This window comes from Nonomuraea sp. NPDC049684, assembly GCF_044465345.1.
GTDB lineage: Bacteria > Actinomycetota > Actinomycetes > Streptosporangiales > Streptosporangiaceae > Nonomuraea.
Map to the genome: position 1 here is coordinate 448,119 of NZ_JBITLO010000002.1, position 55,251 is coordinate 503,369.

The window sequence follows — 55,251 nt, forward strand, 5'->3', positions numbered from 1 at the left end:
TGGTCCTCAACGGGTTCAAGTCCAACAGCGAGCTGTTCGGCAACCCGTTCGCGCTGCCGTCGAGCTGGAGCTTCGAGAGCTATCAGAAGGCGTGGAACCGGGGGGTGAGCGACTACCTGACGACGAGCGTGCTGGTCACGCTCACCTCCACGGTCGCCACCGTGTTCGTCAGCGCGTGGGCGGCCTACGGGCTGACCCGGGTGAACATCCCGTTCAACCGGTTCGTCACGATGGGCATCCTGGGCGGGCTCATGCTCGCGCCGACCGTGGCGCTCGTGCCGCTGGTCAAGATGTTCCAGGCCATGGGGCTGTACAACAGCTTCTGGGCGCTGCTGATCCTCTACACCGCGTTCCGGATCCCGTTCACGACGTTCCTCATCCGGGCGTACATGATCGACCTGCCGCGCGAGGTGGACGAGGCCGCCGAGATGGACGGATGCGGCCGCTGGACCGCGTTCTGGCGGATCATCCTGCCGATGTGCAAGCCGATCCTCACCTCGACCGTGCTGCTGCACATCCTGTTCGCCTGGAACGAGTACCTGTTCGCGATGGTCTTCACCAGCGGCGCCGGCGTGCAGACGCTGCCGGTCGGCCTGACCAGCCTGATGAGCAAGCACGGCACGGACTTCCCCGTCGTCTTCGCCGGGATGGTGATCGCGGCGCTGCCCGTGGTGCTGCTGTTCTTCCTCGGCCAGCGCTACATCGTCAAGGGCCTCGCCGACGGGGTCGGGAAGTGAGTCCGATGTCGTTGTCACTGCGTCAGATCACCGGTTCCAACTTCGCCTACCAGCACCTGCCCTTCGACCGCTTCCTCGACGACGCCGCCGCGCTCGGGCGCGAGCACCTGGAGCTGTGGGGCGTCGCGCCGCAGCTGCACGTGCCGTGGCTGAGCGACGCCGGGGCGCGGGCGATCCGCCGGCGCGCCGCCGGGCTGGGGCTCACCGTCCGCTGCCTGACGCCCGAGCAGGTGGCCTACCCCGTCAACCTGGCCTCGCCGGACAGCCGGCTGCGGGCCGCGAGCGTGGCGATGTTCCGCCGGGCCGCCGAACTGGCCGCCGAGCTGGGGGCCGAGCTGCTGCTGCTGACCCCGGGCCGGGGCTTCGAGGACGAGCCGGTCGCCGCCGCCTGGCGGCGCTCGGCCGACGCGATCGGCGAGATCTGCGCCTACGCCGGGACGCTCGGCGTCTCCTGCGTGCTGGAGGCGTTGCAGCGGGTGGAGTCCAACCTGGTCAACGACGCGCCCACGCTGGCCCGTATGATCGACGAGGTGGGCGCCCCGAACCTGGGCGCGGTGCTGGACACCGTGGCCATGGCGGCGGCCGGGGAGGGCGTGGACGACTACTTCGACGCCCTCGGCGACCGGGTCAGGCACGTGCACCTCATCGACGGCTCCCCCACCGGGCACCTGGCCTGGGGCGACGGCGAGCTGCCGCTGGCGGAGTACCTGGCCGCGCTGGACCGCAGGGGCTACCGGGGGGCGATGACGTTCGAGCTGTTCGGGGCCGGGGACTACGCCTTCGACCCGCGTCCCGTGGTGGAGCGCTGCCTGGCCTCCGTACAGGCAGCGCTCCCGGGAGCCTCATAGGCCGCCGGCGGCTCCTGGCGTGACCAGCTGGGCCCTGGACCGGCCGGGATAGCCGGCCACCAGCTTGGCCCGGCCGGTGCGGACGTCCACCGCGTAGGCCCTGGTGTCCTGCCCGACCTCGGCGATCAGCGTGACCTCCGACGGGCTCCGCCAGATCGTCGTGCCGTCGATCCCCGCCCGCCCCGGCAGGCCCTTCACGGAGACCTTCCGCAGGGTGCGGCCGGTCTTGGCGTCGAGCACGGTGAGCCTGCGGGTGAGGTACTCGGGCCGGGCCGTCCTACCGGGCGGGAACTCGAAGGCGACCACCGTGCGGCCGTCCGGGGCGAGCTCGCTGAACATGATGAAGACGCCGTCGAAGCGCACCGGCCTGCCGCCGCCGGCGACCGGCATGAACAGCAGGTCGGTCCTGCGGTAGCGGACCAGCTCGGCGACGCCGTCCTTGATGGCGACCGGCTCGTACACGCCGGGGACGGACACCGTCCCGCCGGTCCGCACGTCGATCAGCAGGCCGGGGTCCTTGGTGCCCTCGCGCGGGTCGAACGCCAGGTGGCGGCCGTCGTCGGAGACCACCAGCATGGAGCCCGTGCCGAGGCGTTCCTCCGCCACCTTCGCGGCGGAGACCGTCTCCACGCCGGTCACCATGTCCCGGACGACGTGCGCCCCCGCGTCCTTGTCGTAGTAGGCGAACATGCGGCCGTCGCGGCTGAGGGCGACGGGCACGCGGTCCTTCCTGGCGGTCGTCCCGAGCGCCTGGGGCACCCGGTACGTCCTGCCGTCGCTGGTGACCACCCGCCATTCGTCCTGCGCGCAGCCGGGCGGCGCGCTCTTCCCCTTGGCGGTCAGGCAGGTCTCCCGGTAGGCGTGGCTGAGCGTCCCCACCTTCCCCGCGGGCAGCACGGGCACGGCCGCCGTCTGCGGCGCGGCGGACTGCACCCGTCGCGGCCCGGCCACCAGCACGGTCGCCGTCACCCCGGCCAGCACCGCGATCGTGGCGGCGGCCGCCAGCGTCGCCGAGGCCCGGCGTCTGCGCCGGAACCCCGCCACCGCCACGTCGGCCAGGTTCACCGAGGGCGCCTCCTCGGCCATGCCGTTCAGTGCGTTCCGCAGTCTGGTCATCGGGCCGCCTCCTGAGCGGTTCGCGAGTCCACGAGGTCGGGGGCCAGCGCGCGCAGGCGCGCCAGCGCGTGATGGGTCTGGCTCTTCACCGTGCCGACCGCGCAGCCGAGCGCGTCCGCGGTCTGGGCCTCGGTGAGGTCCTCCCAGAAGCGCAGGACGATCACCGCGCGCTGCTTGCGCGTCAGCTTGTCCAGCGCCTGGCGCAGCACGATCCGGTCGAGCGCGTCCTCGTCGTAGGTGACCGCGCGCTCGGGCGGGTCGGCGCTGGGCAGCTCGTGGTTCGGCCGGCGCCGCCACGAGATGTACTGGTTGACCAGCGCCTTACGCGTGTACGCCTCCGGGTTGCCGTCCCGCGCCAGCTTGTGCCAGTGCCGGACGACCTTGACCAGCACGCTCTGGAGCAGGTCCTCGGCCAGGTGAGGGTCGCCCACGAGCAGGTAGGCGGTCCGCATCAGCGCCTGTTGCCGGGCGATGACGAACTCGCGGAAGCCGTCATGAGCGTCCAATGTGGTGATCTCCCTTCGCCCGTTCCAACGCGACCGGCCGGGCGGAGGGTTGCAGGGGTTCGTCCCGGAATTTTCTCCTGCCTCACCGGACCCTCTGGACGGGACGGCGGCCCCAGGTGGCCCAGCGCCACAGCCATTCCAGCGGGCCGAAGCGGTACCGGCGCAGCCACAGGGTGGACCACACCCACTGCAGAGCCAGGATGACGGCGGCGATCCCCACGATCGTGGTCAGCGTCCAGCTCTCCGGGGGGCCGCCGGCCAGCCTGCCGAGGACCAGGACCAGGACGGTGGCGCTCAGGTAGTTGGTCAGCGCCATGCGGCCCAGCGGGGCGAAGACGGCCCGCAGCACCGGACGCAGCGGGGTCCTGAGCAGGACGAGCAGGACGCACACGTACAGACCGGCCATGAGCAGCCCGGACGCGGCCATCGGCAGGGGGACGCCCGTGGTCCCCGCCTGCCAGGTCAGGGCCGGGACGGTGGCCGCGGCGAAGCCCACGGCCAGCAGCGCCGGGACGCGGGTGGAGCTCTCGATCCGGTCGATCACGCCGTACCTGGTGAGGGCCGAGCCCAGCAGGAACAGGCCGGGCACCAGCATCGTGCCGCCCCCGAAGGCGAGCAGCGCCGCGACGACGAGCACGGCGGCGAGCCCGGCCACGGCCCAGCGCGGCAGCCACGTCGAGGGCAGCAGCACCACCAGGCCGACGACCGCGTAGACGGTCAGGATGTCGCCGCGCCACAGCAGGAACATGTGCGCCAGGCCCATGCAGCCCAGCACGAGGAGCCTGCGCAGCAGCAGCGCCCGCGGACGGGGCACGCGGGCCGCGGCGGAGTCGAGCAGCAGCGAGAAGCCGACGCCGAACAGCAGCGAGAAGATCGGGAAGAAGCGCTGCTCGACGAGCAGGCCCAGCCAGCGGGCGGTGTCGTCGAGCGTCGCCTGCTGCGCGGTGACGGGGTCGGTGCCGACGTGCGAGATCGGCTGGACGTTGGCCAGCAGGATCCCGCACAGGGCGAAACCGCGCACGACGTCGAGCGCGATGATGCGCGACCGCCCGGCGGCGGGGGGCGGGCTGTCCTGGGGCAGGGCGCGGGCGGGCCGCGGGTCGTCATGGGGCATGAAGCCTCATCCTGCGGCGGGCGGCGGGGCGCGGGGAGGGTCCGAAGCAGGGTTCGGGCCGCGGCGACCGTACTTTCGGCCGGTGTGCCGGGCGGCCCCGCCTCCCTAGCCTGGGTGCGTGAACGTGCGGAACCGGCCGGAGCTCGCCTGGCCTGGCGGGCGGCGGGCCGCGGCCGTGACGGCGCAGGCCGCGCTGGCGGCGGCGGCCGTCGCCGTGCTCGCCTTCTGGGCCGCTCTGATCGCCGGGAGCTGGGGCGGCGGCTACTGGGTGTTCGACTGCGCGGCGGGAGCGGCGGTGTGCGCGCTGGCCCTGGCCCGCCGCCTGACCCCGGTGTGGACGGCCGCGGGCGGGCTGGCGGTGGCGGCGGTGGCCGTCGTGGTCGCCGCGTGGGCCGGGCTGCCCAACGAGCCGGGACCGGCCATGGCGCTGGGCCTGTCCGTGCTGGTCGGCTCGGCCGTCAGGACGCTTCCCGTACGGCCGGCCTGCGCCGTCGCGGCAGGTGGGCTAGCGGTCGTCGCGGCGAGCGTGCCCGGGGCGCACAACGGGGCCACCGTGGCGCTCAACGCGGCCGGGTGGCTGGCCGCCCTGGGCGTCGGCGGCGGTCTGCGGCTGCTGGCGGCGCGCCGCCTGTCGGCCGCCGACCGCGTCCGGCACGACGAGCGCCGCAGGCTCGCCAGGGAGCTGCACGACGTGGCCGCCCACCACCTGACCGGCATCGTCCTGCAGGCCCAGGCCGCCCGGCTGCTGGCCCGCAGGGGGTCGGGCCCGCTGGAGGAGTCGCTGGAGGACATCGAGGACGCCGGCGCCGGCGCCCTGGCCGCGCTGCGCCGCGTCGTGGGCCTGCTGCGCGAGGCCGCCGACGACGTGCCCGGCCCGCCCGGCCGGCTCGCCGACCTGGTCGGCGGCTTCGACGGCCCGCCCGTGACCCTGCGCGCCCCCGGCGGGACCGAGGGCTGGCCGCCGGAGGTGGCCGGCACCGTCTACCGGATCGTCCAGGAGTCGCTGACGAACGTCGCCCGCCACGCGGCCCGCGCCCGCGCGGTCACCGTGGAGGTCGCCGTCGAGGTCACCGGGCAGGAGGGCGCGGTCGTGGTCGAGGTCGCCGACGACGCGCCGGCCGCGCCGCCGTCCCGCAGCCGCGGCGGCTACGGCCTGCTCGGCATGCGCGAACGCGTCGAGGCCCTCGACGGCACCCTGCGCGCGGGCCCCCGGCCGGAGGGCGGCTGGACGGTCCACGCCACCCTGCCGCTCGCCGGGCCCCTCAGGGGGCGGCGATGACGATCGGCGTGCTGCTGGCCGACGACCAGGCGATGGTCCGGCGGGGCCTGCGGCTGATCCTGGAGGACCAGCCCGACATCCGCGTGGTGGCCGAGGCCCGGGACGGCGTGGAGGCCGTGGAGCTGGCCCGGCGGGTACGCCCCGACGTCTGCCTCGTGGACATCCTCATGCCCGGCATGGACGGCATCGCGGTGACCCGCGCCCTGGCCGGCGCCGGCGTGCCCGACCCGCTGCCGGTGGTCGTGGTCACCACCTTCGACCTGGACGAGTACGTCTACGACGCGCTGCGCTCCGGCGCGGCCGGGTTCGTGCTGAAGGACGCCGGCCCGGCCCTGCTCGCCGAGGCCGTACGGGCGGCCGGCGCCGGGGACGCCCTGATCTCGCCGTCGATCACGCCGCGCCTGCTGGGCCGCCTGGCCGGGCGGGCGCCGCGCGCGAAGGGAGCGGTGCGCCCGCTGTCGGAGCGGGAGACCGACGTGGTGCGCGCCGTGGCCGCCGGAAGCACCAACCAGGAGATCGCCGCCGCCCTGCACATCTCACTGAGCACCGTGAAGGGCCACATCTCCGCCATCCTGGACAAGCTGGGCGTACGCAACCGGGTCGAGATCATCGCGTGGGCCTGGGAGAACGGGGTGGCCGGCTAGCCGCGGGCCGGTGGGACGTCCCTCAGCGCGGCTCGTCGCCCAGCCGCACGCTCGCGCGGGCGATGTCGGCCAGCGTGATGTCGGCCAGCATCATCTCCTCGTGGTCGCGCAGCGCGCTCCACACCTCGGCGAGCGGGCTGGCCACACCGGGATAGCCGCCGTGGTCGCCGCCCTCGGAGACGCCTTCGACGATCAGCACGATGTCGGCGAGGGTGATCTCGCCGGCGGGCCTGGCCAGCCAGTAGCCGCCGTCGGGGCCGCGCTGGCTGTGCAGCAGGCCCGCCCGGCGCAGCTGCAGCAGGATGTTGTCGAGGAACTTGCGGGGGATGCCCTGGGCCGTGGCGATCTTCTCGGCGGGCATGGGGCCCGGCGGCGCCGCGGCCAGCTCGGCCGCGGCGCGCAGGGCGTACTGGGTTCTGGCGGAGATCCGCATGACCGTCTGCTGCTCAGGCGCTCACCTGGTGCAGGCCCCAGCGGCGGCGCAGCGCGCCGTCCGCCAGGCCGAAGACGCGGTCCACCACGATGCCGATGACCAGGATGACGATCATGGTGGCCAGCAGGCCGGGCGAGTCGGCCAGCTCGCGGGCGTAGTGGAGCTGCTCGCCCAGCGAGGCCTGGTTGGCGATGATGACCAGCAGCTCACCGGCCATCAGCGAGCGCCAGGCGAACGCCCAGCCCTGCTTGAGCCCGGCCAGGAACGACGGCAGCGAGGCCGGCAGGATGACGTGCCGGTAGAGCGCGATCCGGCGGAAGCCGAGCATGTGCCCGGCGCGCAGCAGGATCGGCGGCGTGTAGTCCACCCCGGTGATCAGGCCGTTGGCGATGGACGGCGCCGCGCCCAGCACCACCACGAACAGGATCGCGCTCTCCGACAGCCCGAACAGCAGGATGGCCAGCGGGAACCAGGCGATGGACGGCATCGTCTGGAGCCCGGTGATCAGCGAGCCCGTGGCGCGGCGCAGCGGCCCGATCCGCGAGACCAGCGCCCCGACGACCAGCCCGGCGGCGATCGCCAGGGCGAACCCGGTGACCGCGCGGCGCATGGTGACCGTCAGCGCGGTGTAGAACTCGGGGTCGCCCAGCCGGTGCCCGAGCTCGGCCAGCGTGGTGACCGGCCCGGCGAAGACGTACTCGGGCCACCAGCCCGCCCACACCACGGCCTGCCAGACGGCCAGCACGATGAGCACGGCCGTGGCGATCGGCCACAGCCCCGCCCACAGCCGGGAGGCCGGGCCGGCGCGGTGGCCGGTGCCCAGCTCCAGCGCGTCGAGCCCGGCGAGCTGCTGGGCGTGGGTGTCCGTCGTCGTCATGCGGGCTCCTCCTGACGGGCGTGGCGCAGGACCTCCTGGCGGAGGCGGCCGGTGATCTCCCCCGCCAGCTCGGCCACCTCGCCCGAGTCGGTACGCCGGGGCCGCGGCAGCGCGACGGGGAAGTCCTCGACCACCCGCCCCGGCCGGCTGGACAGCAGCACGACCCGGTCGCCGAGCCGGACGGCCTCGCGCACGTTGTGGGTGACGAACAGGACCGACAGGGCGCGTTCCCGCCAGATGCGTTCGAGCTCGTCGTGCAGCAGGTCGCGGGTCATGGCGTCCAGGGCGCCGAAGGGCTCGTCCATCAGCAGCACGTCGGCGTCCTGGGCGAGCGCCCTGGCCAGGGCGACGCGCTGGCGCATGCCGCCGGACAGCTCGTGCGGCCGTTTCCCGCCAAAGCCGCCCAGGTGGACGATGTCGAGGAACTCGGCGGCCCGGTCCCGGCGCTCCCGCCTGCTCACGCCCTTGGCGCGCAGCGCCATCTCGACGTTGGCCGAGACGGTCAGCCAGGGGAACAGCGCGGGTTCCTGGAACATGAGCGCGACGCGGTCGCCGTCCACGTCGATCCGGCCGGCCGTGGGCCGGTCGAGCCCGGCGACCAGCGACAGCAGCGTGCTCTTGCCGCAGCCGGACGCGCCGAGCAGGCAGACGAACTCGCCGGGGGCCACCGACAGCGAGACCTGGTCGAGGGCTTGCAGGGCCGTCCGGCCCTGACCGTAGAGCTTGGAGACGGCCTCCAGCCGGACCGCGGGACTCTGCCCCTCGACCCGGCCGGTGACCTGCTCCGTGAGCGGAGCGGACATCGCGTGCGCCTCCTACTTGTCGGAGATGGCCTGCTGGCCCTTGGCGGCGAGGACCTCGTTGAGGACCTTGAGGTCGTAGATGCCGTTCAGGTCGACCGGGTCGAGGAGGCCGACCTTGGTCGCGTGCTCGGCGCTGCCCACCAGCGACGAGGCGATCGGGTCGTTGGTGAAGGTGATGTTCTTGAACGCGCTGTCCAGCACCTCGGGCTTGAGCGCCTTGCCGGTCAGCTTCTGCAGCGCGGCGTTGGCGGTCTGCGCGGCGCCGGCCGGGTCCTTGGCGATGACGTCGTTGGCCTCGACGTGCGCCTCGATCAGCTTCCTGAGCAGGTCGGGGTGCTCCTTGGCCCACTCCTGGCGGACGATGAGGTGAGTGATCACGAACTGCTTGTTCGGCCACAGGTCGCGCTCGTCGACCAGCACCTTGCCGCCGCTCTCCTTGATCAGGCGGCTGGCGAACGGCTCGGGCACCCAGGCGCCGTCGATGTCGCCGGTGGCGAAGGTCTGGATGGTCTGGGAGTTCTCCTGGGGGACGATGGAGACCTCGCCGCCGCCCTTGGTGTCGGTCTTGATGCCCTTCTCGGTCAGCCAGTAGCGCAGCGCGACGTCCTGGGTGTTGCCGAGCTGCGGGGTGGCGATCTTCTTGCCCTTGAGGTCCTCCACCGAGTTGATCCCGGGCTTGACCACGAGGAACACGCCGCCGGACGCCGCCCCGGCGACGATCTTGATGGCCTGGCCCTTCGACTTCGACCAGGCGTTGATGGCCGGGTTGGGGCCGACGTAGGTGGCGTCGATGGCGCCGGAGAACACGGCCTCGATCGCGGCCGGGCCGGCGTTGAACGTGCTGGTCTTCGGCGCGGCCCCGAGGTGCTTGGCGTAGATGCCCTTCTCGACGCCGACCAGGGCGGTGGCGTGGGTGATGTTGGGGAAGAAGCCCAGGCGCACCTGCGTGGTGCCGGCTCCCCCGCTCTTCGCGCCGCTGTCCGCAGGGCTGCCGCTGCCCCCACAGGCGGCCGCCATGGTCGTCAGCGCCAGGGCGGCCAGGGTGGCCACCGTTACGCGAACCCTGCGAGCGTTCATCTCTTCTCCCTATTTCCCACTTATTTAGTGGCTTTAGAGTGTTTATAGGAGCAAGGGAGGGCGCTCGTCAATCCCACTCTGGGTCACAGACTCTTCACGAAAGGCAGCGGGCCCGCGCACCGGACGGCTTTCACCCCAGCACGGCGATCTTATTCCGTCAAGCCCTACCAATTTAGTGGGTTTTTATTTACGGTGGAGGCGTACGGAAGGAAGGACACCATGCCATCCCTGACCATCACCCCCGTCGCCGGCCGTATAGGAGCCGAGATCACCGGGGTGCGGCTCGCGCCCGATCTGCACCCCGACGTCGTGGCCGAGCTCCGCCAGGCCCTCCTCACCCACAAAGTGATCTTCCTGCGCGGTCAGGAGCACCTCGACGAGCAGAGCCAGGTGGGCTTCGCCCGGCTGCTCGGCGAGCCGACCGCCGCCCACCCGACCGTGCCCGCGCTGCACGGCAACGCCCACATCCTGGACCTCGACTACAGCAACGGCCACAAGGTCGACCGCTGGCACACCGACGTGACCTTCGTGGACCGGCCGCCGCTGGCCTCGGTGCTGCGCGCGGTCGTCGTGCCCGAGGCGGGCGGCGACACGTTGTGGGCCAACACCGTCAGCGCCTACGAGAACCTGCCCGCCGAGCTGCGCGACCTGCTCGACCGGCTGCGCGCCGTGCACACCAACCAGTACGACTACGTCCGCACGGCCGCGATCGACGAGCGGGCCCGCGAGCACGCCGAGGTGTTCGCCTCCACCCTGTTCGAGACCGAGCACCCGGTCGTGCGCGTGCACCCGGAGACCGGCGAGCGCTCGATCCTGCTCGGCGACTTCGCCAAGCGGCTGAGCGGCCTGTCCGGGCACGCCTCCGGGGCGGTCATCCGGCTGGTCCAGGAGCACGTCACCGAGGTGGAGAACACCGTCCGCTGGCGCTGGTCGCCCGGCGACGTGGCGATCTGGGACAACCGGGCCACCCAGCACCGCGTGGTGCACGACTTCGGCGACCGTCCCCGCCGCCTGCACCGGGTCACGATCGCCGGGGACGTGCCGGTCGGCATGGACGGCCGGACCAGCACCGCCCTCAGCGGTGACGCCGCCGCCTACTCGCCGATCGCCGCCTGACCCTCCCCGGGGCCGCCCCGGCCACGAACGTCGCCGTGGCCGGGGCCTGGCGGATCGTCCGCGCGGCGAACTTCGAGCCAGTGCGGGCGGGGTTGGCTGGGCCCCGCCCGCACGTCCCCCCCACCTGAAAGGCATCGCCCATGAGCACCGACGAATCCCCCACCGGACGCGAGAGCCGCGTCGCGATCAACGAGGACTGGGCCGCCACGGCCGTCGGCCTGGTCCTGCTCGTCCTCGTCCTCGCCGGCGTCATCCCCGTCGGGCTGGTGCCCTGATGAGCGCCCCGGCCGTCGCCGCCGACCGCGCGACCTGGCACGGGACGGCGCTCGGCGTCCTGGTCGTCCTCGTGCTGGCCGCCGCGACCCGCTTCCTGGAGAAGGGCGTGCCCGGCTGGTTCCCCGGCTCCGGGCTCGCCAAGGCCGTCGAGTTCCCGATCTACGCGATCGCCCTCGGGCTGCTCGGCAACGCGCTGCTGACCGCGGCCGGGCTGCGGGAGCGGCTGGCCGGCGGGTTCCGCACCGAGTTCTTCATCAAGACCGGGCTGGTGCTGCTCGGCGCGTCCATCAACCTCAAGGTGATCGTGACCGCCGCCGGGCCGGCCGTGCTCCAGGCGATCGTGCTGATCAGCACGGTGTTCCTGTTCACCTGGTGGCTCGGCGGGCGGCTCGGGCTCGACGACCGGCTGCGCGCGCTGCTGTCGTCGGCCGTGTCGATCTGCGGGGTCAGCGCGGCCATCGCGGCGGCGGGGGCCGTCCAGGCCAGGAAGGAGCAGCTCGCCTACAGCGCGAGCCTGGTGATCGCGTTCGCGCTGCCGTCGATCTTCGTCCTGCCCGCCCTGGCCTCGGCGTTCGGGCTGCCGCCCGAGGTGGCGGGGGCCTGGATCGGCGGCAACATCGACACCACCGCCGCCGTCACCGCCGCCGGCACGATCGCGGGCGAGGACGCCCTGGCCATCGCCACGATCGTCAAGGTCACCCAGAACGCGCTCATCGGCGTCGTCGTGGTCGCGCTGACCGCCTGGTTCGCCTTCCGCGTCGAGCGGCGGGCGGACGCCGAGCGGCCGGGGGCGGGCGAGCTGTGGCGGCGCTTCCCGAAGTTCGTGCTCGGGTTCGTCGCCGCGTCCGTGATCGCCACCTGGTGGCTCACGACGGTCCCGGCGGCCGAGGGCAAGGCGGTCGTCGGGGTCGCCAACGACCTGCGGACCTGGTTCCTGATCCTGGCGTTCGTCAGCATCGGGCTGGAGTTCCGAGTGGCGGCGCTGCGGGCGGCCGGCTGGCGGCCGGTCGCCGTGTTCGCCGCCGCGACGGTGGTGAACGTGGTCGTCGCGCTCGCCCTGGCCCTGGCCCTGTTCTCCGGCTTCACGGCCGGCTGAGGGCCCCGCCCTCGGGGGGCGGGGCCGTCCGCTAGGCGACGGGCAGCTGCGCGGGGTCCGCCACCCGGACGATCGAGCCGCTGATCTGCTGCGGGTTGCGGATCAGGTTGAGGATCGGGCAGACCCGCTCGACCTCGGCGTGCAGCCCGGCCAGCTGCTCGTCGGAGGCGGGCGAGCCGATCTGCACCTCGTAGCGGAAGTTGTGCGGGTACACCGGGACGCCCTGGTCGCCGGGGAGCTGGGCCCTCGGGTCGTACTCGGCGCGGACGTCCACCTCCAGGGAGTCGATCGGCACCTCCAGCTCGGCCGCCTTGATCAGGAAGATGTGCGTCACGCAGCTCCCCAGGACGCCGGCCTGCAGCTCGGGCGAGCCGGGGCCGAGGTCGTAGCCGGCGAAGTCGGGGCCGCTGTCGCTGATGATCTGGTGGTCCCTGATCCTGATGCGCCGGATCCCGCTGCGGCCCTCGGCCGTGACGTGGGCGTGCAGCGGCACCGGGCCGCCCGCCGGGGCCTCCCGGCGGGCCAGCAGGGCGGCGCGCTTGTGCGACAGGTACTCGCGAAGGGTGCTCATGGGTCTTTCTCTCTCGAACGGGGTTCAGCTCAGGGTCACGTGGCCGAGCGGGGTGTCGACGACGGCCCGCAGGCCGGGCTCCGGCCCCTCGGTGACGTCGAGCGTCACGTCGAGGGCGGCCAGGTCGCGGCGGAGCGCGCCGGGATCGGGGTGGACGGCGGCGAAGGAGACCAGGCCGAGCAGCGGCAGGTCCGTGGCGGCCGGGTGGGTGGTCCTCCCCCAGTCGATGAGGAAGGGCACCGGACGGATCGCGGCCGGGTCCTCGCGCCGGGTGAGCCGCCACTCCAGCAGCTCGCCGGACGGGGTGCGCCGGGACAGTGGCTGCACGTCGCCGGGGTCGTAGCCGCGCTCGCGGGCCAGCTCCACGGTCTTGTCGAGGTCCTGCGGATGCACGGCCCAGGCGGCCAGGCGCGGCTCGGTCAGCGTCGCCAGCCCGAACGCCCGCGGCCGCACCTCCGACTCCGGGTCCGGCCCGATGATCTCCAGGTACGCGGTCGGCCCGAAGCGCACCAGGTAGTTCGCGGTGCCGCCGGGATGGCTGCCGCCCCGGACGGGCCGCACGCCGGTGCGCGCGGCGAAGTCCTCGACCCCCGCGAGCAGGTCGGGAACGGCATAGACGAGGTGGTCGAGGTGACGGTCGGTCATCGGTGGTCCTCCGGTTCGCCGAGTGAGAGCATGAGCCGGTTCGCCCAGTTGAAGAAGGCGGCGGCGTGGATGGCGTCGCTGATCGCCAGGTCGTCCAGCCCGGCCGCGCGCAGCGCCGCGACGTGCTCGGGCCCGAACTCCACGGGCGTGGCGGCCAGCGCGACCGAGGCGTCGACGACCGCCCGCCAGGTGCCGTCCTGCGGCGCGTCCACCCCCTCGTCGAGCAGGCGCTGCACGTCCTGGGGGCGCTTGGAGTGGTGGGCGGCGAAGCGGGCGTGCACCGACGCGCAGAACACGCAGCCGTTGCGCCGCGAGGTCGCGGTCGCGGCCAGCTCGCGCTCGGCGCGCGGCAGCCCGCCGTCGACGTTGTAGAAGATGTCGTTGTCGGTCTTGGTGCGCGCGTGCAGGATCTCGGGGTCGCGGGCCAGCAGCAGGAAGTACGGCGACGACGCCCGCGCCCGGTCCACCAGCGCCTCGTAGTGGGCCTCGGTCAGCTCCTCCGGCGCGAGCGGCGGCAGCCAGGGCCGCCAGCCGAGCTGTTCCTGGGTGAAGCCGGTGCTCACGCCGCCGCCTCCGCGTCGAGCAGGCGCAGGCCGCCGACCACTCGCACCTGGAAGGCGAGGAAGGCGACGAGCTGCGACAACGTCACCACGCCCGTCGGGCTCCAGCCGGCCGCGGCCAGCGCCTCCAGGGCCTGCCCGCTGGCCTCGCGGGGCCGGAACACCAGCAGGTGCGCGTGCTCGAACGCGGCGGTGAGCCGGACGCCCAGCGCGTCCGGTTCGCGTACCCGGTAGCGCAGGCCCTCGTCGCTCTCGGCGGCCAGCGGCGCGGGGTAGACGCCGTACGGGCCGGTGGTGGCGCCCGCCTCGACCTCGGTCTCGACGGCCTTCAGCAGGCCGGGGGCCAGCTCGGCGAGCCGGTCGGCGTAGAAGCCGGCGACGACGGCGTCGCGGTGCAGCCCGGTCACGAAGGCCGCGACGGCGTCGCGTTCGACGAGGGTGACCTCGCCCTCCTCGTCGGGGGCGAAGAGCGCGTCGAAGCCGCGCTGGGCGTGCTCGCGGGCGGCGGGCCGCAGGTCGCGCAGCTTGTCGAGGCGGGAGCCCGGTCTTATCCCGGCCAGGTGGTCGATGACGTCGTTGATCATGTGGAGCTCATTTCGGTGGAGGGGAGCCAGCCGAGCGCGGGTGCGACCTCGGTCGCCAGCAACTCGGTCGAACGCAGGATCAGCGGATGCGGCGGGTCCACCGAGTGCACCTGGAAGACCAGGTCGGTGACCCGTTCGAGGGTCGGATCGGCGCGCAGGCTGTCGATGACGTCCTGCGGGGTGCCCACGTGCACGTCGAAGGCGGCGATGCGGCTGTCGAGGTCGCCGCCGGGCAGCTCCCACGGCAGCCGGCCGCGCCCGAGCCCCCGCTCGGCCCAGCGCAGCGCCTCGGCGCGGCTGTCGGCCACGAACGCGGTCCGCGAGGCCACGATGCGCGGGACGACGCCCGCGGGCAGGTTCTCGTGGTAGGCGTCCACGATCGGGCGTTGCAGGTCGGCCAGCGTCGCCTGCGGGTCGTCGGCCGGCCGGGGCTGCGTGCGGGAGAGCATGAGCCCGTTGCCGGCCCGGCCGGCGCGCGCTCCGCCGGCGGCCGAGAACGTCGCCTCCCAGATCGCGCCGGGGAGCCGGGGCGCGGGCGGATAGAGCCGATTGCCGCCGCCCAGGTCCTCGCCGGACCAGGCCCGCAGCAGGATCGACAGGTGCTCGGCGTACAGGTTGGCGCGGTCGCCGCTGTCGTGCCCGAACGGCCCGAACGACGACGGCGTCCCGCCGCTGCCCACCCCGATCTCCAGCCGCCCGCCGGTGAGCAGGTCGAGCACGGCGGCGTCCTCGGCCACCCGCACCGGGTGCTCCAGCGGCAGCGTGATGATGCCGGTGCCGAGCCGGATCCGGCTGGTACGGGCCGCCACGTGGGCGAGGAACACCAGCGGCGCGGGCAGCCCGCCCTCCTCGCCGTCGAAGTGGTGCTGGGCCACCCAGGCGGTGTCGAAGCCGAGCGACTCGGCGTGCGCGATCTGCTCGGCGGCCAGCCGGTAGCGCTCGGCCGGGGGCGCCTCGTCCAGGACCCGGGTGAAGAAGCCGAGCCTCATCGCACCGGCTCCGGGATGGCGGCGAGCAGCTCGCGGGTGTAGTCGTCGGCCGGGTCGGTGAAGACCCGCCGGGTGGATCCTGATTCCACGATGCGTCCTTTGTTCATGACGGAGACGGTGTGCGAGATCTGCCGCACCACCGCCAGGTCGTGCGAGATGAAGAGGTAGGTCAGGCCGAGGTCGCGCTGGAGCTGTCCGAGCAGGTCGAGGATCTGCGCCTGGACCGTGACGTCGAGCGCCGAGACGGCCTCGTCCAGCACGAGCACCTGCGGGCCGGCGGCCAGCGCGCGGGCGATGGCCACCCGCTGCCGCTGGCCGCCCGACAGCTCGCGCGGCCTGCGCGACGACACGTCCGCGGGCAGCGCCACCCGGTCGAGAAGCTCGGCGACGCGGGCCTTGCGGGCGGCCCGGTCGCCGAGCCGGAAGTTGCGCAACGGCTCCTCCACGATGTCGGCGACCGGCTGCCGCGGGTCCAGCGACCCGTACGGGTTCTGGTGCACGAGCTGGACGTGCCGGCGGAAGCCCCGGCCGCCGGGGGCCCCGGGGACGGTGACCGTGCCCGACGTGGGCTCGGCGAAGCGCACCACCATGCGCGCGGTGGTGGTCTTGCCGGACCCCGACTCCCCGACGAGCGCGTGCGTGGTGCCGCGCGGCACCTCGAAGGAGACGCCGTCCACGGCCCGGAAGGCCCGCCGCCCCGACCGGAACTCCTTGACCAGGTCGCGCACCACGATCGCGGGCTCGGCGGCCACCGGCTCGCGGAAGGGGCGGGCCGACAGCGCGGGGGCGTCGCGCAGCAGCCCGCGGGTGTAGTCCGCGCCGGGCGCCGCCAGGACGCCCCTGGTCGGGCCCTGCTCCTCGACGCGGCCGTCCTTCATGACGACCAGCCGGTCGGAGCGGCTCGCGGCCACGCCGAGGTCGTGGGTGACCAGCAGCACGGCGGTGCCGAACTCGGCGCGCAGGTCGTCGATGAGGTCCAGGATGCGCCGCTGCACGGTGACGTCCAGGGCGCTGGTGGGCTCGTCGGCGATGATCAGCCGGGGTTCGAGCGCGACGGCGATGGCGATCAGCACGCGCTGGCGCATGCCGCCGGACAGCTCGTGCGGGTACTGGCGGGCCCGCGTCTCGGGGTCGGGCAGGCCGACGCGGGTGAGCAGCTCGACGACCCGGCGCCGGACGGCGGCCCGGTCGCCGCGCTTGTGGATGCGCAGCACCTCGGCGATCTGCGCCCCGACCGTCTTGACCGGGTCGAGCGAGTTGGACGGATCCTGCGGCACCAGCCCGATCTGGGCCCCGCGGACGGACTCCATCCGCCGCGGCGACCAGGTCGCCAGGTCGTTCTCCCCCAGCAGGACGCTGCCGCGGTCCAGCGAGGCGTTGCGCGGCAGCAGGCCGATGATCGAGTGCGCGGTCGTGGTCTTGCCGGACCCCGACTCGCCGACGACCGCCACCACCTCCCCCGGCTCGACGGTGAAGGAGACGCCGTGGACCGCCGGGCGGCCGTCGTAGGAGACCACGAGGTCGCGGACGTCGAGCAGGCTCACGAGGACTCCTTGGCGATGGACCGGCTGATCCGGCCGGCGGCCAGCACGACCGCGACCACCACGGCCCCGGGCAGCGTGGTCAGCCACCAGGACGTGGCCAGGTAGTTGCGGCCTTCGGCGATGAGCAGCCCCCACTCGGGGGTCGGCGGCTCGGCGCCGTAGCCGAGGAAGCCGAGCGTCGAGATGGCCAGGATGGCCACGCCGAACTGCAGGGCGGCCAGCGCGACGACGGGGCCGAGCGAGTTGGGCACCACGTGCCGCCACAGCACGGCGGTGAACCGGCCGCCGCTGCCGAACGCGGCCTCGACGTAGTCGGTGCGGCGCACCCGGACGACCTCCGACCGCGACAGCCGGGCGAACGCGGCGACCGAGCCGACGCCGACCGCGACGGCCACGTTCACCGTCCCCGGGCCGAGCAGGATGATCACTACCAGGGCCAGGAGCAGGCCGGGGATCGACAGCAGCACGTCCACGACCCGCATGACGGCGGCGTCGGGCACCCCGCCGAGCGAGCCGGCCAGCAGCCCGAGCAGCGTGCCGAGCAGCAGGCCGACCGCGACGGCGACGAACGCCCCCGACAGCGAGTGCACGGCCCCGTGCACCACCCGCGCGAACACGTCACGCCCGACGGCGTCGGTGCCGAACAGGTGCTGCCCGCTCGGCGCCTGGAGCTTCTCGACCGGCACGCCGGCGATCGGGTCGTACCCGGTGAACAGCCCCGGGACGACCGCCCACAACAGCGCCACGGCGACCACCGTCCAGGACAGGATCAGGCCCGCCCTCACGACGCCGCCCTCAGCCGCGGGTCGAGCACCGGGAACAACACGTCCACCACCAAGTTGACCAGGACGAACACCGCCGCGGCGAGCACCACCACGGCCAGCATCACCGGCGTGTCCTGGGCGGTCACGGCCTGCTCGGTGAGCCGGCCGACGCCGTTGCGGCCGAAGACGGTCTCCGTCACGACCGAGCCCGCGATCAGCTCGCCGAACGTCAGGCCCGCCACGGTCAGCGTCGGCAGGACGGCGTTGCGCGCCACGTGCCGCCACAGGATCCACCAGCGGGTGGCGCCCTTGGCCGCGATCACCGGCACGAACGGCTGGGCGTACACCTGGTCGATGCCGCGCGCCAGCACCTGCGCGACGGGCGCCGAGATCGGCACGGCCAGCGTCAGCACCGGCAGGACGAGCTGCTGCAGCTCGCCGCCCCCGATGACCGGCACCAGCCGCAGCCGGAAGGAGAAGACCTGGATCAGCAGGATCCCCAGCCAGAACGCCGGGACCGAGATGAACAGCGACGGCACCGACAGCAGCGCCCCGCGCAGCCACGACGTCCTGCTGTAGCTCGCCACGAACGCGATCACCACGGCGAGCAGCACCGCCAGGACGAACGCCGCAGAGGCCAGCCGGGCCGTCTCGGGCAGCGCCTCGCCCAGGCGCTCGACCACCGGGGCGCCGGTGTCGATCGAGTAGCCGAAGCCGCCGGTCAGGAAGCCGGTCAGGGTGCGCAGGTACTCGCCGATAGGCGAGCCGCCGCTGTAGTACGCCCGGATGTCGGCGATCTGCTGCGGCGACAGGCCGAGCTCGGGGTTCTGGAACTTGATCAGGATCGAGTCGCCGGGCAGCAGTTGCAGCAGCACGTAGCTCGCGGTGAAGGCGGCCCACAGCACGAGCACCGCCTGCCCGGCCCGGGTCAGGAGATACCTGGTCATTGCTGGGCCTTCCACGCCGAGTAGAACCACGGCCGGGCGACCGCCTCGAAGGCCACGCCCTTGACGTACGGCGCGCCGCCGTACACCTGGGGCTCCTCGAACAGGGGGATGGCGTAGCCCTGGTCGATCACGTACCGCTGGATCTCGCCGACCTTGGCGTTGCGCTTGGCGTTGTCGGGCTCGGCGGACTCCTCCTCCAGCAGGGTGTCGAGCTTCTTGTCCTTGGACAGGATGACGTCGCGGTTCTGGCTGTGGAAGTGGCTCTTGATGACGTCCTGGTCGGCGCGGCCGACCATGCTGTGCGCGACGGCGGTCTTCTCGGCGTCCTTGATGTCCACGGCCTGGGTGCCGGCGTCGGCGGGGCGGATCTCCAGCTGCACGCCGAGCTTGGCCCACTGCTGGCCGACGAGTTCGAGCGTCTGCTTGGACAGCGGCTGCGGGCCGGCGACGAAGACGCCCAGCCGCAGCTTGACGCCGTCCTTCTCGCGCACGCCGTCGGCGCCCCTCGTCCAGCCGGCCCTGTCGAGCAGCGCGTTGGCCCTGGCCGGGTCGTAGGCCAGGTCCTCGGACAGGTCGAGGTAGCCCTGGGCGAGGTGGCTGAGGACGGAGGTGGCCCGCGGGTAGCTCGCGGTGAACAGGGTGTCGACGACCTCCTTGGCGTCGGTGCCCGCCTGGAGCGCCTTGCGCACGTCGAGGTCCTTCAGGATGCTGTTGGACGGCCGCAGGTACAGGCCGTTGTTCACGCCCCTGGTCGGCTCGGCGTAGATCTGGAAGCCGGCGTCCTTGACGGTCTTCTCGTCGTACGCCTGGACATAGCGCACGAAGTCGGCCTGGCCGGAGGTCAGCGCGCCGACCCGGACGTTGTCCTCGGGCGTCACGATGATCTTGATCTCGTCCAGGTACGCCCGTCCCTGGTGCTTCGACGACGGCGGCGCCCAGTCGTAGTCCTTGCGGGCGGCCAGGTCCACCTCCTTGTCGACGATCTGCTTCTTCAGCGTGAAGGGGCCCGAGCCGACGATGTTCTTGAGCTGGCACTGCTGCTCGTACGGCAGCGAGATCGTCTTCTTCGACACCAGCCCGGCCCCGATGACCGAGGTGCCCTGGAGGAAGCCGGGAGAGGGCTTCTTGAAGTGGAAGCGCACGGTCAGCGGGTCGACGACCTCGCTGCGCTCGTAGTTGTTGACGAACTCGGCGACCGGCAGCTTGAGCTCGGTGTTCCCGAGGCCGTACACGTCGAAGTTGGCGGCGACGGCGGCGGCGTCGAGCGGGCTGCCGTCGCTGAAGGTCACGCCCTGGCGCAGGTGGAAGGTGTATTCGGTGGCGTCGTCGTTCACCTCCCACTTGGTGGCGATCCAGGGCTCGATCTCCAGGGTCTGCGGGTTCTGCCAGGTCAGCTTGTCGGTGATCTGGTTGAGGATGCCGCCGTTGGGATAGAAGCCGGCGGCCGGCAGGTAGAGGCAGGTGGGCGGCTGGTGCTCCAGGTAGGTCAGCGTGCCGCCGTAGACCGGCTGACCGCTGGACGGCGCCGCGCCGGCAGCACCCCCTTGGCCGCCACAGGCGCCGAGGAGCCCAACGACGGCGAGCATGACGGCTGCGGTGCGCAGGCTGGATGAGGACATGGGGGTACTGCCTTTCAGACAAAACATACCTAAAAAGTAGGAAAAGGCTACAGCAAACGCGCGACCGCCGCCACCAGGGGCTTCTGTCCGACCGTCAGAGGCGTTCCGAGGTCACGGGCCTGGCCCGCGTCACGGGCGTTTCCGGGCCGCGGGCGTGTCCAGGCCACGAGCTTCCCCGGTTACGGGCTTTCGCGGTTACGGGCTTTCCCAGGCTTCGGCGAGGAGTTCGTAGGAGCGCACGCGGTCGGCGGGGTCGTGGGTGATGGTGGTGACCAGCAGCTCGTCGGCCCCGGTGACCCGGCGCAGCACCCGCAGCCCCTCGGCCACCGCGCGCGGCGTGCCGACGAACCGGGTGTCGATCCGGTCCTTGACCAGCGCGCGGTCGGCCTCCGTCCAGACGTGCCGGGCCGCCTCCCGCGGCGTCGGGTACGGCATCGCGCCCGCCCCCGTCCTGATGCTGCGCACCCACAACCCGTACGGCGAGGCCAGCTCGCGCGCCCTGGCCTCGTCCTGCGCCACCACCGCGTCGGCCGACACGATCACGTACGGCTCGGCCAGCTCGTCCGACGGCTTGAACGCCTCGCGGTACGCCTCCACGGCCTCCAGCACACTCGACGGGCTGACGTGGTAGTTGGCCGCGAACGGCAACCCGCGCTCCCCCGCGACCCGGGCGCTCTGCCCGCCGCTGCTGCCCAGGATCCACACCTGCACGTCGGCCCCCTCGCCGGGCGTCACGTGCGCCTCGTGGGTCCCGCCGAGCAGGGCCAGCAGCTCGTCGACCTGGTCGGCGAAGTCGGGCGTCACCGCTCCGGGCTGCTGGAGCAGGCTCGCCTGGAAGGCCAGGCGGGGGATCCCGGCCAGCCGCGACCAGTCGAAGGGCGGCGGGATGAGCAGCCCGTCCACCACCCTGGCCTCCTTGCCCGCGGGACCTGCGGAAGCCGGCCCGGCCCCGCGCCCGGCCCCGCGCTCGGCCCCGCGTTCGGCCCCGCGTTCGGCCCCGCGTTCGGCCGCGCGCCGCCCCGAGCGTCCGATGCCCAGATCGAGCCGGCCCGGGTGCAGCGCGTCGATGATCCCGAACTCCTCGACCACGGACACCGGCGTCCGGTGGCCGAGCTGCACGGCTCCCGAGCCGACCCTGATCGTCGCGGTGGCCGCCGCCACCAGGCCGATCAGCACGGCGGGCGCCGCCCCGGCCACGCCCGGGGCGAAGTGGTGCTCGGCCAGCCAGTAACGGGCGTAGCCGAACTCCTCCGCGCGCCGGGCGAGCTCGATCGTGTCGCGTAACGCCTGGCCCGCGGTGCCGCCCGAGCTGATGGGGGCCAGGTCGAGGACGGACAGGCTCATGACGCGCTCCCCGGGAACGGGCGGCTGGGGATCTCCGCGCGCAGCGCCGGCGCGATCTCGGCCTGGAACAGCTCCAGCGTCTCCCGGTGCTGCCCCGGCGTCAGGCCGTCGGCGTCGGCGGGCAGGTGCATGACCTCGTGCCCGAACCGCTTGTGGTAGCGCAGCACCTTGTCGATGATCTGCTGCGGGCTGCCGACCAGGATCGAGCCGCGCTCGACGGCGTCCTCCAGGGTGGGGAAGACCGGCTGCACGCCGGCCCGCCGGAACGTCTCCAGGCGGGCCTGGTAGATCGGCCGGTACTCGGCCAGGGCCCGCTGCGAGGTGCGGGCCGCGTAGTAGCCCGCGCTGCCCGCCCCGACCAGGGCGTCGGCGGGGTCGTGGCCGTGGTGGGCCCAGCGTTCGCGGTAGTGGTCGATCAGCTCCGCGTAGGGCTCGATGGGGTTGGTGACGTTGGCCGAGAACAGCGGGTCGCCGTGGCGGGCGGCCAGCTCGACCGACTCCTTGCTGGTGGCGCTGCCGTGCCAGACCCTGATCGGCCGTTGCAGCGGGCGCGGCCAGGTCTCGGCGTCGGTCAGCGCGGGGCGGAAGCGGCCCTGCCAGGTGACCCGGTCCTCCCGCCACAGGCGGCGGAACAGCTCGTACGACTCGCGGTTGCGCTCCCACTGGTCCGCGGCGGTGACGTGGAAGAGCCTGGCCTGAGCCGCGCCGTTGCCCTTGCCGACGATCAGTTCGAGCCGGCCGCCGGACAGGTGGTCGAGCGTGGCGTAGTCCTCGTAGGCGCGGACCGGGTCGAGCAGGCTCAGCGTGGTGACCGCGGTGAACAGCCTGATCCTGGACGTCCTGGCGGCGATGTGGCTGAGCACGACCGGGGGCGAGGAGGAGATGAAGGGCCGCTCGTGCCGCTCGCCCACGCCGTAGCCGTCGAAGCCCAGTTCCTCGAAGAGCACGGCGGTCTCGACGACCTCGCGGAATCGTTGCGTGGGTGACCGGCCGTCGCTGTGGACGATCAATGTGATGCCCAGAAATTTCATGACACCTCCGCGTACCTGCTCGCCGGGCGCGGCAGGCCGAGCAGCCCGCGTAACGTCCGGGCCTCGTACCCGCTCCTGAAGGCCCCGCGCCCGCGCAGCTCGGCCGTCAGCTCCCGGCTGATCCGCTCCAGGTCGTACGGCACCGCCCCCGGCCGCAGCCGGAAGCCCTCGATCCCGGCCCGCCGCCACTCCAGCAGCAGGTCGGCCAGCTCCCCCGCGTCGCCGGCGAAGACCGCCGCGTCGGAGGTCAGTTCGGCCCCGTCCAGCTCGTCGAGCCGCGCCTTGCGCCGGGCCGCGTCCGGGCCCAGGAAGACGAGCAGGTCGGCGAAGATCCGCAGGTCGCCGGAGAGCCCCCGGACCTCCCCGACGATCTCCCGTGCGTGCTCGGCCGAGCGCGGCGTGACGAAGACGACGTCCGCGCCGCCCGCCGCGAACTCGTACGGCAGCCGCGCGTGGGCCAGCGCGGCCACCACCGGCTGCCCCTGCGGCGACCTGGGCGTGATGGACGGCCCCCGCACCGAGAAGAACCCGCCCGCGAAGTCGATGTGGTGGAGCTTGCCGCGGTCGACGAAGCGGCCGGTGGCCACGTCCCTGATCTCGGCGTCGTCCTCCCAGCTGTCCCAGAGCCGCCGGGCCACCTCCACGGCGTCGGCGGCCTCGGCGAACAGGGCGCGTACGTGCGGGTCGGCCGACAGGTCCACCCCGCCGGGCCGGTTGAGCACCAGGTCGAGCGGGGCGAACCGGCGGCGGCCGAAGTGGGCCGCCTCGCTCGCCCGCGCCGAGACCTGCGGCCGCCAGCCCGCCCGGCCGCCGCTGACGTGGTCGAGGGTGGCGATGCCGATGGCCACGTGGAACGGCTCGGTGTGCGTGGTGGTCGCCGTCGGCACCAGCCCGATCCTGGTGGTGAGCGGCGCCAGGCGGGCCGCGAGCAGCACCGCGTCGAACCGGCCGCGTACCTGGTCGGTGCGGTCGTCGGGGCCGTCGGGCCGGGTGGACTGCAGGCCCAGGGCGTCCTCGAAGGTGACGAAGTCGAGCAGCCCGCGCTCGGCCTCGGCGACCAGCCCCGCCCAGTGGCCGGCCGAGAAGAGCCGCGCGGCGGGGGCCGCGCGCCAGGCAGCGGGGTGCCAGCCGGCGCCGTCCAGGGCCACGGCCAGGTGCAGCGTCATGACAGCTCCAGGTGCTCGCGCAGGGTGGTCCCGGTGTATCCGGCGCGGAAGACGCCGCGTTCGCGCAGCGCCGGCACCACCCGGTCGACGAACTCGTCCAGCCCGCCGGGGGTCAGGTGCGGGACGAGGATGAAGCCGTCGGCGGCGCCGGCCTGCACGTGCTCGTCCATCTGCCGGGCCACGCCCTCGGGGGTGCCGACGAACGTCTGCCGCCCGGTGACCTCGATCACCAGCTCGCGGATGCTCAGCCCCTTCTCCGCGGCCAGCGCCCGCCATTTGGCCGCCACCTCGGCGCGGTCCTTGATCGGCACCCGTCCCTGCGAGACGCCCTGCGACAGGTCCGGCTCGACGTCGGGGAACGGTCCATCGGGGTCGAAGGCCGACATGTCCCGCCCCCACACCTGCTCCAGGAACGCGATCGCGGTCTGCGGCCCGACCTGCTGCCGCCGGATCCGGGCCGCGTTCTCGGCGGCCTCCTCGTCGGTGTCGCCCAGCGCGAACGTCACGCCGGGCATGATCTTGAGCTGGTGCGGCTCGCGGCCGTACCGGGCCAGGCGGCCCTTGACGTCGGCGTAGAAGCGCCTGCCGTCCTCCAGCCGGCCGTGCGGGGTGAAGACCACGTCGGCGTGGGCGGCGGCGAACTCGCGGCCGTCGTCCGAGTCGCCGGCCTGGATGATCACCGGGTGTCCCTGCGGGGAGCGCGGCAGCGTGAACCGGCCCTCGACGGTGAAGTGCCTGCCCCGGTGGCTGACCGTGCCGATCGCGCCCTCCCGCAGGAAGCGGCCCGCGCCCTGGTCGGCGAGCACGGCGTCCGGCTGCCAGGAGTCCCACAGCTCGCGCGACAGCCGGACGAACTCCTCGGCCCGCCGGTACCGGTCGGCGGGGTCGAGGAAGCCGCCGCGGCGGAAGTTCTCGCCGGTGAAGGCGTCGGAGGTGGTCACCACGTTCCAGGCGGCCCGGCCCTCGCTCAGGTGGTCGAGCGTGGACAGCCGCCTGGCCAGCTCGTACGGCTCGTTGAAGGTGGCGTTGACCGTGCCCGCGAGCCCGAGCCGCGAGGTCACCGCGGCCAGGGCGCTGAGCACGGTCAGCGCCTCGGGCCTGCCGACCACGTCCAGGTCGTGGATGCGGCCTTTGAGCTCGCGCAGCCGCAGCCCCTCGGCCAGGAAGAAGAAGTCGAACGCGCCGCGCTCGGCCGTCCTGGCGAGGTGGACGAACGAGGCGAAGTCGATCTGGCTCCCCGACCGGGGATCGGCCCACACGGTGGTGTTGTTCACGCCGGGGAAGTGCGCGGCGAGGTGCACCTGCCTCTTGCGCGTCACCGGCCCCGCCCGTGCGGCGCGTCCCAGGCGGCGGGCAGGCCCTCGATGGTCTCGCCGAACGCCGGGCGCTGGTAGAGGTCGCGGGCGTAGCCCCAGAGGTGCTCGAAGTCGGGCAGCTCGCGCTCGCTGATCAGGTGCTCGCGGTTGTGCAGCGCGTCGAACCTGGCCAGCGTCACCCACAGCCGCACGTCCGCCTCGGTGATCGTGTCGCCGGTCAGGAAACGCCGCTCGGCCAGGCGTTCGTCCAGGCGTTCCAGGGCCGCGACGACGCGGTGGCGCTCGTCCTCGCGGGCGGCCTCGGTGCCGGCCGGGGCCACACGGGTGACGCCGGTGTTGACGTCGTGGTGGATCCACGCGTTCAGCTTGTCGATCTCGGCGCGCAGGTGCTCGGGGTAGAGGTCGATCGAGGTGTCGGCCCACTTCTCGAACTGGGTGGCCAGGTCGATCGTGATGTCGGGGAAGTTGTTGCTGACGATCCTGCGCCGCGCCCTGTCCCAGAGCACGGGCACCGAGATGTGGCCCGGGTAGCCCTTCTCGGTGGCGTCGTAGGCCTGCTCCAGGAAGGCGAAGCCGTTGACCGGGTCCGGGCCCCTGCGCTCCCTGAAGGCCCAGCCCCGGCCGTCGCGCTCGTCGTCCACGTACGACAGCGAGACGACGTCCTCCAGGCGCTTGAGCTTGCGGACGATCGCGACGCGCTGGGCGTAGGGGCAGGTCCAGGCGGCGTAGAGGTGGTAGCGGCCGGGCTCGGCGCGGTAGCCGCTGGTCCCGTCGGCGATGACGCGGTCCTGGAAGGGGTAGACCGGGCGGTCCCAGCCGGCCGACAGGTGCAGGCGGCCGGGGCCGTAGCGGCCGTAGGCGATCCGGTCGAGCGGGCCGGCGTAGACCGGCGTGCCGGTGGTGGCGGTCACAGGTTCTCCTGGTGGGGTAGGAAGCGGCCGAACCGGCCCTGGTGGTAGAGCAGCGGGCGGCCGGCGTTGTGCGTGGCCGCCTCGGCCACCAGGCCGACGACCAGCACGTGGTCGCCGACCTCGACGGTCTCGTACGGCAGGCAGATCAGGTGGGCGGAGACGTCCTGGAGCAGCGGCGCGCCCAGCGGCCCCGCCCGCCACCGCGTGGGCGCGGCGAAGCGGTCTGCCCCCTTGCGCGCGAACCGCGCCGCCAGCTCGGCCTGGTCGCTGGCCAGGATGTTGACGGCGAAGTGGTCGGCCCCGCGCAACCACGGCCAGGTGGTGGAGGACTGGTCCACGTAGAAGGAGACGAGCGGCGGGTCGAGGCTGACCGAGGAGAACGAGGTGGCGGTGAGCCCCACGGGGATGCCCTCGCTCTGCGCGGTGATCACCACCACTCCGCTGGCGTGCACGGCGAGCGCCTGGCGGAACACGTCGGCGCCGACGGCCTGCTGGTCGGGCAGGGTGTCGGTCATGCGCCGGCCTCCGCTCGGTACGGGCGGACGGGTCTGATTGCGATCACGGAAAGGCTCCTCACGGGAGAGAGGGCGTGCTCACGCCGCTCCCGGCGGCCGGGCCGGGAGCGCCGGGAAGGGGGCACGCGAGGGGTTCGTCAGCGGGGGCGTGGACGGCGTCGGCCACGCTGGAGCGCTCAGGGGAAGGCGGGCGGCTGCTGGTCCGTGATCAACGACACTGGGCGCTGGCGACGTGGCCGAAGTCCACGTGCGGGCGCCTGGTCAGGAGAGTGCCCTGGCTCATGCCAACGACGCTAGGCCGCCGCGAGCCTCAAGTCAATATTCCCTACTGGTTTTAAAGGGAATACCTTATTGGGATGAATCGCGAAGTTTGGCGGGCGGCACCGGGATCGCCGGGAAGGGGTTGTCCGGCAGCAGGATGACCCGGCGTGCCTGCCGGGGCTGCATGGCGGCGTCGAGGTGGAGCAGGGCGGCCCCGATGCCGGCCGCGCCGACCATGTACCCGGTGTCCGCGCTCACCTCGCCCGGCCGCAGCCGCCGGTACGCCTGGTACCAGCGGAACCCCTGGCCGTCGTGGTTGTCGCCGCGCCCGATGAGGTGCCCGGCCAGCACCTGGGCCTGCGCGAGGCGGGCTTCGTCGCCGGTCGCCGCCCACAGGCCGACGAACAGTTCGAGCAGCCCGGCCGCGCCGCAACACTGGCAGGCCACGTTCCAGAAGCCGTCGGTCTGCCGGAGCGGGGCGCCGCTCTCGACGACGCCGTGCGCGAGCCGTTCGACCCAGTCGAGGTGGCCGGGGTCGCCGGTGACCCGGTACAGCTCGTAGAACATCCGGGCCACGCCCGCCGAGCCCGAGCAGAAGCCCAGGTAGTGCAGCTCGCGCCCCTGCGGCACGTGGTGCGGGACGACGGCGCACCTGCCCGCCACCGCGCTCACCTCGCGCACGAAGCCCGCGCCGCGGGCGGCCGCCTCCAGGAAACGCCGCTCGCCCGTGACGCCGTAGAGCCTGGCCAGCAGGAAGGCGGTGCCCGCCGTGCCGGACAGGAAGCCCGGGGTGACGGCGTCGAGCGGCAGGTCGGCGCAGTCGCCGAAACGGTGGCCGGGCACGGCGAGCCCGGCGATGCGCTCGCCCGCCGCCACCGCCGTCTCCTCGTAGCCGCGCACGCCGAGCGCGGCGGCGGCCTGGAGCAGCCCCAGCACGATGCCGCCGTCGCCGCGCTGGGCGGGCTCGCGCGTCCAGCCGGGGCCGCCGTCGAGCGGGCGCGCGGCACGGACGATCGCGTCGGCCACCGCGACGGCCTCCTCCTCGAAGACGCCGTCGCCGAAGGCCCAGCCGGCCTCGATCAGCGCGACGAGTGTGCCGGTCAGGCCGTGGTAGAGGGTCAGGTCGGCGCGCTCGCGCCAGGTGGCGGCCAGGTAGCGGGCGCCCCTGCGGGCGTCGTCCAGGTACGCCTCGTGGCCGGTCGCGGCGGCGAGTTCCAGGAAGAACAGCACGATGCCGGCCGCGCCCGCGTACAGGGAGGCGGAGTCGCCGGCGGCGGCCGACCTGCCACGGGGGTCGGGGTTGGCGCGCCAGTGGCGGCCTCTGCCGTCGTCGACGGCGGCGGTGCGGATCCAGCGGCCCGCCATGATCGCGGCGGTCAGCGGAGTCTCGGCGCGCTCACTCGGCGAGCGGGTCCGGTCCAAGCCCATACTCCATTCTCCCACACTTCCGGTAGGAAAATCGGCCTTTCCTCAAGGGTTCGCCTCCATCATCGCGGGTAACGGAACGGTGACGTCGAGTATCGAACGGGGAGGGCGTCGTGAAGCGTCCCATCATCTGTGCCGCGATCCTGGCCCTGGGCGTCACGGGCTGCACGAACACCGGATACGACACGGGGCAGCACCTGCCGCAGAACGAGGGCGCGAACGCCGACGCCAAGGGCGTCATGCACGTGCGCAACGCCTACCTGCGGGCCGCTCCCGGCCAGGCGGTCACCCCGGCCTCGCCCGCCTCCGAGCAGACCCTCTACGCCGTGCTGATCAACGACGGCCACAAGCCCGACCAGCTCCAGCAGATCACCGTCGAAGGCGGCGGCTCGGTGCAGCTGTCCGCCGGCGCCGCCGACATCCGGCCCGGCCAGCCCGTGGGCGCGGGCGACCAGCCGCTCGGCACGGTCACCGGCGTGCGCGGCGCCACCGTGCCCATGACCTTCACCTTCCGCGACGCCGGGGCCGTGCGCGTGTACGTGCCCGTCAAGCAGAACGCGAGCCAGTCCCCCGCCGGCTCGCCCGGCCCCGCGGCCACTCCGGCGGCCCCGGGTCACGCGCCGCCCCACGCCCCCCGTCACCGGACCGGCCACTCAACCGGCCACTGAACCGGCCACTGAACCGGCCACTCAACTGGCCACTGAGGGGCGCAGCGCGGACAGCAGCCGGTCCAGCTCGGCGGCGATCAGCGGCAGGTCGGCGTCCGGGTCGGCGGAGCGGGCCAGCAGCATGCCGCCCTCGCAGACCGCGCCGAACACGAGCTGCGCGCGGGCGGGCGCGTTCCCGCCCGCGATCCGCCCGCCCTCGGCGGCCCGGCTCAGGCCGCCGGCCAGGACGCGCAGCAGGTGGTCGTACTCGATCTCGCGGGCGGTCTCCCAGCCCAGCACCGAGGGCGCGTCGAGCAGCACGATCTGCCGGAAGCCCGGGTCGAGGCAGTGCTCCAGGAAGGTGCGCAGGCCCCGGCGCAGCGCCGCCAACGGGTCGTCCTCCTGGGCGCCGGCGTGCTCCAGGGCCGCCGCGACCTCGGCCAGCTCGCCGGTGAACGCCGCCCGGAACAGCGCCGGCTTGCCGCCGAAGTGGTGGTACGCGGCCCCCTTGGTGACCCCCGCGCGGGCGGCGACGGCGTCGATCGAGGTGTCGGCGTAGCCGTTCTCACCGAACAGCCGGCGCGCGGCGCCCACCAGCCGCGCCGTCGTCTCGTCCGTGCGTTCTGCCTGGGTACGGCGGCTCATTGACTTCCATACTCCTAGTACGTATGTTCGAATCACGTACCAGAAGTATGGAACATGGAGGCCCGTCGTGTCCGCAGAACCCATCGCCGTATACGGAGCAAGTGGTCATACCGGACGCCTGGTGGCGGCGGAGTTACGCGCGCGCGGCCTGGAGGTGATCCTGGCCGGTCGCGACGCCGCCCGGCTCAAGGCCGTCTCCGACGAGCTCGGCGGAGCCCGCGTCCACGAGGCCCCGCTCGACGACGCCGACGCCCTGCGCGCCCTCACCGCCGAGGCCGGCGTGCTGGTCCACTGCGCCGGGCCCTTCACCGACACCGGTCAGCCGGTGGCCCGCGCCGCGGCGGCGTCCGGCTGCCACTACGTCGATCACGCCCTTGAGCAGCACCACACCAAGTGGATGTTCGACACCATGTCCGAGCCCGCCGCGGCCGCGGGCGTCACGATGATCACGGCCATGAGCTTCTACGGCGGCATGGGCGACCTGCTGGCCTCGGCCGTGTCCGCCGGGCTGACCGGCATCGACCGGGTGACCAGCGCGTACGCCGTGTCCGGCTGGCGGCTGACCACCGGCGCGCGCAGGACCGCCGAGCTGCTGTTCGCCGACACCCGCCGCATCACCTTCAGCGACGGCGCCCAGCACGTCGGGTACGTCGAGCCGCGCAACGCCGTCTTCCCCTTCCCGCCGCCGCTCGGCCCGCGGACGATGATCGCGCCGATCCCGTCGTCGGAGGTCGTCACCGTGCCCAGGCACGTGCCGGCCCGCTGGGTGGAGGCGCAGCTCACCGCGCACACCTTCGAGGAGGAGGGCGCCTTCACCGGCGAGGCCGTCGACCTTGAGACCAGGGCGGCCTCGGAGTTCACCGTGGCCGTCCAGGTCGTCACCGAGGACGGCGGCGCGGCCGGCCGCATCACCGGCCGCGACCTGTGGCGGCTCAGCGCGCTGGCCTCGGTCGAGGCCGCCGTGCGGCTGGCCGGCGGGCACGGGCCGGGGCCCGGCGTCTTCGCCCCGGCCGAGGCGTTCCCCGCCGAGCCGTTCCTGCGCGACCTCGAAGCGCTCGGGCTGCTCAGGCTCACCCTGCCGGGAAGGAGCGGGCGATGATCCTGGTCACGGGCGCGGCCGGCGGCTCCCAGGGCGGCACCGGCAGGCAGGTCGCCGAGCAGCTGCTCCGGCGCGACCAGGCCGTGCGCGCCTTCGTGCACGCCGACGACGAGCGCGCCGGCGAGCTGCGCAAGCTCGGCGCGGATGTCGTCGTCGGCGACCTGCGCGAGATCAGGGACGTGCGGCCCGCCATGCGCGGGGTGCGGCGGGCGTACTTCACCTATCCGGTGACGGCCGGGCTGCTCGACGCGACCGGCGCGTTCGCGGCGGCGGCCAGGGAGGAGGGCGTCGAGCGGGTGGTCGAGGTCTCCCAGCTCGACGCCCAGCCCGAGGCCGGGACGCCGCGCATGCGCCGCCACTGGCTGTCGGAGCAGGTCTTCGACTGGGCCGGGGTGGGCGCGGTGCACCTGCGCGCGGCGGTCTTCTTCGAGAACCTGGCCGTCGTGGCGGACGCGTACGGCGAGCTGGCCCTCCCGCTGGGCCCGCCGGACACGCTGATCCCGCTCGTCGCCGCCGCCGACGTGGCGCGGGTGGGCGCGGGCCTCCTGCTCGACCCGGCCCCGGCCGACCCGGTGTGCCTGGTGACGGGCCAGATGGCGACGGCCGCCGAGGCCGCCGGCGCGCTCGGCGTGCGCTACGCGGACCTGCCGCCCGAGGAGTGGGAGCGGCGGGCGCACGACGTGTACCGCGACCCGTACGCCGTCGAGCACCTGAGCCACCTGTGGGCGATCTTCCGCTTCATCGGCTCCGGCGACCACCCGCTCTACCGGGTCACCGAGAGCATCGAGCGCGTCGGCGGGCGTCGCCCGGTGACCATCGGGGAGTTCGCCGCGGCCCGGCGCTGATCCCGTCCTGGCCGGACTGGAGTCAGCGCAGGCCCGCGAGGACGCCGCGCGCGACGGCCTCCCGCCCGGCCTCCTCCTCGGCCGCCGCCGCCTGCTCGGCCGCCACCCGTACGTCGTAGGCGGCGCGGGCCGTGGCGATCTCGCCCTGGTGCTCCTCGGTCCAGGTGACCAGGGCGCGGATGGTGGCGTGCAACGTGCCGCCGAGGGGCGTCAGCGCGTAGTCCACGCGCGGCGGCACGGTCGGATGGACGGTACGGCTCACCAGGCCGTCGCGCTCCAGGTGCCGCAGGGTCCTGGTCAGCATGCGCTGGCTCACGCCGTCGATCATGCGGCGCAGCTCGGTGAAGCGCAGGCTGCGCCGGTCGAGCAGCGCGATCACCTGGAGCGACCACTTGTCGGCGATCCGGTCGAGGATCTGCCTGACCTCGCAGTCCTCCCGCTGGTCCCATTGCAGCACGTCGTAGTCGGTATCCCCGCAGTGACCGAGGGACATCGAAGTTCCGTCTTCCATGGCTCCTAATGGTGACCAAAAATGCTGCTGGTTACAAGAAGGAACCGACCATTGTGGAAGGAATGCACCATGTCTCCCTCATCTCCCCCGAACGACCGCATGGGGGCACGCGCGTGGAGCGCGCTGTTCGTCCTGGCGGGGGCCATCTTCCTGGAAGGCATCGACGTGGCCATGCTCAACGTGGCGCTGCCGTCGATCCGCGCCGACCTCGGCCTGTCCACCGGCACGCTGAGCGGCGTGGTCAGCGCGTACGTGCTGGGCTACGGCGGGTTCATGCTGCTGGGCGGCCGGGCCGCCGACCTGCTCGGCCACCGCCGCATGTTCCTGACCTGGCTGACGGTGTTCCTGCTCTTCTCCGGCCTGGGCGGCTTCGCGACCGAAGGATGGATGCTGCTGGTCGCCCGGTTCGTCACGGGGGTCGCCGCCGCGTTCATGGCGCCCGCCGGGCTGGCGCTGGTCACCGGCAACTTCCCCGAGGGCCCGCAGCGCACCAAGGCGCTCGGCGTGTACGCCGGGACCGCGGCGGGCGGCTTCTCGCTCGGCCTGGTCGCCGGCGGCCTGCTGGCCTCGATCGGCTGGCGCTGGGTGTTCTTCGCCCCCGTGGCGCTGTCGGCGGTGATCCTGCTGGCCGCCGTCCCGCTGGTCAAGGACTCCGGCGAACGGGCGCGGGGCTCGTTCGACCTGGCCGGGGCGCTGACCATCACCGGCTCGATGCTGCTGCTCGTGTACGGCGTGGTCCGCCTGGAGGCGCCCGCGGACGGCTCCGGCGCCACCCTCGCGACGTTCGCCGCCGGGCTGCTGCTGCTCGCCCTGTTCGTGCTGATCGAGCGGCGCTCGGCCAACCCGCTGGTCCGGCTGGACATCCTGCGGTCGGGGCCGCTCGTCCGGGCCAACCTGGGCGCGCTGCTCTTCCTGGCCTCGTTCGCCGGGTTCCAGTTCCTGGCCACGCTCTACCTCCAGGAGGTGCGCGGCTGGAGCACCCTGCAGACCGGCCTGGCCATGCTGGTGATCGGCATCGACACCGTCCTGGCTCCCACGCTCACGCCGCGCCTGGTGAACAGGTTCGGCAACGCCCGCGTGCTGTTCGCCGGGATCGTGCTGGCGGCGCTGGCGTACGCGCTGTTCCTGCCGGTCGGCCCGGACTGGACGTACGCCGCCATGCTGCCCACCATGCTCCTGCTCGGCCTGGCCTTCTCGCTGACCTACGGCCCGCTGACCATGGCCGCGACCGAGGGCGTGACCGAGGACCGGCAGGGCCTGGCCGGCGGCCTGCTCTACACGGCGATGCAGTTCGGCACCGCGCTCGGCCTGTCGGCGGTCACCGCCGTGAACGTGGCCGCGCTCGGCGGGGGCGCCGCGCCGACCCTGGACTCGCTCCGGATCGCCCTGGCCGTCCCGGTGGCCGCCGCGGTGGCGGCCGTGCTGGTGACCGCGTTCGGCCTGCGTGCCCGTGCCGCCGCCGCGCCCGTCGAGAGCCCGGTGCCCGAGGCCGTCGGCTAGGACGGGCCCGGCCGCGGTTCCCTGCGCACCCGGGAGAGCTTGTCGGGGTTCGCGACCGTGTAGATGTCGCGAACCTGCGACCCGTCGGAGGTCAGATCGACGACCATGACGGCGAACGGCGCGTTCTCCACGAACACCACCGCCGACGGATCCCCGTTGGTCTCCCGGTACTGGATGTCCAGCCCCTCCATCGGCTGCGCGGTGCGCGCGACGAGCAGCCGGGCCACCTTGTCGCGGCCCCGGACCGGACGCGGCCCGCCCACCACCGACTTGCCGCCGCCGTCGGCCCACAGGGTCACCTCCGGCGCCAGCAGCTCCATCAGCGCGTCGAGGTCGCCGCCGAACGCCGCCGCCACGAACCGCTCGGTCACCTCCTGCTGGACGTGCGCGTCCACCCGGTTGCGCGGGCGCCGGGCCTGGACGTGCTCGCGGGCCCGGTGCGCGAGCTGGCGGACGGCGGCGGGGCTGCGGCCGAGCATGCCGGCGATCTCGGTGTGCTGGAAGGCGAACACCTCGTGCAGGATGAACACGGCCCGCTCCAGCGGGGTCAGCGTCTCCAGCACCACCAGCAGGGCCAGCGACACCGACTCGCCCCGCACGACGTCCTCGGCCCCGTCGGCGTCATGCACCAGTGGTTCGGGGAGCCAGGGCCCGACGTAGGTCTCGCGGCGGCGGCGCAGCGCCGACTGGTGCGCGAGCGCCTGGTTCACGGCGATGCGCACCAGGTAGGCGCGGGGGTTCCCGATCTCGTCCGGGTCCCGCGACGACCAGGCCAGCCAGGTGTCCTGGAGCACGTCCTCGGTGTCGGAGACGCTGCCGAGCATGTTGTAGACGATGGAGAACAGCAGCTCCCTGTGGCCGCCGAAAACGTCCGTCATTCCAGGCATCATGTCCTTTGAGAGCCTTCGGCGCCCCCAGGTGTGACATGGGCTGCGTCACACCAGGTAACGCAGCCACAGGTACGGCGTCGCCAGCGCGACCGTCGTCGCGGTGACGATCAGACCGTACTTCGTGAACTGCCAGAAACTGATCGGGGTGCCGTTGCGGGCGGCGATGCCGAGGATGACCACGTTCGCCGCCGCGCCCACGGCGGTGGCGTTGCCGCCCAGGTCGGCGCCGAGCGCCAGGGCCCACCACAACACCTGCGCCGGCCCCTCGCCGCCGTTGGCCTGGACGAGGTCGGCGACGATCGGGCTCATGGTGGCGACGTACGGGATGTTGTCCACGATGGCGGAAAGGCCCGCCGAGGCCCACAGCAGCACCATCGTGGTCAGCTCGAGCCGGCCGTGCGTGGCCTGCGCGGCGGCCTGGGAGACCTGGGCGATGACCCCGGTCTCCACCAGCGCCCCGACCATGACGAACAGCCCCGCGAAGAACACCAGCGTGGGCCACTCGACCTCGGCGATCGCCTCCTCGGTGGTCACCTTGGTGAGCGCCACCAGCACGCCCGCGCCGAGCAGCGCCACCACCGACGGCTCGTAGTGCAGCACGGGATGCAGCACGAACGCCGCCATCACCACCGCGAGCACGGTCAGCGACTGCCACAGCAGCCTGCGGTCGGCGATGGCCTCGCGCTCGTCGAGCGTCATGATCTCGGCCGCCAGCTCGGGGTCGTAGCGGAACGACCGGCGGAACATCACCCGGCACAGCCCGATGAAGACCACGATCAGCACCACGATCAGCGGGGCGAGGTGCGCGAGGAAGTCGTTGAAGGTCAGCCCGCCGCGGCTGGCGATGATGATGTTGGGCGGGTCGCCGACCAGGGTGGCGGTGCCGCCGATGTTGGAGGCCATCGCCTCGGCGATGAGGAACGGCGCGACCGGCAGCGCCAGCCGTTCGCAGACCAGGAACGTCACCGGCGCGATCAGCAGCACGGTGGTCACGTTGTCCAGCAGCGCCGACGCGCCCGCGGTGATCAGGATCAGCAGCACCATGAGCCGGAACGGACGCCCCCTGGCCCGTTTGGCGGCCCAGATGGCCAGGAACTCGAAGACGCCCGTCTGTTTCAGCACGCCGACGATCACCATCATGCCGAGCAGCAGGAAGATGACGTTCCAGTCGATGCCGGTGTGCTCGTCGAAGAAGGCCGCGCCGCCGTCGGTGGCGTGCAGCACCAGCATGATCCCCGCGCCGCCGAGCGCGGCGGCGACCCGGTGCACCTTCTCGGTGGCGATCAGCGTGTACGAGACGAGGAAGACGGCGACCGCCAGCCACGCGGTGACGGTCACGGCGGACCACCCGGGAAAGCCTGCAAGGAGAACTCCACGATCGACGACAGAATCGCCGACCAGACTTCCCGGCACACCTCAGGACAACTTACCAAGAGGCGCGGCCGGACGGGACCGGCGGACTGGCCGCCCGTACGGGGCCAGGCGCCGGTCGCGCCCGGTCGGTGGCTGGTCAGCCGACGTTGAACTGCCCCTTGAAGCCCGCGTGCAGCACGCTGCCGGACGAGCCCGAGACGCACGTGCCCGAACCGCCGAGCAGGTAGGTGTCGAACCGGCCCGTGAACGCCTTGCCCCTGAACGGCCCGGACTGGATCGTCCCCGACACCTTGGCCGTGTCGTGCACGATCTCGACGATGCGCGCGCTGGCCTTGCTGGTCTGCCTGGTGCCGTTGACGGTCCAGTCGATGGTGACCGTGCCGGTGCCCGCGGGCGCGGCGGGCCCGGCGGCGGCGGCGCGGTCGCGGATGACGCCGTCGGACTGCCCCCAGCGCTCGCGGTCGTAGACCACGCGGTCGGCCAGGTTCCGGCCGTCGCGGTCGTGGATGACGCGGTCGGCCAGGTTGCGCTCGTCCTGGTCGTGGACGATGCGGTCGGCCAGGCTGCGGCCCTCGCGGTTGTAGACGATGCGGTTGGACAGGCTGCGGCCGTCGGCGTCGCGGTCGGTGAACACGCGGTCGAAGGCGTCGTCGTCGCCGGACAGGCGCCCCCTCGTGGTGGTGGTGGCGCGTCCGCCGCACGTCGGGGTCACGCCGTTGAAGCTGGCTCTGAGCCGGGCCGCCGTGACGCCCGTGCCGCCGTGGTCGACGCAGTTCCACGGCTCCCGGCGGCTGGTGGAACGTTCCAGGCGCAGCAGCCGCTGCGCGCCGGGCAGGTACTGCGCCTGACCGGACACGGTGCAGGAGATCACGGCCGCGGCGTGCGCGGCCCCCGGGACGACGGCCGGAGCCAGGACGGTCAGCCCGGCGGCGGCCAGGGCGGGCAGTGACGTGGCGAGAGTAGGCATGAGACTGCTCCTTTTCGAGGCAGGACGGGTCGGCGCATCGGGCCGACCTGTCACGACAGGACGGGTCGACGCGAGCCGCCGGCCGGGCCCGCCATCGCTCTCCGGTGAGAGGTCCCGATCTCGGACGCTACGAGGCGAACCGCAAACATCGCCCCAAATGGCCGCCCGTGGCGTCCCAGATGTACGGACTCACCCCTGCCTGTCCACCCTCGGCCCCTCCAGCGGCGCAGGCGATCACAGCAGGTCGTGCGCGCGGGCGGCGGCGGCCGCCTGGGTACGGGTGGAGACCTCCAGCTTGGCCAGGATGTTGGAGACGTGCACGCTCACCGTCTTCTGCGCGATGAACAGCCGCCCGGCGATCTCCTTGTTGGTCAGCCCCTCGGCGACCAGCCGCAACACCTCGACCTCGCGCGCGGTGAGCCCGCCCTCGGCCTGCCCGCCGCCGAAGCGGGCCCGCCTGCCGAACTCCAGCAGCGCGGCCTCCAGCGGCGCGGCCCGCAACCGGCCGGCCGCCTCCTTGGCGAGGGACCACTCCTCCTGCGCCGCCTCCCGCTCACCGGCCGCGAGCAGCGCCTCGGCCAGCCGCCAGCGCGCCCTGGCCACCTCGTAGACGAAGCCGAAGTCGAACGCCGCGACCACCTCGCGCCACAGCTCGACGTCGAGCCGCCCGTGGAGGCGATGCCACTCGGCCTCCACCCGCAACGCCCACGCCTTCCCCTCGGGGCCGAGGTGGCCGCCGTCGCCGGTCGGGCCCCGGGTCGCGGCGACCCTGGCACGTGCCAGCAGGTCGTCGGCGCCCTCGGTCGTGCCCAGCTCGGCCATCGCCCACAGGCCGACGGCGGCCAGCCGCAGCGTGCCGGACTCACCCTCTTCGAGGGTGGCCATGGCCGCGTGGACGTGGTCGAGCGCGGCGGCCGGATCGCCGTTCCACAGGGAGTGCTCGGCCGCCATGCCCCGCGACATGTACGTGGCCAGCGGGTTGTGCCAGAACGGACGCAGCCACTCCAGCCGCGCCTCGACCTCCGGCAGCCCCCGCCCCACCTCGATGAACAGCGCGAACGACGACAGGATGGCCTCCGACAGCATGCCCACCCGCGCGCCGAACCCGGCGGCCACCGCCTCCGCGGCGTCCCACTCGCCGGCGACGTAGTGGATGAGCAGGCGCAGGAAGCGCAGGTCGGTGCCGTAGGTGCTCCATTTGAGGCCGGTGTCGACGGCCAGCTTGACGCCGTCGTCGGCCATCTCGGCAGCCTGGGCGAGCAGGCCGTGCTCGTAGTGGAAGCGGGCGTGGTGGAAGCGGGCCCGCAGGTCCATCGCCAGGTCGCCGGTCTCCCGGGCGGCGGCGCCGGCGACCAGCGATCTGGCCCGTGCCACGTCGCCCTGGAGCTCGACGTAGGCGGCCAGCGTGAGCAGCGCGCCCACCTCGGCGTCGACGGCGCCGCAGGCGCGGGCCGTGTCCAGGGCGCGCGTGGTCAGCGACTCGATCTCGCGGTGGCGCGGGCTCCACGACAGCGCGCGGGCCAGGGTGGCGAGCGCACGGGCGAGGCTCGGCTCGTCGTCGGCGCTCTCGACGGCACGCTCGGCCGCGGCGATCGCCCCCGGCTGGTCGCCGGTTTCGAACAGGTAGTAGGCCAGCCGCTCCTCCACCTCGGAGGTCGAGGGCAGCGCGCGCAGCCGGTGGATCGCGCGGTGGTTGTCGCCGCTGTCGGCCGCCGCGACGGCGCTGCGGAAGGCCAGCGCGGCCCGGCTCTCCCCGGCCAGCCCGGCGGCGTCCTCGACGCGGTCCCAGAGGCCGAGTGCCTGGTCGTAGTGGTTGTGGGCCTCGGCGGGCGCGCCCAGCCGCTCGGCCTCGCGGCCCGCCTGCGCCGAGGCCGCGAGCGCCCCGGCCAGGTCGTGGCTGGCGAGGTGATGGTGGGCCAGCTCGGCGGCCGAGGTGAGCAGCCGGGCGAAGTCGGCGTGCAGGCGCGTGCGCTCGCCGGGCAGCAGATCGGTGTAGACGGCCTCCTGCAACAGGGCGTGACGGAAGGCGTAGCCGTGGCCCTGCACCTTGAGCAGGCCGCGCGAGACGATCTCCCTGACCGCCTCCTCGAACTCGGCCAGCGGCAGCCCCGCCACCTCGCGCAGCAGGTCGTCCTCCACCCGGCGGCCGGCCACCGCGGCGGCGCGCAGCACCCGCTGCCCGGCCTCGGACAGCACCTCGACCCGCGACAGCAGCAGGCTGGCCAGCCCGTCGGGCAGGCTGTCGCCCTCGGACATGGCCGCGAACAGCTCTTCGGCGTAGAACGGGTTGCCCTCGGCGCGCGAGACGATGAGGCCGAGCTCCTGCGCGTCCACCTGCCCCAGAGTGGTGACATAGTCCGACATTTCGCTGGATTCCAGCGGGCCGAGCTCCACGTTCGTCACCGACGGCAGCCGCTTCAGCTCGGCCAGCACCGCGCGCAGCGGATGGCGGCGGTGCAGGTCGTCGGTGCGGTAGGTGCCGGCCACGCAGACGCGCTCGCTCTGGAGCATGCGGCTGAGGAAGACCAGCAGGTCGCGGGTGGAACGGTCGGCCCAGTGAAGGTCTTCGATCACGAACAGCACCGGCTGGACGTCGGCCAGCAGCCCGAGCAGCGACCCGAACAGCCGCTGCTGGGTGAGCCCGGCCGACGGCACCCCGCTCTCCCGGCCCGGCAGGAGCTGGCCCAGCATGGGATGGGCGGCGACGGCCTCGCGCACGCCGGGCTCGGCCCCGCGCAGCGCGTCGGCCAGCGGCAGGTAGGGCAGCGCGTCGCCCAGCTCGGCGCACTGGCCGACCATGACGTGGAAGCCGCGCTCGCGCGCCTCGGCGACCAGCTCACCGGCCAGGCGGGTCTTGCCGATCCCCGCGTCGCCGCCGACGAGCGCGACCCCGGCCGTGCCCTCGGCCGCGGACTCGAGCACGCGCACCAGCTTGGACAGCTCGGCCGAGCGCCCGACGAGAGAACCGTTCACGCCAGCAAGTGTGCCACGCGCCTGTGACATGCCATTGGTCCGCCCGGCCGCCGCGGAATTGGCCCTCATCGTCCTGCCGGGCCCGCTCTACGCTGCTCTTTCGTGATCTCCTTGACGACTTTCGTGCTCTTCGCGACGACCTCGCTCGTCCTGGTGCTCGTCCCCGGCCCCAACCACCTCTACATCGCCGCCAGGGGGCTGGCCCAGGGCAGGGCCGCCGGGCTGGCCAGCGCGCTCGGCGTGGAGACCGGGACGCTGGTGCACATCGCCGCCGCCGCGGCCGGGCTCTCGTACGTGATCTCGCGATCGGCGACGCTGTTCGCGGTCGTCAAGTGGGCCGGCGTGGCCTACCTCGTCTACCTGGGCGTGCGCGCCTTCACCGCCAAGGAGGCGCGGGCCGGGACGCCGCCCGTGCAGCCGCTGGCCAAGGTGTTCCTCGAAGGGGTGCTGGTCAACGTGCTCAACCCCAAGGTGGCGCTGTTCTTCGTGGCGTTCCTCCCGCACTTCGTGGACCCCGGCGCCGGCTCGCCGGCGCTGCAGATCGTCGTGTTCGGCCTGACGCTGCTGCTCCTGGGGTTCGTCTCCGACGTCGTGTACGCCCTCACCGCCGGCACCCTCGGCGCCCGCCTGACCAGGGGCGCCAAGGCTCTGCGGTACGGCAGCGGCGTCGTCTACCTGGGGCTCGGCGTGGCCATGGCGTTCGCCGGGAGAAAATGACCTATGGCGCCGAGGAAGCAGCAGGAGATCTTCGACGCGACGCTGTGGATGGTCGCGGAGAAGGGCTACGACGGGCTGACCGTCGAGGGGGTCGCCGAGCGCTCGGGGGTCAACAAGACGACGATCTACCGGTGGTGGCCGTCCAAGGCGGCGCTGCTGGGGGCCGCGCTGGTCGAGTCCGGCGTGCTGGCGTTCGAGGCGCCGGACACCGGGTCGTTCCGCGGTGACCTGGTGGCGCTGGTCGAGCAGGTCGAGCGGCTGCTCACCGAGCCGCCCGGCAGCGAGATCGCGGTCGCGGCGCTGGCCGCCGCCGTGCGCCATCCCGAGCTCGACGCCCGCCGGTTCTTCGCCGACCGGTTCGCGCGGGAGCGCGTGGTGTTCGAGCGGGCGGTGCGGCGGGGTGAGCTGAGCGCGTCGGCCGACCCGTTGCTGATCATGGATCTGCTGGCCGGGGCCGTGTGGATGCGCACGGTCTTCCGCGGCCTTCCGCTGCCCGGCGGCTTCGCCGAGAAGGCGGTCTCGGCCCTCCTCGACGCCTTCTGAGCGACTGCGCCCCGCGTTGAGCGGGCCTGGGGTGGGCTGAGCGGGTGCGGGCGGGTGCGGCCGGTTCGGGCGGGTGCGGCCGGTTCGGGCGGGGCTGGGTGGGTCAGCCGGCGGCGGCGAGGGCGGCCGGGATGCGGTCGAGCACCGGGTGCGGCACCAGGCCGTAGGCGTAGAAGTCGACCGCCAGCGCGCCCGCCGCCTTCGCGCCCCTGGCCTTGGCCACCAGGCGGTCGGTCGAGTCGCTGTCGGGGTAGCCGGGCCGCAGCACCGCCCGCACCTCGCGGTCCTTGCCCACCGACCGCAGGTACGCGCCCACGTCGTCGGCCACCCGCGCCGCGTCCCGCGCGTACGCCAGCACGCCGAAGGCGGGCACCAGGTCGCCGAGCGCCACCAGGTCGACGCCGAGCTGCCAGGCGTCGTGGGCGGCCAGGCCCGGCGTCGGCAGGCCGTCCCGGTAGCCCTTCACCGCCCCGGTGGAGTCGATGAAGACCAGCTTGGAGCCCTCTTCGGCGACCGCCGACGACACCTCGGAGACCAGCGTGGTCACGGTCTCCGAGCGCGCCCGCGCGTACGCCACCACCTCGGGACCGGCGTAGGCGGTGAGCGCCGCCCTGGTCACCTCGCCCTGCGCGGCCGGGTCGCCGTCGAAGACGCCGCCCACGATCCGCGCGCACTCCTCGCGCGCCACCTCGGCGTTCACGCCCAGGTCGGTGGCCCGGCGCATGCAGTAGTCGCAGAAGCAGAGCCCGAACAGGAACGTGTCCATGGGGCCGAGCTGCACGAAGGAGCGCTGCGGCTCGACAGGCGTGAAGTGCAGCGCCTCGGCGACCACGCTCTCGACGCCCAGCCGGGCCACCGCCCTGGCCAGCGCGACGGAGTACTCGCGCACGTCGGGATGGGCCGGGCAGAGGTCGACGAGCGAGCCGCGGTCGCCGAAGCAGTCGCGCACGGTCACGTCGGGGTGCTCGTTGCCGAGCGTGGCGTTGCGCAGGAAGACCGTCCAGCCGTGGAGCTTCAGGCCGCGCCCGGCGCACGCCTCGCGCAGCCCGTCGAGGGCGTGGACGTGGCCGGGCACGGGAGCGAGCCGGAGCCCGTCGAACAGCTCGGCCGGCGGGGTGAAGTGGGCGCCGTCGTGCCTGACGGTCAGCCGGGACAGTCCGTGCGGGGTGACGTCGCGCGCGGCGTGGTGGACGGCGCCGACCGTGACCCCGCCCACGCCGTACGCGCTGATCCTGTCGAGCACCCGCTCGACGCCCTCACCGTGCAGGTCCTCGGCGAAGACGTATACCGAACTGTCCACGTGCAGACCTTACGCGCTCTTGTGCGCGACGAAGTCGATCTCCACCAGGATGTTCATGAGCTGCGAGCCCACCGTCGTCCGCACCGGGTACGGCTGGGTGAAATAGGACTTGTACACCTCGTTGTACGCGGCGAAGTCCTCCTTCACGTTCTGGAGGTGGACCGTCGACTTGACGACGTCGTCGAAGCCGAGGCCGTGGGCGGCGAGGATGGCCCCGAGGTTCTTCATGACCTGGTGGGTCTGGGTGGCCACGTCGTCGCCGACGATCTCGCCGGTGTGCGGGTCGAGCGGGCCCATGCCGGAGGTGAAGACGAAGTCGCCCACCACGAGCCCCTGGGAGTACGCCCCGACCGGCGCGGCGCCCTCGGTGGTCTTGAGCTCTTTCTTCACGGAATCTCCCTAGAAATCGGTGTGGATCGTGCCGACGACACGGTAGTCCCGGTCCACCAACGGCAGCACCCGCCACTTGTCGAACGCGGTGCACGGGTGTGAGATCCCGAAGGCCAGCAGGTCGCCCGGCTTGAGCCCGTCGGCCCGGACGACGGTGTGCTGGTCCTGCATCTTCGTGATCGTGACGCCGCTCCGGCGCGGCACCGGCAGGCCCTCGTCGTAGGGCGCGTCGCGCTTTCCCATGCCCACGATCGCCAGGCCCGGCTCGGGCGTGGACAGCACGTGCGCCCACACCTCAAGGGCCGGCCGCAGCTCGCCCTCCATCCGGTTGAACGGCGTGCGCTCCCGGTAGTAGCCGTCGTCGTGGGTGACGTACGCGCCGCTGCGCAGCAGGATCCTGGCGTGCGTGGTGACCAGCTCGCGCCCGATCACGTCGAACCACTGGCTGCCGCCGATCGTCAGGATCGGGGTGCGCACGCGGACGTGCTCGACGGCCTCCTGCAGCCCGCCCAGGTACCGCCGCACCTCGTCGGCGCTCTTCAGCGCCCCTTCGTAGCCGGCGACGCCGGCCAGCTCGACGCCGGGCGTCTCCTGCGCGTACGCGGCCACCTTCAGCAGCTCGTCGAGGGTGCGGCAGCCGGCTCGTCCGCCTTCGTGCCCGAGCTCCGCCAGCACCCGGAACGGCCGGGTCGAGGCGTGCCGGGCGAGGATGTCCACCCCGGCCTCGGAGTCGACGAAGCTGAGGAACTCGAAGGCGGGGTCGCGGTCGAGCTCTCCGGCGGCCCAGGTCAGCCCGGCGGTGTCGACGACCTGGTTGGCCACCATGATCCGATCGCCGCCGTAGCCGCGGGCGATCCTGGCCTGCCGGGTCGTGGCGACCGTCAGCCCCCAGGCGCCCGCCTGGAGCTGCATAGCGGAGATCTCTGGCGACATGTGCGTCTTGACGTGCGGAGCCAGCTCCATGCCGTGGTCGCGGGCGAAGGCCGCCATCGTGGCCACGTTGTGCTCCAGCGCGTCGCGGTGCACGATCATCAGCGGAAAGCCGAGCTCGCCGTCGAGGACGGACTGCCCAAGGATCACCTGCACGACACCCCCTTTTATCCGCGTCTGACCTTATCCCAGGCGGGATCAGCGTGATCGAAGCGCCCGTCCGGGAACGGCCCCGGTCAGCTCGCCGCCGGTCAGCACCCGTACGCCGGAGACGAGCACGTCGTCGACGCCGTGCGCGGGGGTGCGCGGATCGGCGTACGTCGACCGGTCCGACACCGTGAGCGGGTCGAACACCACCAGGTCGGCGACGTGCCCGGTGCGTACCAGCCCGCGCCGGTCGAGGCCGAACCGCCGGGCCGGATGGGAGGCCAGGTGCACGACCGCCTGCTCCCACGTCCAGTCGCCCAGCTCGCGGACGTGCCGGCCGAGGAACCGGGCGAAGGCCCCGAACCCGCGCGGATGCGGATGACCGCCCACGTAGATGCCGTCGGAGCCGCCGGTGTGGGAAGGGTGGCGCAGGATCCGGCGTACGGACTCCTCACCCGCCGGGCCCTCGTCGGGACGCGCGGAGACGCACCCGGCCTCCAGCCGCGTCGCCACCAGCAGGTGGCGGCAGAACGCGGCGGGCGTCATGCCGGCCCGCTCCGCGGCGTCCGGCAGGGCGAGCCCTTCGGCCCATTCCAGGCCGGGCGCGTGGGAGACGGTCAGCCGGGGGTAGACCTCGCCGAGCCCCGCCCACCACTCGTCCAGCTCGGGCGAGGCGATCATCTCCAGTGCCGCGTCGGTGTCGGCGCCCGGCACGGACGGCGGCAGCACCACCATGGCCAGGATCGTGCTGCCGCGCAGGTAGGGGTAGGTGTCGAAGGTGAGGTCCACGCCGTCGTCGTGCGCCCTGCCGACCAGCGGCAGCAGCACGTCGGCCGGCCCGTGCAGGTGGGAGACGTGCACGGCCGCGCCCGAACGGGCGGCGATGTCCACGACCTCCGCCATGCCCACCCCGGCGTTCGCGCCGTAGGCCCGCATGTGGGTGACGTACGGCAGGCCGCCGAGGGGCGCGCACAGGGCGGCCAGCTCGGCCGCGTCGGCGTAGCGGCCCGGCAGGTACTCCAGCCCCGTGGACAGCCCGACCGCGCCCTCCGACAGCCCGCGCTCGACCCGCTCGACCATCGCGGCCAGCTCCGCCCGCGAGGCCGGCTCCGGCGAGGGCCCGAGGACGTCGTAGCGGATCGTGCCGTGCGGCAGCAGGTAGGCCGTGTTCAGCGCCACCGCGCGGTCGTAGCCGTCGAGCAGCTCGGCCACGCTCAGCGGGCCCTCGTGCAGGGCGCCGTTGACGGCGGCGAAGTAGCGGGAGGCGTAGGCGACGGTCGCCGCCGACCCCGGCGCGAAGGACAGACCATCCTGTCCCAGGACGAACGTGGTCACCCCCTGCCGCAACGCCGCGAGCTGCACGGCCGGGTCGAACACGGCGGCGTCGCCGTGGGCGTGGCAGTCGACGAAGCCCGGCGCGACGAACCGGCCGGTCGCGTCGATCACCGTCCCGGCCTGCGCGCCGCCCAGCCTGCCGACCGCCGCGACCTCGTCGCCCGCGATGCCCACATCCGCCCGGTACGGCGGCGCGCCCGTGCCGTCGAGCACCCGCCCGCCGCTGATGACTACGTCGAACCTCACACCAAGATTCAATCAGAGCCGCGCGAGGACGCCGATGGGCACGTGACCGGGCGGACGACGGGCCGCTCGGCCAGCAGGTCCCTGGCCCGCGCGCGGGCGAGGTTCCAGCCGTTCCACGGGTCGGGGCGGTCGAGCCCGTTGGCGCGGACCACGTCGGCCAGCACGCAACTGCGCTGCGGCTCGGGCAGCCGGTCGATCGCGGGCACGGCCTCCGCGCCGAGGTCGCCCAGGTAGTCGGAGTCCATGTTGGTCACGCCGCGCACCTCGACCTGGGTCTGCGCGACCTGCAGATCGGGGTTCACCATCGCGAACGCCCCCAGGCCGAGCCCGGTGACCAGGACGATCGTGCGCGGCAGCCAACCGGAGCCGCGGCCCGCCAGGCGTACCGCCCCGGCCAGCAGCACCAGCGCGAACAGCGCGCCCAGCCACCACACCGTCGCCTGCACCGAGATCCGCAGCCGCGACAGGCCGTAGGCGTCGGTGTAGAGGCTCATCCGGTGCAGGGCCGAGGCCAGCACCACCAGGGTCAGCCCGCACAGCACGCCGAGCATGACGGCCAGCAGCCAGCGCTCGCCGCGCTCGGTCCGCAGCAGCCCCCCGGCCACCGCGACGATGCCCAGCACGAACACGCTGACCACCACGAGCTGGAAGAACCCCTGCCTGGCGTACTCGGCGTAGGTCAGGCCCGCCGTCCGCAGCACCCAGCCGTCGCCGCCGAACAGCACCCTGATCTGGACCGCCACGAACGCCGAGAACAGCAGGTTCACCGCGACCAGCGGCACCAGCCACACGCTCCTGCTGACGCCGAACTTGTGCCCGGGACCGACCGGGTCGATCACCGGCCGCAGCGCCACCAGCACCGTGGCGGCCAGCACCACGGCGACGAACCCGAAGACGAAGATCCGCGAAGGCACCGAGTCCGCCCAGGCCGGGGTGCTGGTCAGGCGCTCGACGTACGCGGCGAACACCGCGTCGGCCGAGGCGAACAGCAGCCCGAACACCAGCACCAGCACGACCGTGATGCCGAGCCCCGCGAGCACCGGCAGGATCCGCCGCCTGGCGGTCAGCTTCCGCAACGGACCGGCGAGGAACCACGGCACCGGGCCGAGCGCGAGCACCACGGACATGCCGCCCCTGACCACGCCCAGCCATCCCGCCCCCGCCCCGGACACCGCCAGCGCGCCCAGCCCGGCCCCCGCCATGAGCAGGATCGCGACCAGCCAGTCCGCGTCGCGCACGGCCGTCATGGAGATCAGCCAGTACGCCGTCATCCCGAACGCCAGCGTCCAGGGGGTCATCCTGCGCAGCACGGCCGGCAGCGCCGCCGCGCCGAGCACCATGGCGACGAGCACGATCCCCAGCCCGACCTGCGCCTCGGGCAGCGCCACGGCGGCGAACACGCCCGCGCCCACGGCGGCCGGCAGCAGCCAGCGCGGGGCAGGGGGCAGCTCGGGCCTGGGGAAGAGCGGCGGCGGCACATACGCCTGCCCGCCCCCACCCCCTCCCAAGCCCCGCCCCGCCCCTTGATGGGCAGCCTCGTGATGCGCAACGCCTTGGTAAGCGGCGCCTTGATGCGCGGCCCCTTGGTGCCCGGCGCCTTGGTAGGCGGCGCTCTGGTACCCGGCGCCTTGGTAGGCGGCGCCCTGGTGCGTGGCGGCCTGGTAGGCGGCTTGGTAGGCCGCCGTTCTGCGCACTGAGCTCGCGCCCAGCGCCATGCCGAGCGCGCCGCCCAGGGCGGTCACCATGACCAGGGTGACGAGCGCGAGGCCGTCACCGACGGTCATCGAAACCAGCACGGCAGCGAACAGACCACCCAGGAAGCCAACGATCACCCCGAGCACCCCGCCACCGACCATCCTGGCCAGCCCCCCGCTTCCCACCGCCGCTGGAGCCGCACCCGCCGTCGCGGGCTGCGCCGGACCGGCCGCCTGATACGCCCCACCCGCCGCCGACACCCCAGCCCCCGCCGCTGTCCCGGCCCGCGCCGACGCCCCTGACCACGCAGGCACCCCGCCCCCTGCGGCGACCCCGACCTCTGCGGGAGTGCCGGATTCTGCTGGGCCGCCAGCCCCTGCCGGTATGCCCGCCCCTATGGTGCTGCCAGGCTCTGCCGGGATCCCAGCCCCTGGGGACACGCCCGCCCCTGCGGCGGCACCAGACACCGGCGTGGCAGCAGCCCCTGCGGGGATGTCAGCCCCTATGGTGTCGCCAGCCTCTGTAGCGGTACCGCCCCCTGTGGGTGCCTCATCCCCTGCGGAGGCCCCAGTCCCGTTGGGGGCGCTCGACCCTCCGAGAGCGCCTGCCCCTTCGGGAGCACCGGTCCCTCCGAGAGCGCCTGCCCCTCCGGGAGCACCGGACGCTGCGGGTACGCCGACCCCGCTGGGGGTGCCGGATGCCGCGAGCGGGCCGGGGTCTGTCGTTGACTGGGTGAGCGGCGTGTCATCGGCCGTGGCCGGCTGGGCCGGCGTTCCCGAGGCCGTCACGCTCTCCCCCGACATCGCGCCCTGAGCCGCCATCACGCCCTGCCCGGCCATGATGCCCTGCCCCACCGTCGTTCCCGAACCCGCCGGGATGCCCTGATCCACCGCCGTCCCAGGGGCCGCCGGGATGCCCTGACCCGCCGTCATGTGCGGGCCCGCCGTCGTCCCCTGGCCAGCCGTCGTCCCCGTGTCGAACGGTGTGTCCGTCATCGTCGTCCTTCCTGGTAGGTCGACGACCATGCGGCACCCCGCGCAATCGTCGATGCGGATCGACCCCCCGTGCAGCTCCACGACCTCCTTGACGATCGCCAGCCCCAGCCCCGCGCCCCCGGAGTCGGCCGCGCGCCCGGCGTCCAGCCGGGAGAACCGTTCGAACACCCGCCCCCGGGCCGCCGCCGGGATGCCCGGCCCCTGGTCGGCCACCACCAGCCGAGCCCCGTCCCGCTGCGCGCCGCACGCCACCGTCACCACGCCCCCGGGAGGGCTGTGCCGTACGGCGTTGTCCAGCAGGTTCGCCAGCACCTGCGCCAGCAGGTCGGGATCGGCCCGCACCCCCAGCCCGCCGGGCACCGACGCCTCGATCGTGACGTCCTCGCGGGCCAGCCCCGCCTCCCGCACGGCCTGCTCGACCAGCGGCGCCAGCGCGACGGCCTCGGGCTCGATCAGCCGGACGCCGGAGTCGAGCCTGGACAGGTCGAGGAGCTGGGCGACCAGGCGGCCGAGCCGTTCGGTCTGGGCGAGCGCGGTCCTCATGGTGACCGGGTCGGGCGCGGAGACGCCGTCCACGACGTTCTCCAGCACCGCGCGCAGGCCGGTGATGGGGGTGCGCAGCTCGTGGCTGACGTTCGCGACGAGCTCGCGCCGCTGCCGGTCCACCTCGCCGAGGTCGGCGGCCATCGCGTTGAACGCCCTGGCCAGCTCGCCCACCTCGTCCCGCGAGGTGGCGCTGACCCGCAGGCCGTAGCTGCCCTTGGCGATGGTCTGGGCGGCCCTGGCCATCTGGCGCAGCGGCTTGGTCATGCCCATGGCCAGCACCTGGACCATGATCAGAGCGAGGATGACCGCGACCACGATCCGGACGTCCCGGGTGAACCCGGCGTTCAGCCCGACCTCGTTCACCACGAACGCGGTGCCCACCGCGAGCACGATGACGATGCCGAGCTTGACCTTGATGCGGCCGAGGAAGTCGAGCGGCCTCATTGCCGGACCAGGGCGTAGCCCACGCCGTGGACGGTGCGCACCACGTCGGAGCCGAGCTTGCGGCGCAACGCGCGGACGTGACTGTCCACGGTCCTGGTCGCGGCGGCCTCGGAGAAGCCCCACACGTCCGACAGCAGCCGGTCGCGCTCGAACACCTGCCCTGGACGCTCGGCCAGCCGTCGCAGCAGGTCGAACTCGGTCCTGGTGAGCTGGGCCTCGATCCCGCCCACGAACACCCGGCGCGCGGCCGTGTCGATCTCCACCTCGCCCACCCTGATCACCGTGTCCTCGACGGCGAGCTGGGCGGCCCGCTCCACCCGGCGCAGCAGCGCGTGGATCCTGGCCACCAGCTCGCGCATGCTGAACGGCTTGGCCAGGTAGTCGTCGGCCCCCACCCCCAGCCCGACCAGCACGTCGGTCTCCTCGCCGAGCGCGGTCAGCATGAGGACGGGCACCGGGCGCGCCGCCTGCATCCTGCGGCACACCTCCAGCCCGTCCAGACCCGGCAACAGCCGGTCGAGGATCACCAGATCGGGCTCCGCCTTCCCGTACTGGACGAGGGCGTCCTGCCCGTCGCCGGCCACCCGGACGTCGAAACCCTCGGCGGCCAGCCTGTTCCGCACGGCCAGGGCGATCGTCACATCGTCCTCGACCACGAGGACGCGCCGCTGCTCTGCCACGTACGAAAGCCTAGAAGTGCGCTGTGCAGACGACACTCCATAATTTGTGCACATCTGGTGCAGACTTGCCGCGTGAACACCGCTGGCTACCTCAGCCGTCTGGGCCTGTCCCACCTGATAGACGCCCCCGCGAGCGCCGAGGGCCTGCGCGCGCTCCACGTCGCGCACGTCGAGAAGGTCGCCTACGAGGCGCTGGAGATCTGGCTCGGCCGCCCCACCTCCCTCGATCCCGTCGAGTCCGCCGAGCGCATCATCAGGGGCCGCGGCGGCTACTGCTACCACCTGAACGGCGCCTTCTCCGAGCTGATCAGGAGCCTCGGTTACGACGTCACCAGGCACGTCGGCGGCGTGCAGAACCCCGGCAGCGAGCCCGGCGTCACCGGCAACCACCTCGTGCTGACCGTGCGCGGCCTGCCGAGCCAGGACAACCCGGGCGGCGAGTGGCTGGCCGACCTCGGCCTCGGGGACGGCCTGCACGAGCCGCTGCCGCTGGTCGCGGGCGCGTACCGGCAGGGGCCGTTCACGTACGTCCTGCGGCCGTCGCAGGTCGCGCCCGGCGGGTGGCGGTTCGACCATGACCCGAGCGGTTCGTTCGAAGGGATGGATTTCGAGCGGACCCCAACGGAGATGTCCGCTTTCGCTGATATGCACAACCATTTGTCGACGTCACCGTCGTCCGGATTCGTGCGCACCGCCGTCGTGCAGAGGCGCGACGCCTCGGGCGTGGACACGCTGCGCGGGCTCGTCCTGACCCGGGTCGGCGCCGGCAGCCACTCGATCACCCTGGACACGGCCCGCGACTACTTCGCGGCGCTCGGCGACGTGTTCGCGCTGACCTTCGACGACCTCACCGACCAGGACGAGGAGCGCCTCTGGAGCAGGCTGCACGACGCCCACGAGGCGTGGCTGACCGGCCGGACCGCGTGATGGCCGGGCGGGCCGGTCGAGCGCTATCGTGCACTCGACATGGCTGAGACCAGGAAGCTGGCCGGGCGCTACCGGCTGCTCAACCCCCTGGGCGCGGGGTCCGTACGGCTGGCCTTCGACGAGACGGAACACCGCGACGTCGCGGTCAGAGAGCTGCGCATCCCGCCCGAGCTCCGCGAGTCCGCGCTGCACGAGGCGCGCAGGGCCGCGGGGCTGCGGCACGCCTCGATCGCCCGGGTGCTCGGCGTGCTGGTCGAGGACCGGGTGCCCTGGCTGGTCATGGAGTTCGTCTCGGGGGTGTCGCTGGAGCAGGCCGTACGCGCGCGGCAGCCGCTGCCCGTCGTCCAGGTGGCCAGGATGGGCGTCTGCGTGCTGTCGGCGTTGTCCGTGGCGCACGCGGCGGGGATCGTCCATGGGCAGGTCAGCCCCGGGAACGTGCTGCTGACCAGCACCGGGAGGGCGGTGCTCACCGGGTTCGGGGTGCCGAGCCTCAGCATGCGGCCCTCGGCCGACCTGTGGTCGCTGGCGGCCACGCTGCACTTCGCCGTCGAGGGCCGCCCGCCCGGCCAGGTGCCCGCCGAGGGCGCCGATCCGCTGCGGTCGCTGATCCGCGCCATGCTGCATCCCGCCGGGTCGCCGCCGGTGGAGGTGGTCCGCGAGACGCTGGAGCGGCTGGCCCTCGACCAGCCGCTCGACCAGGTCGTCCGCGCCCTTGGACCGCTCCCGCCCGCCGAGGTGGCCGAGATCGGGCTCGCCCTGCTCGACCAGCTCCAGGCCATGGGCGGCCGGCACGGGGCGGTGCAGCCGAGCGGCGTGCTCATCTCCGACCAGGGGCGGGCCACGCTGGTCGCCCCGCTGCGGTCGGGCACCGTCCCGGCGTACACGGCTCCGGAGGGGGTGGCGAGCCCGGCCGCCGACCTGTGGTCCCTCGGCGCCACCCTGTTCATGGCGGTGGAGGGGGTGCCGCCCGCGCCGGGGGCGTCGCTGGCGCGGGCCGGGGCGCTGGCTCCCGTCCTGGTGCGCCTGCTGTCGGGCAACCCGGCCGACCGGCCCGCCCCCGAAGTCCTCCGGCACGAGCTGCGGGCGGTCATGGGCCCGCGGCGATGACCCGCGTGCCCGTCCTGCCGCGCGCCGCCGGCGCCGGCTCCGTCACGCGGGACGCCGGCCGGTGGTGGCCGCTCGTGCCCGCCGGCGTCGCCGCGGCGGCCGGGTCCTGGGGGCTGCCGGGGCCGTCGTTGTGGCGGGACGAGTCGGTCAGCGCGCTGGTCGCGCGCATGCCGTTCGGCGAGCTGCGCCGTTTCCTCGCCGACCTCGACGCCGTCCACGCCCTCTACTACCTGCTGCTGCGGCCCTTCGCCGCGCTTCCCTGGCCGCCGGAGATCGCCGTCCGGCTGCCCTCGGTGCTCGCCTTCACCGCCGCCGCGCTCGGGGTCGCGGCCCTGGGCCGCCGCCTGGCCGGCACCCCCGCCGGCCTGTACGCCGGTCTGCTGTACGCCCTCACCCCCGTCGCCGCCCGGTACGCCCAGGAGGCCCGCTCGTACGCCCTGGTGAGCGCGGTCGCCGTGCTGGCCACGTGGCTCCTGGTCAAGCTGCTGGACCGTCCGGGCGCGGGGGTCTGCGCGGCCTACGGCGCGAGCGTGGCCCTGCTGGGCTGGCTGCACCTGTACGCCCTGCTGCTCGTCCCCGCCCACCTGCTCACCGCTTGGCTGCCCGCACTCCGCCGCCGGCTCACCGCGAACCCGTCGTCCGCCGTCGTGCGGACGTCGGTCGCGGTCGGCGCGGCGGGGGCGGCGCTCGTGCCGCTGCTGGTCCTGGCCGCCGGTCAGCGGGACGCCCAGGTGTTCTGGCTCAGGGCCCCCGGCTGGGCCGAGCTGGCCGCCTTCCCCGGTGAGGTCGCGGGGGCGGGCGCGGCCGTGCTGTTCGCGGCCGCGTTGTGGGGAGCCGTGCGCGCCCCGGCTGTGGCGGTGTGGGCGGTGCTGCCGGTGGCGCTCTCGTTCGCGATCTCCCAGGTCCAGCCCGTCTACCATCCGCGTTACGTGCTCTTCGCGGTCCCGCTGCTCGCGGTGCTCGCCGGGATCGGCCTGGCCGGGGTGCGTTGGCGGGCCGTGCCGGTGGCGGCCCTGGCGCTGTTCGCCGTGCTCGTGTTCCCCGCGCAGGCGGCGATGAGGCAGCCCGCCGCCCGTCCCGACGACCTGCGCACGCTGGCCGCCACGCTGGCCGCGGAGGAACGTCCGGGCGACCGGGTGCTGTTCGTGCCGCAGCGCTTCCGGCTGTTCGTGGCCGTGTACGGCGCCCCGTACGACCGCCTGACGGACCTCACCCGCGCGCCCGGCGCGCCCGGCCCGCGCACGGCCGCCGAACTGGACGCGGCCCTGAAGGGCGTGGACCGGGTCTGGCTCGTCTCCCCCAGAATCGGGACGAAGTACGCCGACGACGAGCGCTACCGCACCCTCCAAAGAACGCTCGTCCCAGGACAGACCCGCACGTTCGGCTCGATCCACCTCACCCTCTGGTCCCGCAACAATTGAGATACATCGCGTCATGGAACCTCAGGCACGGGTCCACTCGTTGGACGGGCGACGCAGAATGTGGGAGAGGCGGGGCGCGGGCTCCGCGTTCGGAGGAAGCCAGGGATGTCGCCAGTTCAGAAGTACGTCATCGGCGCAGGCGCCGCGGTTCTGCTCTCGCTGATCTTCTTGCCGGGCTGGATCACCCTGCTGGTGGTGCTCGGCGCGGTCGCGGCGCCGGTGGTCGGCTACCTCATGCTCGACCCGTCGCAGCGCGAGCGGCTCAAGCGGGCCCGCAGGCGCGGGATTGGCGGCTGAGGCCCGCGAGCCGCGGCGGGGGTCGTCAGGCCCTCGCCGCGCTCAGCTCCGACCGCACCCGGCTGTGCACCCTGCGCTCGACGTAGAACGACAGGAACGGGACGGTGCCGCCGAGCATGACCCCGAGCATGTACGGCCAGCTCCAGCGCGCCTTCATGCCCAGGTTCATGACGGTGATGAGGTAGATCATGTACAGGCCGCCGTGGATGGGCGCGACGATCTTCGACAGCTCGGCGGCGCCGAAGCCGTAGCGCAGCACCATCGCGACGCACAGGATGAGCAGCATGACGCCGACCACGTAGGCGAGCACCCGGAAGGGCTTGAGAGCCGATTCCACCGTTAACCTTCCAGAACCATCTCGGGGGACTTGTCGCGGTCCCGATCCGCCCGTACGGCGTCGCGTACGAAGTGGAACCACATGAAGACGGCGAATCCAGCGAAGATCCACCAGTTTGCGGCATAAGCCAGGTTACGCCAGGTCAGCGTGCCGCCGACCTCCGGCGGCCGGATCTTCACCTGCGTGAGCGAGCCGGACGGCGGCTGCGCCACCATGAAGCCGGTCCGCAGCTTCTGGCCGGTCCACAGGTTGATCAGCTCTCCGGTGGACACGGTCTGCACCTGGCCGGGAGGCAGCCCCTCGGCCCGCCGCTGGACGCTGTCGGTGCCCTGCTGACCCCGCAGCCGCCCCTGCACCGTGACCCGGCCCTGCGGCACGGCGGCGACGCCCGGATCGTCCGCCTTGGCCACCCAGCCGCGCACGACCGGCATCAGCGTGCCGTCGTCGAGCCTGAGCGGGGTGAGCACCCAGTAGCCGTGGCCGCGCGAGACGTTGCCGCCGGGGGCGTCGACGTCGGGCCGCCGGTCGGCGACCAGGAGCTGCCGGGCGGCCTCGTACGTGCCCTCGGCGGCGACCCTGCGGCCGACGGCCTCGCCCTCCATCTGCCCGCCCACCTGGGCCAGCGTGGCGACCCCCACGGGCGCAGGATCGACGGCCGCGTGCGGCTTGCCGGAGTCCTGGAACACGCCGAGCTGCCAGCGGCCCAGCAGGATGAACGCGACGAGGACCCCGATCGTCAGCAGATGCAGCCCCACGACGCGGGGCGAGAGCAGGGTCCGGAGCATGCCTCAAAGCTATCCGCCGGGGGGAGTGGTCCCCTCATCAGCCCATGCCTACAGGTAGTGGCAAAGGGGTGCAAATGGACCATGCCATCGCGCTAGGCTGCTGGCCATGTCTGACCAGCATATCGATCCCGCGGGCAACACCCAGCAGTTCCGCGCCTTCGCTCAGCGCCAGGAGCAGGAGGCCGCGGCGGCCCCCAAGAAGTCGCCGCTGCTGCCGATCCTCGCGGTCGCCGTGGTGATCGTGATCATCGGCGTCGCCGCCTTCCTGCTGCTCCGCTAACACCCAACCGCACACGGACACCCCACCCGCCCCGACGCCGTGGCGGGTCTTCGCCGTCTCCGCACACCTGGCACATACCGGCCGGTCGGTGTGACGGGCTTCATGACAGGACGCCCCTGGACCGGCGGCTGACGACTGACTACTTTGGACATTACGTCCAATACACCGGACACCATAGCCGAGGAGAGGCTCAAGCAGCACGTCAAGGGGTTCATGAGGTCAGGGGGTTCAGTGGCCGAGCCAGGATTGGTGATCATCGGCACCGGCTTCGCCGGGATCGGCATGGCGATCAAGCTCAAGCAGGCCGGCTACCACGACTTCGTGATCCTGGAGAAGGCCGCCGACCTCGGCGGCACCTGGCGGGACAACACCTACCCCGGCTGCGCGTGCGACGTGCCGTCGCACATGTACTCCTACTCGTACGAGCTGAACCCCGGCTGGTCGCGGATGTTCGCCCCGCAGGCCGAGATCCGGGACTACGTCCGCAGGTGCGCGGACAAGTACGGAGTGACCCCCCACATCCGCTACGACAAGCACGTCACGTCCCTGGAGTACGACGACGAC

At 73.3% G+C, this 55,251-nt stretch carries 56 protein-coding genes (2 of these 56 running past the window's edge); 19 read left to right on the top strand and 37 right to left on the bottom strand.

The features are described 5' to 3' along the window. Positions 1–737, top strand: partial view of a carbohydrate ABC transporter permease gene (locus tag ACIBST_RS07855; protein WP_352349562.1) — the 3' portion only. It extends 100 nt beyond the left edge of the window; the window shows 737 of its 837 coding nt (coding positions 101–837); the start codon falls outside the window, past its left edge; it ends in the stop codon at positions 735–737. Positions 738–742: 5 nt separating this feature from the next. After that, entirely contained in the window at positions 743–1,585 is an 843-nt protein-coding gene (locus ACIBST_RS07860; RefSeq protein WP_397170020.1) for a sugar phosphate isomerase/epimerase family protein, read from the top strand. Here ACIBST_RS07860 and ACIBST_RS07865 read toward each other — a convergent pair. The 3 genes from ACIBST_RS07865 to ACIBST_RS07875 all read right to left on the bottom strand — a co-directional run bounded on the left by ACIBST_RS07865 (position 1,580) and on the right by ACIBST_RS07875 (position 4,321). Further along, entirely contained in the window at positions 1,580–2,701 is a 1,122-nt protein-coding gene (locus tag ACIBST_RS07865) for a hypothetical protein (protein ID WP_397170022.1), read from the bottom strand. The genes ACIBST_RS07860 and ACIBST_RS07865 overlap by 6 nt on opposite strands. After that, on the bottom strand, positions 2,698–3,207 hold the full coding sequence (locus tag ACIBST_RS07870; RefSeq protein WP_397170024.1) for a SigE family RNA polymerase sigma factor: 510 nt from the start codon (positions 3,205–3,207) through the stop codon (positions 2,698–2,700). The genes ACIBST_RS07865 and ACIBST_RS07870 overlap by 4 nt, the downstream gene beginning before the upstream one ends. Positions 3,208–3,289: 82 nt before the next feature. Next, positions 3,290–4,321, bottom strand: a complete 1,032-nt coding sequence (locus ACIBST_RS07875) for a DUF418 domain-containing protein (protein ID WP_397170026.1) — start codon at positions 4,319–4,321, stop codon at positions 3,290–3,292. Positions 4,322–4,439: 118 nt separating this feature from the next. On the opposite strand from ACIBST_RS07875, the gene ACIBST_RS07880 reads away from it, so the two are divergent. Next, entirely contained in the window at positions 4,440–5,600 is a 1,161-nt protein-coding gene (locus ACIBST_RS07880) for a sensor histidine kinase (RefSeq protein ID WP_397170027.1), read from the top strand. Then, complete coding sequence (locus ACIBST_RS07885; protein WP_397170029.1) at positions 5,597–6,244, top strand: response regulator; 648 nt, start codon at positions 5,597–5,599, stop codon at positions 6,242–6,244. The genes ACIBST_RS07880 and ACIBST_RS07885 overlap by 4 nt, the downstream gene beginning before the upstream one ends. Before the next feature lie 22 nt (positions 6,245–6,266). Here the strand turns inward: ACIBST_RS07885 and ACIBST_RS07890 are convergent, their stop codons facing one another. From ACIBST_RS07890 to ACIBST_RS07905, 4 genes are read right to left on the bottom strand one after another with little or no spacing between them, the layout of a single operon-like run. Continuing rightward, the gene (locus tag ACIBST_RS07890) at positions 6,267–6,677 is read right to left on the bottom strand and encodes an Rrf2 family transcriptional regulator (protein ID WP_352324791.1); all 411 of its coding nucleotides are present in this window, start codon (positions 6,675–6,677) and stop codon (positions 6,267–6,269) included. A 13-nt stretch (positions 6,678–6,690) separates the two neighbouring features. Beyond that, on the bottom strand, positions 6,691–7,554 hold the full coding sequence (locus ACIBST_RS07895) for an ABC transporter permease (protein ID WP_397170031.1): 864 nt from the start codon (positions 7,552–7,554) through the stop codon (positions 6,691–6,693). Beyond that, positions 7,551–8,357, bottom strand: a complete 807-nt coding sequence (locus tag ACIBST_RS07900) for an ABC transporter ATP-binding protein (RefSeq protein WP_397170032.1) — start codon at positions 8,355–8,357, stop codon at positions 7,551–7,553. The genes ACIBST_RS07895 and ACIBST_RS07900 overlap by 4 nt, the downstream gene beginning before the upstream one ends. A 12-nt stretch (positions 8,358–8,369) precedes the next feature. Beyond that, positions 8,370–9,434 carry an ABC transporter substrate-binding protein gene (locus ACIBST_RS07905; protein WP_397170034.1) on the bottom strand — a complete coding sequence of 355 codons (1,065 nt, stop codon included), beginning with the start codon at positions 9,432–9,434 and terminating at the stop codon, positions 8,370–8,372. A 219-nt stretch (positions 9,435–9,653) separates the two neighbouring features. Between ACIBST_RS07905 and ACIBST_RS07910 the strand changes: the two genes are divergently transcribed. The 3 genes from ACIBST_RS07910 (at position 9,654) to ACIBST_RS07920 (ending at position 11,922) form a co-directional block, all read left to right on the top strand. After that, complete coding sequence (locus ACIBST_RS07910) at positions 9,654–10,550, top strand: TauD/TfdA dioxygenase family protein (RefSeq protein WP_397170036.1); 897 nt, start codon at positions 9,654–9,656, stop codon at positions 10,548–10,550. Positions 10,551–10,690: 140 nt separating this feature from the next. Then, entirely contained in the window at positions 10,691–10,825 is a 135-nt protein-coding gene (locus ACIBST_RS07915; RefSeq protein WP_397170037.1) for a hypothetical protein, read from the top strand. Further along, positions 10,825–11,922: a YeiH family protein gene (locus tag ACIBST_RS07920; RefSeq protein ID WP_397170039.1), complete on the top strand. Its 1,098-nt coding sequence runs from the start codon at positions 10,825–10,827 to the stop codon at positions 11,920–11,922. Before ACIBST_RS07915 ends, ACIBST_RS07920 begins: the two co-directional genes overlap by 1 nt. A 31-nt stretch (positions 11,923–11,953) precedes the next feature. Here the strand turns inward: ACIBST_RS07920 and ACIBST_RS07925 are convergent, their stop codons facing one another. The 16 genes from ACIBST_RS07925 to ACIBST_RS08000 all read right to left on the bottom strand — a co-directional run bounded on the left by ACIBST_RS07925 (position 11,954) and on the right by ACIBST_RS08000 (position 28,117). Continuing rightward, on the bottom strand, positions 11,954–12,493 hold the full coding sequence (locus ACIBST_RS07925) for an OsmC family protein (RefSeq protein WP_397170041.1): 540 nt from the start codon (positions 12,491–12,493) through the stop codon (positions 11,954–11,956). Positions 12,494–12,517: 24 nt separating this feature from the next. Next, entirely contained in the window at positions 12,518–13,138 is a 621-nt protein-coding gene (locus ACIBST_RS07930; RefSeq protein ID WP_397170042.1) for a VOC family protein, read from the bottom strand. Beyond that, entirely contained in the window at positions 13,135–13,701 is a 567-nt protein-coding gene (locus ACIBST_RS07935) for an alkylhydroperoxidase domain protein (RefSeq protein ID WP_397170044.1), read from the bottom strand. The genes ACIBST_RS07930 and ACIBST_RS07935 overlap by 4 nt, the downstream gene beginning before the upstream one ends. After that, a complete protein-coding gene (locus tag ACIBST_RS07940; protein WP_397170045.1) occupies positions 13,698–14,282 on the bottom strand; it encodes a CMD domain protein in 585 nt (194 codons plus the stop codon). The genes ACIBST_RS07935 and ACIBST_RS07940 overlap by 4 nt, the downstream gene beginning before the upstream one ends. Then, the gene (locus tag ACIBST_RS07945; RefSeq protein ID WP_397170047.1) at positions 14,279–15,271 is read right to left on the bottom strand and encodes a putative FMN-dependent luciferase-like monooxygenase; all 993 of its coding nucleotides are present in this window, start codon (positions 15,269–15,271) and stop codon (positions 14,279–14,281) included. The genes ACIBST_RS07940 and ACIBST_RS07945 overlap by 4 nt, the downstream gene beginning before the upstream one ends. Then, positions 15,268–16,815: a dipeptide ABC transporter ATP-binding protein gene (locus ACIBST_RS07950; RefSeq protein WP_397170048.1), complete on the bottom strand. Its 1,548-nt coding sequence runs from the start codon at positions 16,813–16,815 to the stop codon at positions 15,268–15,270. Before ACIBST_RS07950 ends, ACIBST_RS07945 begins: the two co-directional genes overlap by 4 nt. Further along, positions 16,812–17,600: an ABC transporter permease gene (locus ACIBST_RS07955; protein ID WP_397170050.1), complete on the bottom strand. Its 789-nt coding sequence runs from the start codon at positions 17,598–17,600 to the stop codon at positions 16,812–16,814. The genes ACIBST_RS07950 and ACIBST_RS07955 overlap by 4 nt, the downstream gene beginning before the upstream one ends. Then, a complete protein-coding gene (locus ACIBST_RS07960) occupies positions 17,597–18,526 on the bottom strand; it encodes an ABC transporter permease (protein WP_397170052.1) in 930 nt (309 codons plus the stop codon). The genes ACIBST_RS07955 and ACIBST_RS07960 overlap by 4 nt, the downstream gene beginning before the upstream one ends. Beyond that, the gene (locus tag ACIBST_RS07965) at positions 18,523–20,145 is read right to left on the bottom strand and encodes a TIGR04028 family ABC transporter substrate-binding protein (RefSeq protein WP_397170054.1); all 1,623 of its coding nucleotides are present in this window, start codon (positions 20,143–20,145) and stop codon (positions 18,523–18,525) included. The genes ACIBST_RS07960 and ACIBST_RS07965 overlap by 4 nt, the downstream gene beginning before the upstream one ends. 195 nt (positions 20,146–20,340) lie before the next feature. Continuing rightward, positions 20,341–21,489: an LLM class flavin-dependent oxidoreductase gene (locus tag ACIBST_RS07970; RefSeq protein WP_397170055.1), complete on the bottom strand. Its 1,149-nt coding sequence runs from the start codon at positions 21,487–21,489 to the stop codon at positions 20,341–20,343. Beyond that, positions 21,486–22,520, bottom strand: a complete 1,035-nt coding sequence (locus ACIBST_RS07975) for an LLM class flavin-dependent oxidoreductase (RefSeq protein WP_397170057.1) — start codon at positions 22,518–22,520, stop codon at positions 21,486–21,488. Before ACIBST_RS07975 ends, ACIBST_RS07970 begins: the two co-directional genes overlap by 4 nt. Next, positions 22,517–23,686 (bottom strand): LLM class flavin-dependent oxidoreductase, encoded by a 1,170-nt coding sequence (locus tag ACIBST_RS07980; RefSeq protein WP_397170059.1) that lies wholly within the window; start codon positions 23,684–23,686, stop codon positions 22,517–22,519. Before ACIBST_RS07980 ends, ACIBST_RS07975 begins: the two co-directional genes overlap by 4 nt. Next, positions 23,683–25,005 carry an NtaA/DmoA family FMN-dependent monooxygenase gene (locus ACIBST_RS07985; RefSeq protein WP_397170060.1) on the bottom strand — a complete coding sequence of 441 codons (1,323 nt, stop codon included), beginning with the start codon at positions 25,003–25,005 and terminating at the stop codon, positions 23,683–23,685. The genes ACIBST_RS07980 and ACIBST_RS07985 overlap by 4 nt, the downstream gene beginning before the upstream one ends. Continuing rightward, positions 25,002–25,913 carry a glutathione S-transferase C-terminal domain-containing protein gene (locus ACIBST_RS07990; protein ID WP_397170062.1) on the bottom strand — a complete coding sequence of 304 codons (912 nt, stop codon included), beginning with the start codon at positions 25,911–25,913 and terminating at the stop codon, positions 25,002–25,004. The genes ACIBST_RS07985 and ACIBST_RS07990 overlap by 4 nt, the downstream gene beginning before the upstream one ends. Next, the gene (locus ACIBST_RS07995) at positions 25,910–26,428 is read right to left on the bottom strand and encodes a flavin reductase family protein (RefSeq protein ID WP_397170063.1); all 519 of its coding nucleotides are present in this window, start codon (positions 26,426–26,428) and stop codon (positions 25,910–25,912) included. Before ACIBST_RS07995 ends, ACIBST_RS07990 begins: the two co-directional genes overlap by 4 nt. Positions 26,429–26,776: 348 nt before the next feature. After that, a complete protein-coding gene (locus ACIBST_RS08000) occupies positions 26,777–28,117 on the bottom strand; it encodes a lanthionine synthetase LanC family protein (RefSeq protein WP_397170064.1) in 1,341 nt (446 codons plus the stop codon). Between the two features lie 110 nt (positions 28,118–28,227). Between ACIBST_RS08000 and ACIBST_RS08005 the strand changes: the two genes are divergently transcribed. Next, positions 28,228–28,782, top strand: a complete 555-nt coding sequence (locus ACIBST_RS08005) for a hypothetical protein (protein ID WP_397170066.1) — start codon at positions 28,228–28,230, stop codon at positions 28,780–28,782. A gap of 21 nt (positions 28,783–28,803) precedes the next feature. Here ACIBST_RS08005 and ACIBST_RS08010 read toward each other — a convergent pair whose 3' ends face one another. Next, entirely contained in the window at positions 28,804–29,406 is a 603-nt protein-coding gene (locus ACIBST_RS08010) for a TetR/AcrR family transcriptional regulator (RefSeq protein WP_397170067.1), read from the bottom strand. A gap of 67 nt (positions 29,407–29,473) precedes the next feature. Here ACIBST_RS08010 and ACIBST_RS08015 point away from each other — a divergent pair, with 67 nt between their 5' ends. Then, positions 29,474–30,505 carry a saccharopine dehydrogenase NADP-binding domain-containing protein gene (locus ACIBST_RS08015; RefSeq protein WP_397170069.1) on the top strand — a complete coding sequence of 344 codons (1,032 nt, stop codon included), beginning with the start codon at positions 29,474–29,476 and terminating at the stop codon, positions 30,503–30,505. Then, positions 30,502–31,350, top strand: coding sequence for an NAD(P)H-binding protein (locus tag ACIBST_RS08020; RefSeq protein ID WP_397170071.1), 849 nt, complete (start codon positions 30,502–30,504; stop codon positions 31,348–31,350). Before ACIBST_RS08015 ends, ACIBST_RS08020 begins: the two co-directional genes overlap by 4 nt. A gap of 22 nt (positions 31,351–31,372) precedes the next feature. Here ACIBST_RS08020 and ACIBST_RS08025 read toward each other — a convergent pair whose 3' ends face one another. After that, positions 31,373–31,861 carry a helix-turn-helix domain-containing protein gene (locus tag ACIBST_RS08025; protein ID WP_352322626.1) on the bottom strand — a complete coding sequence of 163 codons (489 nt, stop codon included), beginning with the start codon at positions 31,859–31,861 and terminating at the stop codon, positions 31,373–31,375. Positions 31,862–31,930: 69 nt separating this feature from the next. On the opposite strand from ACIBST_RS08025, the gene ACIBST_RS08030 reads away from it, so the two are divergent. Continuing rightward, positions 31,931–33,361 (top strand): MFS transporter, encoded by a 1,431-nt coding sequence (locus ACIBST_RS08030; protein ID WP_397170072.1) that lies wholly within the window; start codon positions 31,931–31,933, stop codon positions 33,359–33,361. Here the strand turns inward: ACIBST_RS08030 and sigJ are convergent. The 4 genes from sigJ to ACIBST_RS08050 all read right to left on the bottom strand — a co-directional run bounded on the left by sigJ (position 33,358) and on the right by ACIBST_RS08050 (position 39,565). Further along, positions 33,358–34,239, bottom strand: coding sequence for an RNA polymerase sigma factor SigJ (sigJ, locus tag ACIBST_RS08035; protein WP_397170074.1), 882 nt, complete (start codon positions 34,237–34,239; stop codon positions 33,358–33,360). The two genes, ACIBST_RS08030 and sigJ, sit on opposite strands and share 4 nt — an antisense overlap. A 57-nt stretch (positions 34,240–34,296) precedes the next feature. Beyond that, on the bottom strand, positions 34,297–35,589 hold the full coding sequence (locus tag ACIBST_RS08040; protein ID WP_397170076.1) for an ArsB/NhaD family transporter: 1,293 nt from the start codon (positions 35,587–35,589) through the stop codon (positions 34,297–34,299). A gap of 172 nt (positions 35,590–35,761) precedes the next feature. Then, positions 35,762–36,592, bottom strand: coding sequence for a hypothetical protein (locus tag ACIBST_RS08045; protein ID WP_397170078.1), 831 nt, complete (start codon positions 36,590–36,592; stop codon positions 35,762–35,764). 234 nt (positions 36,593–36,826) lie between these two features. Beyond that, positions 36,827–39,565, bottom strand: a complete 2,739-nt coding sequence (locus tag ACIBST_RS08050) for an AAA family ATPase (RefSeq protein WP_397170079.1) — start codon at positions 39,563–39,565, stop codon at positions 36,827–36,829. Between the two features lie 102 nt (positions 39,566–39,667). On the opposite strand from ACIBST_RS08050, the gene ACIBST_RS08055 reads away from it, so the two are divergent. Then, on the top strand, positions 39,668–40,282 hold the full coding sequence (locus ACIBST_RS08055) for a LysE family translocator (RefSeq protein ID WP_397170080.1): 615 nt from the start codon (positions 39,668–39,670) through the stop codon (positions 40,280–40,282). A gap of 3 nt (positions 40,283–40,285) precedes the next feature. After that, a complete protein-coding gene (locus tag ACIBST_RS08060) occupies positions 40,286–40,825 on the top strand; it encodes a TetR/AcrR family transcriptional regulator (RefSeq protein ID WP_397170081.1) in 540 nt (179 codons plus the stop codon). A gap of 103 nt (positions 40,826–40,928) precedes the next feature. Here ACIBST_RS08060 and ACIBST_RS08065 read toward each other — a convergent pair whose 3' ends face one another. Genes ACIBST_RS08065 through ACIBST_RS08090 form a run of 6 tightly spaced genes read right to left on the bottom strand, consistent with a single transcriptional unit; the run spans position 40,929 to position 49,533 of the window. Further along, positions 40,929–42,125 (bottom strand): hypothetical protein, encoded by a 1,197-nt coding sequence (locus ACIBST_RS08065; RefSeq protein WP_397170083.1) that lies wholly within the window; start codon positions 42,123–42,125, stop codon positions 40,929–40,931. A gap of 9 nt (positions 42,126–42,134) precedes the next feature. After that, a complete protein-coding gene (locus tag ACIBST_RS08070; protein ID WP_352322636.1) occupies positions 42,135–42,515 on the bottom strand; it encodes a Rid family detoxifying hydrolase in 381 nt (126 codons plus the stop codon). A gap of 9 nt (positions 42,516–42,524) precedes the next feature. Beyond that, positions 42,525–43,601, bottom strand: coding sequence for an alanine racemase (locus tag ACIBST_RS08075; RefSeq protein ID WP_397170085.1), 1,077 nt, complete (start codon positions 43,599–43,601; stop codon positions 42,525–42,527). A gap of 42 nt (positions 43,602–43,643) precedes the next feature. Further along, positions 43,644–45,173, bottom strand: a complete 1,530-nt coding sequence (locus ACIBST_RS08080; protein WP_397170087.1) for an amidohydrolase family protein — start codon at positions 45,171–45,173, stop codon at positions 43,644–43,646. A gap of 8 nt (positions 45,174–45,181) precedes the next feature. Beyond that, positions 45,182–48,853 (bottom strand): DUF4153 domain-containing protein, encoded by a 3,672-nt coding sequence (locus ACIBST_RS08085; protein ID WP_397170088.1) that lies wholly within the window; start codon positions 48,851–48,853, stop codon positions 45,182–45,184. Beyond that, a complete protein-coding gene (locus tag ACIBST_RS08090; protein WP_387668586.1) occupies positions 48,850–49,533 on the bottom strand; it encodes a response regulator transcription factor in 684 nt (227 codons plus the stop codon). Before ACIBST_RS08090 ends, ACIBST_RS08085 begins: the two co-directional genes overlap by 4 nt. Before the next feature lie 72 nt (positions 49,534–49,605). Here ACIBST_RS08090 and ACIBST_RS08095 point away from each other — a divergent pair, with 72 nt between their 5' ends. From ACIBST_RS08095 to ACIBST_RS08110, 4 genes are all read left to right on the top strand, one after another. Further along, positions 49,606–50,460 (top strand): arylamine N-acetyltransferase, encoded by an 855-nt coding sequence (locus ACIBST_RS08095; RefSeq protein ID WP_397170090.1) that lies wholly within the window; start codon positions 49,606–49,608, stop codon positions 50,458–50,460. 39 nt (positions 50,461–50,499) lie between these two features. Next, complete coding sequence (locus tag ACIBST_RS08100; RefSeq protein ID WP_352322641.1) at positions 50,500–51,567, top strand: protein kinase; 1,068 nt, start codon at positions 50,500–50,502, stop codon at positions 51,565–51,567. Then, positions 51,564–52,988, top strand: coding sequence for a glycosyltransferase family 39 protein (locus ACIBST_RS08105; RefSeq protein ID WP_397170092.1), 1,425 nt, complete (start codon positions 51,564–51,566; stop codon positions 52,986–52,988). Before ACIBST_RS08100 ends, ACIBST_RS08105 begins: the two co-directional genes overlap by 4 nt. 105 nt (positions 52,989–53,093) lie before the next feature. Beyond that, positions 53,094–53,285 (top strand): hypothetical protein, encoded by a 192-nt coding sequence (locus ACIBST_RS08110; protein WP_352322643.1) that lies wholly within the window; start codon positions 53,094–53,096, stop codon positions 53,283–53,285. 25 nt (positions 53,286–53,310) lie between these two features. Here ACIBST_RS08110 and ACIBST_RS08115 read toward each other — a convergent pair whose 3' ends face one another. Both ACIBST_RS08115 and ACIBST_RS08120 read right to left on the bottom strand, forming a co-directional pair. After that, the gene (locus ACIBST_RS08115; RefSeq protein ID WP_352322644.1) at positions 53,311–53,622 is read right to left on the bottom strand and encodes a DUF3817 domain-containing protein; all 312 of its coding nucleotides are present in this window, start codon (positions 53,620–53,622) and stop codon (positions 53,311–53,313) included. Between the two features lie 2 nt (positions 53,623–53,624). Further along, complete coding sequence (locus ACIBST_RS08120) at positions 53,625–54,407, bottom strand: SURF1 family protein (protein ID WP_397170094.1); 783 nt, start codon at positions 54,405–54,407, stop codon at positions 53,625–53,627. Between the two features lie 106 nt (positions 54,408–54,513). Between ACIBST_RS08120 and ACIBST_RS08125 the strand changes: the two genes are divergently transcribed. Together ACIBST_RS08125 and ACIBST_RS08130 are read left to right on the top strand one after the other, a co-directional pair. Next, the gene (locus ACIBST_RS08125) at positions 54,514–54,687 is read left to right on the top strand and encodes a hypothetical protein (protein ID WP_357990759.1); all 174 of its coding nucleotides are present in this window, start codon (positions 54,514–54,516) and stop codon (positions 54,685–54,687) included. A 213-nt stretch (positions 54,688–54,900) separates the two neighbouring features. Then, positions 54,901–55,251, top strand: the 5' portion of a protein-coding gene (locus ACIBST_RS08130; RefSeq protein WP_397170096.1) for a flavin-containing monooxygenase. It continues 1,122 nt past the right edge of the window; 351 of the gene's 1,473 nt are visible here — the first part of the coding sequence; its start codon is at positions 54,901–54,903; the stop codon falls past the right edge of the window.

Excerpts from the sequence above, each read along its gene's own strand:
- ACIBST_RS08010 (WP_397170067.1), bottom strand. The coding sequence starts at position 29,406 with ATGAGCCGCCGTACCCAGGCAGAACGCACGGACGAGACGACGGCGCGG.
- ACIBST_RS08045 (WP_397170078.1), bottom strand. The coding sequence starts at position 36,592 with ATGCCTACTCTCGCCACGTCACTGCCCGCCCTGGCCGCCGCCGGGCTG.
- ACIBST_RS07875 (WP_397170026.1), bottom strand. The coding sequence starts at position 4,321 with ATGCCCCATGACGACCCGCGGCCCGCCCGCGCCCTGCCCCAGGACAGC.
- ACIBST_RS08120 (WP_397170094.1), bottom strand. The coding sequence starts at position 54,407 with ATGCTCCGGACCCTGCTCTCGCCCCGCGTCGTGGGGCTGCATCTGCTG.
- ACIBST_RS07965 (WP_397170054.1), bottom strand. The coding sequence starts at position 20,145 with ATGTCCTCATCCAGCCTGCGCACCGCAGCCGTCATGCTCGCCGTCGTT.
- ACIBST_RS07890 (WP_352324791.1), bottom strand. The coding sequence starts at position 6,677 with ATGCGGATCTCCGCCAGAACCCAGTACGCCCTGCGCGCCGCGGCCGAG.
- ACIBST_RS07910 (WP_397170036.1), top strand. The coding sequence starts at position 9,654 with ATGCCATCCCTGACCATCACCCCCGTCGCCGGCCGTATAGGAGCCGAG.
- sigJ (WP_397170074.1), bottom strand. The coding sequence starts at position 34,239 with ATGACGGACGTTTTCGGCGGCCACAGGGAGCTGCTGTTCTCCATCGTC.
- ACIBST_RS07885 (WP_397170029.1), top strand. The coding sequence starts at position 5,597 with ATGACGATCGGCGTGCTGCTGGCCGACGACCAGGCGATGGTCCGGCGG.
- ACIBST_RS07970 (WP_397170055.1), bottom strand. The coding sequence starts at position 21,489 with ATGAGCCTGTCCGTCCTCGACCTGGCCCCCATCAGCTCGGGCGGCACC.
- ACIBST_RS08020 (WP_397170071.1), top strand. The coding sequence starts at position 30,502 with ATGATCCTGGTCACGGGCGCGGCCGGCGGCTCCCAGGGCGGCACCGGC.
- ACIBST_RS07980 (WP_397170059.1), bottom strand. The coding sequence starts at position 23,686 with ATGACGCTGCACCTGGCCGTGGCCCTGGACGGCGCCGGCTGGCACCCC.
- ACIBST_RS08085 (WP_397170088.1), bottom strand. The coding sequence starts at position 48,853 with ATGAGGCCGCTCGACTTCCTCGGCCGCATCAAGGTCAAGCTCGGCATC.
- ACIBST_RS07865 (WP_397170022.1), bottom strand. The coding sequence starts at position 2,701 with ATGACCAGACTGCGGAACGCACTGAACGGCATGGCCGAGGAGGCGCCC.
- ACIBST_RS07995 (WP_397170063.1), bottom strand. The coding sequence starts at position 26,428 with ATGACCGACACCCTGCCCGACCAGCAGGCCGTCGGCGCCGACGTGTTC.
- ACIBST_RS08100 (WP_352322641.1), top strand. The coding sequence starts at position 50,500 with ATGGCTGAGACCAGGAAGCTGGCCGGGCGCTACCGGCTGCTCAACCCC.
- ACIBST_RS08110 (WP_352322643.1), top strand. The coding sequence starts at position 53,094 with ATGTCGCCAGTTCAGAAGTACGTCATCGGCGCAGGCGCCGCGGTTCTG.
- ACIBST_RS08105 (WP_397170092.1), top strand. The coding sequence starts at position 51,564 with ATGACCCGCGTGCCCGTCCTGCCGCGCGCCGCCGGCGCCGGCTCCGTC.
- ACIBST_RS07975 (WP_397170057.1), bottom strand. The coding sequence starts at position 22,520 with ATGAAATTTCTGGGCATCACATTGATCGTCCACAGCGACGGCCGGTCA.
- ACIBST_RS07900 (WP_397170032.1), bottom strand. The coding sequence starts at position 8,357 with ATGTCCGCTCCGCTCACGGAGCAGGTCACCGGCCGGGTCGAGGGGCAG.
- ACIBST_RS07915 (WP_397170037.1), top strand. The coding sequence starts at position 10,691 with ATGAGCACCGACGAATCCCCCACCGGACGCGAGAGCCGCGTCGCGATC.
- ACIBST_RS08125 (WP_357990759.1), top strand. The coding sequence starts at position 54,514 with ATGTCTGACCAGCATATCGATCCCGCGGGCAACACCCAGCAGTTCCGC.
- ACIBST_RS07895 (WP_397170031.1), bottom strand. The coding sequence starts at position 7,554 with ATGACGACGACGGACACCCACGCCCAGCAGCTCGCCGGGCTCGACGCG.
- ACIBST_RS07960 (WP_397170052.1), bottom strand. The coding sequence starts at position 18,526 with ATGACCAGGTATCTCCTGACCCGGGCCGGGCAGGCGGTGCTCGTGCTG.
- ACIBST_RS07920 (WP_397170039.1), top strand. The coding sequence starts at position 10,825 with ATGAGCGCCCCGGCCGTCGCCGCCGACCGCGCGACCTGGCACGGGACG.
- ACIBST_RS07930 (WP_397170042.1), bottom strand. The coding sequence starts at position 13,138 with ATGACCGACCGTCACCTCGACCACCTCGTCTATGCCGTTCCCGACCTG.
- ACIBST_RS08030 (WP_397170072.1), top strand. The coding sequence starts at position 31,931 with ATGTCTCCCTCATCTCCCCCGAACGACCGCATGGGGGCACGCGCGTGG.
- ACIBST_RS07945 (WP_397170047.1), bottom strand. The coding sequence starts at position 15,271 with ATGAGGCTCGGCTTCTTCACCCGGGTCCTGGACGAGGCGCCCCCGGCC.
- ACIBST_RS08060 (WP_397170081.1), top strand. The coding sequence starts at position 40,286 with ATGGCGCCGAGGAAGCAGCAGGAGATCTTCGACGCGACGCTGTGGATG.
- ACIBST_RS08000 (WP_397170064.1), bottom strand. The coding sequence starts at position 28,117 with ATGGGCTTGGACCGGACCCGCTCGCCGAGTGAGCGCGCCGAGACTCCG.
- ACIBST_RS07905 (WP_397170034.1), bottom strand. The coding sequence starts at position 9,434 with ATGAACGCTCGCAGGGTTCGCGTAACGGTGGCCACCCTGGCCGCCCTG.
- ACIBST_RS07940 (WP_397170045.1), bottom strand. The coding sequence starts at position 14,282 with ATGATCAACGACGTCATCGACCACCTGGCCGGGATAAGACCGGGCTCC.
- ACIBST_RS07925 (WP_397170041.1), bottom strand. The coding sequence starts at position 12,493 with ATGAGCACCCTTCGCGAGTACCTGTCGCACAAGCGCGCCGCCCTGCTG.
- ACIBST_RS08025 (WP_352322626.1), bottom strand. The coding sequence starts at position 31,861 with ATGGAAGACGGAACTTCGATGTCCCTCGGTCACTGCGGGGATACCGAC.
- ACIBST_RS07860 (WP_397170020.1), top strand. The coding sequence starts at position 743 with ATGTCGTTGTCACTGCGTCAGATCACCGGTTCCAACTTCGCCTACCAG.